Below are 57671 nucleotides of genomic sequence, written 5' to 3' on the forward strand. Positions count from 1 at the left end.
TGGCCGACACCCCTGGAGCCCTCCAACTGCGCCTGCTCCAGACCGTGGTGGACGTCTCCGCCGAGAAGAACAGCACGCTCGTGATGCCGTTCCCCGTGGAGATGCTCCGCTTCTTCGAGCACCAGAGCAGGGAAACCGACGGCGCGCCCGACGGATGGGTCACGCACCGGAAGATCCGGCGCCCCGCGGTGCCCGCGACCGTCATGATCCCCGAACCGGCCGTCGAGGCACCGGCCGATGTGACCGAGGCCCGCCCCCTGAGCGGGGAGCGGGTCGGCTCCGGCGGCAAGCGCATCGGCCACCGTGCGCAGGTGGCCCGGGAGCGACGCGACAACTGGCCGGCACAGACCGACGCGGAGGAGTCACCGGTCGCCTGACCGCTCCGCCTCCGCGCTCAGGACAGGTCCGATACGGCCTTCGGACGGCTCAGCACCTCCTCCACGGAGGCCGAGGGCGGCAGGATCCGAAGATGCCGGCCAGCTGTGGACCCCGGTCGGCCGACACCGGCCGACCGGGGTCGAAGCCGTTCGGCGTCAGTCGACCACCAGGACCAGCTTCCCCGTGGTGCGGCCCGTGTCGCCCAGGGCATGCGCCTTGGCGGCATCGGCCAGCGGGAAGGTCTCGGCGACCGTGGCACGCAGGGCGCCCTTCTCGACCAGGTCCGCGACCGCCTCCATGCCCGTCCGGTCGGCGTCGACGAGCATCCGCACCGCCCGGACCCCGAGCCGCTCGGCCTCCTCGTAGAACGTGTCCGAACCGACGGGCAGGATCGAGACGACCATCCCTCCGGGGCGCAGCACGCGCAGCGAACGCAGTCCGGTGTCGCCGCCGATCGTGTCCAGGACGACATCGACGTCACGTACGGTCTCGGTGAAGTCGGCGGCGGTGTAGTCGACCGGCTCGTCCACACCGATGGAGCGCAGGAAGTCGTGCTTGCCCGCGCTCGCGGTGCCGATCACGTACGCGCCGAGGGCCTTGGCGATCTGCACGGCCACATGGCCGACCCCGCCGGCCGCCGCGTGGATCAGGACCCGCTGCCCCGGCGTGACGCCGGCCCGCTCGGTCAGTGCCTGCCAGGCGGTCAGGGAGACCAGCGGGAGGGCCGCGGCCTGCGTGTGGTCGATCGCCGTCGGCTTGTGGGTGAAGGCGCGGGCCGGGCCGGTCACGTACTCGGCGTGGGAGCCGTGGCCGAAGGGGTAGGGCAGCATGCCGAAGACCTCGTCCCCGGGCCGGAAGTGGGCGACGCCGATCCCGGTCGCCTCGACCACTCCGGAGACGTCCCAGCCGAGGACGAAGGGCGGCTCGCCGAGGAACCCTCCGTTCTCGCGGTGCTTCCAGTCGGTCGGGTTCACCCCCGCGGCCCGTACCCGGACCAGGATCTCGTTCGGTCGCGGCGAGGGCCGCTCCAGGGTCACTTCCTCAAGAACCTCGGGGCCGCCGAGGACGGTCTGGCTGATGGCTCGCATGGTGTTCACAGTGCTCATGGTGAACCAGCCTGCCGCGCGGCGCCCCGGCGGGAAATGGCATGATTGCCAACCTTCGATAAGATCGTGCCATGCGAGGTCGTGCGGTGCGACGGAACCGGGAGCAGTGGATGGAACAGCGGGTGGAGCGAGTCGTGGTTCTGGCGCTCGACGGCGTCTATCCCTTCGAGCTGGGCATGCCGAGCCGGATCCTCGGCGCGGCGGACGGCCGCTACGAGGTCGTGACCTGCACCGTCGACGGTGGTCCGGTCCGTACCGACGCCGACTTCTCCATCACCGTCGACCACGGTCCCGAGGTCCTGGGCACCGCGGACACGGTGGTGATCGCGGCCGTCACCCCGGCCCGGATCGCCGCCGCCCTCACCGACGAGGTGTCCGCCGCGCTCGCGCTCATCCGTCCGGGCACCCGTGTCGTCTCCATCTGCACCGGCGCGTTCGTGCTCGCCGCCGCCGGACTGCTGGACGGACGGAGGGCCACGACCCACTGGCATGTGACCGACGCGTTCCGGCGCATGTTCCCCCGGGTCGACCTCGACCCGGACGTCCTGTTCGTCGACGACGGCGACATCCTGACCTCGGCCGGAGCCGCGTCCGGCATCGACATCTGCCTGCACATCATCCGCCGCGACCACGGCAGCGAACTGGCCAACAAGGTGGCCAGGCGCTGTGTCGTCCCGCCGCTGCGCGAGGGCGGCCAGGCCCAGTTCATCGAGCAGCCCGTGCCGGAGCCCTCGACGGCGAGCACCGCCGCCACCCGCGACTGGGCGCTGGCCCGCCTCGGCGACCCGCTGACCCTGAGCGATCTCGCCGCCCACGCCGGAATGAGCCTGCGCACCTTCGCCCGCCGCTTCAACGACGAGGTGGGGCAGAGCCCCGGCCGCTGGCTCATCCAGCAGCGGGTCTCGCGGGCCCGCCATCTGCTGGAGGCCAGCGATCTGCCGGTGGACCGGATCGCGGGCGAGGTCGGCTTCGCCACGGGCGCCTCGCTGCGCCAGCACCTCCAGGCGACCATCGGGGTCTCACCCCAGACGTACCGCCGGACCTTCCAGACCACGCGCTGAGCGGCGAAGGGGCGTCCGCACCCACGGCCCGAGGGGTCACCTGCTCCGGTGCAGGGCGACGAGGAGTTGCCAGACCTCGTCCGCTACGGCGTCCGGGGTGCCTTCCAGCAGACCGTGCAGCCAGTCCGCCAGGACGCCCGCGAAGGTGGCGGCCACGGCGGAGGCGACGAGGGGCGCGTCCGCCGCCCCGGCGAGCGTGCGCTCGGCCAGGCTGCGGGCGCGCAGGTCGCGGTGGAGCACGAGGCCCAGCGGGCCGCCGCCGCCCGGGCTCAGCAGCGCGCGGTAGAGACCGGCGTGCGGGGCGAGTCCGGTGAAGAAGGTGCGCAGCGCGGGGGGAGCGGACACCGGGTCCGGCCGGCCGCGCCAGGCGTGCAGCGCCTCGACGGCCTCGCGTACGACATCGGCGCAGGCGTCGACCGCCAGCGCCTCCAGGTCGGCGTAGTGCAGATAGAAGGTGGCGCGGCCGACGCCGGCCCGTCGCACCAGCGCGGCGACGCCGGTCTCCTCCAGCGGATGCTCGGCGCACTCCTCCAGCAGCGCCTGCCGCAGCTTGGCGCGGGTCCGGGCGGCGCGCGGGTCGTCAGGGGCCGTCCGCCGCTCGCCGGGGGTCATCCGGCGAGCAGCACGGCGGCGAGGGCGATCGCCCCCGGCAGCGCCTGGGCGAAGAGGATGCGCCGGTTCGCCGTGACCGATCCGTACACCCCCGCGACCACGACACAGCACAGGAAGAAGACCTGCGCGTCGTGGCCGGTCGGGTCGGACGCGATCAGCCCCCATACGAGGCCCGCGGCCAGGAATCCGTTGTAGAGACCCTGGTTCGCGGCGAGCGGAGCGGTCTCCCGCGCCATCGCGGCGTCGAGTCCGTGCAGCCCCCGCCCGGGCTTCTTCTGCCACAGGAACATCTCCAGCACCAGGATGTACGCGTGCAGCAGGGCCACAAGACCCACCAGCACGTTCGCGGCCGTCTCCATCGTCACCGGACTCCGATACGCCTCGTCGCTTCTTGGACAGGTGTCCACTATAGCTGGACGGTTGTCCAAGAAGCGACGCCCGTCGGCTGTCAGGCGTCCGGTGCCGCGTACACGCGCTCCCCTCCGACGTAGGTGAGGGCGACCCTGGTCTCCTTGATCGCCTCCGGCGGCCCCGCGAAGGGGTCGCGGTCCAGGACGACGAGGTCCGCGAGGGCGCCCGGACGTAGGGTCCCGGTGTCGTCGAGGTGGTTCACGTACGCCGTTCCCGCGGTGTACGCCGTCAACGCGGCCGCCAGGTCGAGGCGTTCGCCCGGCAGGAACACCGGCCCCGGCTCCTCCGGGCTCACCCGGTTGACCGCGACATGGATGCCCTGGAGCGGATCGGGGCTGCTGACCGGCCAGTCGCTGCCCGCCGCCAGCCGTGCGCCGGAGCGCAGCAGCGACCCGAACGGGTACTGCCAGGCGGCGCGTTCGGGCCCGAGGAACGGAATGGTCAGCTCGTCCATCTGCGGTTCGTGGGCGGCCCACAGCGGCTGGATGTTCGCCGTGGCGCCGAGCGCCGCGAAGCGCGCGACGTCGTCCGGGTGCACGACCTGGAGATGAGCCAGATGCGGACGGGTGTCGCTCGGCCCGTTCGCCTTCCGCGCCGCCTCCACCGCGTCCAGGGCGTGACGTACGGCGCCGTCGCCCAGTGCGTGGAAGTGGCACTGGAAGCCGAGCGCGTCCAACTCGGTGACGTACGAGGGAAGATGCGCCGGATCGATGAAGCTCTTGCCCCGATTCGACGTGGCGCAGCCGCACTTGTCGAGATAGGGGTCCAGCAGTGCGGCGGTGCCGTTCTCGGCGACCCCGTCCAGCATCAGCTTCACGCTAGTCGCCCGGAACCTGCCGTGCTCCAACGCGGCCCGTCTCTCGACCAGTTCGGGGACCTGCTCGGCACCGCGGGCGCGGTCCCACCACAGGGCGCCGACCACCCGCGCGGTCAGCGAACCGTCGCGGGCCGCCGCCGTGTACGCCTCGGACGGATCGTCCATGCCCACGAAGGTGCCGACGATCGCGTCCTGCCAGGCGGTGATGCCCAGCGCGTGCAGATGCCGCTGGGCACGCAGCAGCGCGGCGAGCCGGTCCGCCGAGGTGGCCGGGGGAGTGAGCCGGCCGACCGCCTGCATGGCCCCTTCCTGGAGCATCCCCGTGGGCTCGCCCGAGGAGTCCCGTTCGAAGCGCCCGTCGGCGGGATCGGGCGTGTCCCGGGTGACGCCGGCGAGTTCGAGGGCTCGGCTGTTGACCCAGGCACCGTGATGGTCCCGGTTGGGCAGATACACCGGCCGGTCGGGTGCGACCGCGTCCAGGAGCTCCTTGGTCGGCGTACCGCCCGCGAAGGCCTCCATGGACCAGCCGCCGCCGGTGATCCACTCCCGCTCGGGGTGGGCCTCGGCGTACGCGCGGACGGCGGCCAGGGTGGCCTCGGCGGTCCGCGCGCCGGTGAGATCGCACCGGGAGAGCTCCAGGCCCGCGGGGAGCGGGTGGACGTGCGCGTCCTGGAACCCGGGCAGCAGAAGCCGCCCGGCCAGGTCGACGACCTCGGTGCGCGGGCCGGCCAGGTCGTGGACCTCGGCGTCGCCGACGGCGGTGATCCGGTCGCCGGTCACGGCCACCGCGGTCGCGGTACGGCCCTCGGGGGTGAACACCGGGCCGCCGGTGAGAAGAAGGTCAGCGTGCATGGTTTCCGTTTCCTTGTCGGGGTGGCCGAAGACGCTCAGCCGGAGGTGGCCAGGAGCTCGGGCGCGTCGGCGTCGGTGCCCCGTCCGGTGGTGAAGTACGCGGACTTGCGGCCCCACTTGGCCCAAGCCCCGGCCACGAAGCCCGAGACCACCATGAGGGTCGGGGTCAGCAGCAGGAACCAGCCGTTGTCCGCGCTGACCTCGAAGTGATCGGTCGAGTCGTAGAAGGACCAGGCGAGATAGCCGCCGAGGCCGAGCAGCGCCACCGCGCTCAGAGCGGGCAGCACGACCGCCCGTATCCCCTCCCACCGGTTCTCGCGCAGCAGTCCGCGGAACCGTGCCGCCGCCGCGAGCGCGATGAGCGCGTACGACAGCGCCACGACGATCCCCACCGCGTTGACCGTCGCCATGATCATGTCGGCGAGCCGGGGGATCACGAGCGAGAGCGTCGCCACCACCACCGCCATCGCGCCGATGAGCAGCGTGCCGGCCGCCGGAGTGCCGTACCGGGCGCTGACTCTGGACCACACGGGCCCGAGCGTACGGTCCCGGCTCATCGCGAACATCCCGCGCGCCGTCGGGATCACCCCGGCCTGGAGCGAGGCGACGGCCGAGAACATCAGCGCCACCAACGGCAACGCGGCCAGCGGCTGGTCGGCGAGCCGGTTCCCGAGGAAGGCCAGCCCCTCGGCGCCGTGCCCGGCCAGCTCGTTCTCCGAGAGCACGCGCTGGAAGGCGATGGAGCCGAGCAGGAACAGCCCCAGCATGGTCACCAGCGTGATGGTCCCGGCCCGCGAGGCGTCGCGCGGATCGCGCACCTCCTCGTTCACGGTGAAGGCGGCCTCGAAGCCCCAGTAGCAGAACACGGACAGCAGCAGGCCCTGCGCCAGCGCCGTCGCCGAGGGGATCTGGAACGGGTCGAACCAGCTGAGGCTGAAGGGGTGCGGACCGGTCACGATGCCGTATCCGCAGAAGCCCAGCAGGACGACGTACTCGAAGACCAGCAGCCCGGCCTGGAGCCGCGCGGCCGTTCTGACACCGGTCACCGCGGTGAAGGTGACGGCGACGAGGATCACGACGCCGACCGCGGTGGTCTGGGCGGTCGAGCCCGGATCGAGCGTCAGGCCCGACACCCGGTGCAGCCCCGCCTGCCCGGCGAGCTGGATCATCGCCGAACCGGTCACCGCCGTGGTGTACGCGAGGAACGCCACCGTGGCCACGATGCTCACCCAGCCGACCAGGAACCCCAGCCAGGGACTGAGCGAACGGCCCACCCACACATAGCCGTTGCCCGCGTTGGGCTCCACCTTGTTCAGCCGGGAGAACGCGCCCGCGATCCCGAGGATCGGCAGGAAGGCCAGCAGCATGATCGCGGGCAGATGCAGCCCGACCACCCCCGCCGTCACTCCGAGGCCGATCCCGATGCTGGTCGTCGCCGCCGTGCTGGAGGCGGCGATGGCGATGCCGTCCAGCACGCCAAGCGTCTTGCGCAGGGACGGGGGATCCACACCGTACGACTTCTGCGTCATGGCCTGCTCCGATCACACCCGGGGCCTGATTCCGGCCCGATGACCGGAAATGAAACTGCCCGGAGCCTTAACAGGTCAACGCCGTTGACATAAGGTGCCCGCACCGGAGGGAGACCCCATGACGTCCACGCACGACCGCCTCGTCCCGCCCGCCGCCCGGCGGCGCAGACGCCCCACCAAGACCGGTGTCGTCCTCTCCGAGGAACTCATCGTCGAGACCGCCCTGCGCCTGCTCAAGGAGCACGGCGCCGACGCCCTCACCGTCCGCCGTCTGGGCCTCGCCCTCGGCGCCGACCCCAGCGCCCTGTACCGGTACTTCCGCGACACCGACGACCTGCTGCTCGCCATCGCCGACGAGCTCATCGGCCGCACCCTGAGGGCCTGGCGTCCCACGGGGGACTGGCGCGCCGACCTCAGGGATCTCGGCCTGCGCGTGCACAGCGGGTCCCTGGCCCATCCGCAGGCCGCCGTGCTCAGCTCCTACCGCGTGACCGGCCGCGTCCACGAGATCCAGGCGGTGGAGCGGATCCTCGGGGTGCTCCGCGGCGCCGGATTCCCGGATCCCGAGGCCGTACGGATCTATCACGCCTTCGTCGACCAGGCCCTCGCATTCGCGGCCCTGGACGCCGCGAGCACCGCCCTGCCCCCCGCCGCTCGCGAGGCCGAGGCCGGCGTGTGGCCGGCGCTCTACGCCCGGCTGCCCGCGGACACCCACCCGAACATCGCGGCGACCGCACGCCATCTGGTCCTCGACATGCGGCACAGCGCCTATCCCACGGCGCTCGACATGCTGCTCAGCGCGGCGGCGGCCCGGCTCGCGGAGATCACCGCACCCGGCCCGCAGCACTGAGGACCGCTCCCGCCCGCGCCGTGGTCGTGGCGTCTCAGTCGCGGCCCGATCTGTCGGGGGAGGGCCACACGCCCGTGGACCGTTCGATGGCCTTCGCGCCCGAGCGGTCCACCGCGCTGCGCACCACGGCGAAGATCGCGCCCTGGAGGGCGGCGGCGAGCAGCACCTCGCCCCAGCCGCGGTCCCGGTCCAGGGCGTCGGGGGCGTCCTCCTCATGACGTATCGCCATCCAGGTCTTCTGGAAGGCGATACCGGCGACGGCACCTCCGGCCCAGCTCAGCACGAAGCCGATCGGCTTGTACGCCAGGGACAGTGTGCGTTTCTTCTGCTTCTTGGACACCGAGGCTCCTTCTCCGCTCCGAAGACCGCGAACCCGCGCGGCCTCCTCCCACCGGGTACGAGTGCCCTGGTGCCGCCCCCGTACCCCTCGGCCCGATTCTCCCGGTCCGTCCGGTGTGAGGTGCGGGCCTGTGGGAAACCGGCCGGTGTGAGTGGTCAAGAGGCGACACAGCCGGCGGATGGAACCGATCGCGCCCCGGCGGGGCGGCGGCGGAAGGAGGACGGCTCGGACGCGCGGACCAGGGTCACCGTGATCGTGGCGCTGGGCGCCAATCTGCTGATCGCCGTGGCCAAGGCGGTGGGAGGCCTGATCTCGGGATCGCCGGCGCTCCTCTCGGAGGCCGCGCACTCCGTGGCGGACAGCATGAACGAGGTGTTCCTGCTGGCGGCACTGCGTCGCAGCCGCCGGCCGGCCGACCGACGGCATCCGTTCGGCTATGGCAAGGAACGGTTCTTCTGGTCACTGCTCGCGGCCGTCGGCATCTTCGTCATGGGTGGCTGCTTCTCCTTCTTCCAGGGCTTCGAGGCGCTCCGCAACGGTGCCGACGAATCCTTCGGCGGCTATATGACGGGGATCGCGGTGCTCGTCGTGGCCCTGCTCGCGGAGGGCGCCTCGCTGCTGCGGGCCCTCTTCCAGGCCCGTGGCAAGGGGGGTGACGGCCTGCGCGACCCGGCCCTGCGGACGGTCGTCGCCGAGGACGGCACCGCGGTGCTGGGCGTGAGCCTCGCGATCGTCGGCATGGTGCTCCACATGATCACGGGCCAGGTGGTGTGGGAGGCCTGCGCGTCCTTCGCCATCGGACTGCTGCTGGTGTGCATCGCCTTCTGGCTCGGCAGCGACGCACGGGAACAGCTCATCGGGCGGGCCGTCGACGAGGAGCAGAGCGGCCGGATCCGCGCACTGCTGAAGGCGCAGCCCGAGATCGACAGCGTCGAGGCGCTGCTGACCATGGAGCTCGGTCTCGACTCCACCCTGGTGGCCGCCCGGATCGACCTGGTCCCCGGGCTCGACAGCGAGGAGGTCGAGGAGGTCGCCGTCCGCATCAAGCGCTCGGTCGCCCACACCTTCCCCGAGGCCGACCAGATCTTCCTGGATGTCACTGACGCGGGAGCGGCACGAGCCGCCGCGCGCCACGGCGAGCGCGGGGCGGGCGAGAGCGGGGCCGGCGACGGCGAGAGCGGGCCGGGTGACGACTCCGGGGAAGGCCGCGCCACGACAGGAAGCCCCGCCGCGACGGGGGAGCGCGGCGGGGCCTGATCCGCGGGTGCCCGCCGTCGTCCGGTTCATGCGCACCGGTACGGCGGGACACCCGGGAGTACGGGGAACCGGATCAGCCGGCCGGCTCCAGGACGAAGACGGGGATCACCCGGTCGGTCTTCTCCTGGTACTCGGCGTACGGGGGATACGCGGCGACCGCCCGCTCCCACCACTGCTCCTTCTCCGCGCCCGTGATCTCCCGAGCCGTGAACTCCTTGCGCTCCGGCCCGTCCTGGAGCTCGACACGGGGGTCGGAGGTGACGTTGTGGTACCAGACCGGGTGCTTGGGAGCGCCCCCGAGCGAGGCGACCACGGCGTACCGTCCGTCGTGCTCGACGCGCATCAGCGGGGTCTTGCGGACCTTTCCGCTCTTGGCGCCGCGTGTCGTGAGAATGATGACGGGCATCCCGGTGTCCATCAGGGTGTTCCCCTTGGTCCCGCCGGAACTCTCGTACAACTCCACCTGGTCCCGGACCCACTGCGTGGGGCTGGGCTCGTACTCGCCCTCAAGTGGCATGACTTCCGTCCCATCGTCGCGTCGGACTGGTCGTGTCTCGGCACGATTCAACACCAGGGCGGACGCGAATCTTCCGCACCGCGGCCCGCGTGGCCCGCCGCGCCGGGCCGATCCCCCGGTGGGGTGTACCCGGCGTGCACGGGCCGCCGGCCCGGGTTCTCATGCCGGTGCCATAAGTACCCGCACGGCCAGCAGCATGATCACACCGCTCGACGCGAGCCCCGTCACCAGCCGTCCCCGGTGCCCGGTCAGCGTCCGGCCGAGCAGGGCGCCGCCCCCGGCGATCAGGAGCTGCCAGCTCGCCGACGCGGCGAACGCGGCGAGGACGAACACCCCCTGTTCCAGCGGAGGTACCGCCTCGGCCGACCGGCTGCCGAGCACCAGCGCGGCGAAGTAGACGACGGTGGTGGGGTTGAGCAGGGTGATGCCCAGGAGGGTCAGATAGGCGCGGCCGGGGCGCGGGGGATCCTGTCCGGTCCGCTCGGCGAGCAGGCGTTCGCGGTACCGGCGGACCGCGCCGATCGTGCCCCGGACCGCCAGCACGGCGAGGACGAGCGCGGAGGCCCGGCTCAGCGGGAGCATCACCGGCCGGAGCGCCGCGGCGAGCGCCGAACCCCCGAGGGCGGCGGCCAGCGCGTACAGTCCGTCGGCCGTCGCGACGCCCAGCGCGGCCGAGGCGCCGATCCGCAGGGACGTCCGAGCGGTGAGGGAGACGAGGTAGGTCGCGACCGCTCCGACGGGCATGGCGATGCCAAGGCCCGCGAGAAGCCCCGCGACGAGCGCGGCGGTCACGACCGGGGAAGCGCGGGCCTCCGGGGTCGGCCGGGCTGCTGCTGGACCCGCACCGGACGGTCGGCGGCGGGGGTCGGCGGCAGGAAGGCTTCGTTCGTGGACATGGGCAGATGTTCGGGCCGCCGGACACTCCCGCGCAACCTGTTTTCGGAAGGGGTCTCCCGTGGGGTTCGAGCCAACACCGGGCGGGCCGGGAGCCGGCCGGGTGCCGGCGGGGCGCTGGACCCGGGGGAACCGGAACCGCGCCCACCGTGCTTCGGCCAGATCGCGCGAGCGGCTCATCTGGCCGAACTTCGCGTGGCCGCATAGGTGCCTGGGGCATCTAATGAAGATCGGCAAGAGGGAACCGTCGCTTGCGAGGTCACTCATGACAGAAACCCCCCTGACCCGATCCCCGGCACACCGGCCCGCGGAGCCCGAGCGCTCAGCCGGCCGTCCGGCATCCGGGCCCGCGGAGTCCGAGCCTTCAGCCGGCCGTCCGGCACTCAGGCTCGCGGAGTCCGAGCGCTCAGCCGGCCGTCCGGCATCCGGGCCCGCGGTGTCCGCGCCGCCACCGGGCGCGTCCGCACAGGACTCTTCGGACATCCCCGGGGGCGTCTCCCCGGACACCGCTCCGGTCGCCTTCCCGCAGGACCGGACCTGCCCCTACCACCCGCCCGCCGCCTACGCCCCGTTGCGCGAGGGGCGTCCGCTCTCACGGCTCTCCCTCTTCGACGGGCGGGTCGTCTGGGTGGTCACCGGCCACGGAGCCGCCCGTGAACTGCTCGCCGATCCGCGGCTGTCCACGGACCGTACGCGGCCCGAATTCCCCGCGGTCACCGAGCGGTTCGCGGCGGCACGCAACCGCAGGATCGCGCTCCTCGGTGTCGACGATCCCGAGCATCACGTCCAACGCCGCATGCTGGTACCGAGTTTCACGCTCAAACGGATCGGCGCGCTGCGCCCCGGCATCCAGGAGACCGTCGACCGGCTGCTCGACCGCATGGCCCGGCAGGGCCCGCCCGCCGAGCTGGTGAACGACTTCGCGCTGCCCGTGCCCTCCATGGTGATCTGCGCGCTCCTCGGAGTGCCGTACGGTGACCACGACTTCTTCGAGGCGCAGTCCCGCCGGCTGCTGCGGGGGCCGGCCGCCGCCGACATCGAGGACGCGCGCGACCAACTGGACTCCTACTTCGGCTCGTTGATCGACCGCAAGGAGAAAAACCCCGGGGAAGGGCTCCTCGACGAGCTCATCCGCGACCAGCTGCGCGAGGGAAGGGTGGATCGCGAGGAGCTGGTCTCGCTGGCGACGATCCTGCTCGTCGCCGGGCACGAGACGACGGCGAACATGATCTCGCTGGGCACCTTCACCCTGCTCCAGCACCCCGGACAGCTCGCGGAGCTGCGGGCCGAACCGGCTCTGATGCCCGCCGCCGTCGAGGAGTTGCTGCGGTTCCTGTCCATCGCGGACGGGCTCCTGCGGGTCGCGGCCCAGGACATCGAGATCGCCGGGACGACGATCCGCGAGGGCGAGGGTGTCGTCTTCTCCACGTCGGTCGTCAACCGCGACGAACGGGCCTTCCCCGAGCCCGACACGCTGGACTGGCGGCGCTCGGCCCGGCACGCCTCGGCCCGGCATCATGTCGCGTTCGGCTTCGGGGTCCACCAGTGCCTCGGCCAGAACCTGGCACGGGCCGAGATGGAGATCGCGCTGCGCTCGCTCTTCGACCGCTTCCCCGGACTGCGGCTCGCCGTCCCCGCCGACACCGTGCCGTTCAAGCCGGGGGACACGATCCAGGGGATGCTCGAACTCCCCGTGACCTGGTGAGGGGCCGCGCGGGCATGGACACGGGCATCGCGATCGACAAGGACGTCTGCATCGGCGCGGGCCAGTGCGCCCTGGCCGCTCCGGATGTCTTCACCCAGGACGACGAGGGATACAGCACGCTGCTGCCGGGCCGCGCGGAGAACGGCGGCGACCCGATGCTGAGGGTCGCGGCGCGGGCCTGTCCGGTGAGGGCGATCACGGTGATCGAACGCGCCCCCTGACAGCCCGGGTCGGCGGTTCGCCGCCCGATCACCGAGTGGGGGAGAGCTGTTCGCGGAGCCACGCGGGATCGGGGTTGGTGTGTGGCCGGCCGCCGGCCACCACGACGGTCGGCACGGTCTCGTCGCCGTCGTTCACCGCCCTGACCGCCGCCGCTCCCGCCGGGTCACGCCAGATGTCGACCCAGTGCGCCCGACGGGCTCGCGTGCCCAACCGGATGCGCAGGCGCAGACAGTACGCGCAGCCCGGCCGCCAGTAGACGACCGGCCGACCGTCGACCGCGCTGCGCCGTCCCGCCTCCAGCGCGCTGATCGACTTCGGGAAGACCAGAGGCGAGTTCACGCCCGCGAGCAACACGAACACGAGCAGGAGGGCCGCGGCCGCACCGAAGTCACCGTCGACGATCAGATGTGTCGCGGCGGCGGAGCCGCAGAGCACGAGCAGTACCGGCAGGATCCAGGCGCGCACCATGAGGACGCAGGCTATCAACGCGTCGGGACGACGTGCCGCGAGCCTCCCGTGGGGAGCCGGGAGGTGCGGCGGGCTCCGTACACCGGAAGAGCACGGCGGGCCCGGGCGAGGCCTTCACCTGGGGGGATCCGGGACCCGCAGAGACACCATGCACCAGAAAGCGGCCACACCGATAGATCATGGCCGGAACTATTCAGCCGCGTGCTCGGGGACCGGTCGCCGCGATGGTTCCGGGGCGTCGGAGCCGAAGTTTCCGGCGTGCTCACGGCCTCCGGAACAACGTCATCGAATGGCCGACCTCGTCGATCCGCGTGCTCGTCGCGAGCAGTGCCTTCAACGAGGCGTCGGCCTTGTCGATCGAGGTGTCGGACACGGCCAGCAGTCCGTGCACGCGGGCCGAGGGCACCGTTCGGGGGTCGGTCGCGTCGATGCCGTACGCGGACGGCACACCGGCGCCCTTGTAGACGAGCCACACCTTCTCGTGCGGGTAGCGGTCCTTCAGCCGGTCGGCGAGACGGCCGAGGTCCTGGCCCCAGTCGACGTTCGAGTCGTGCAGGCGCAGATACGTCTTCTCCGGGCCGCCGAACGCCTCGTTCGAGTACGTGAGGTAGTAGGGGTACGTCAGCAGGGAACTGACGCCGACGAACAGGACCAGCGCAGCCGTCACCACCTGCGCCCACTGCGGCCAGGGCCTGCGCAGGACGCCGGGCCACTCGGACCAGGGCCGGCGCGCCGCCTCCGCCCCTCCCGGCCGGCGCCCGAGGGCCGCGACCGTGCAGCCCGCCGCGACCGCCAGGAACACCGGCATGAACAGGGCGTAGCGCACGCCGAGGTCGCGGGAGCCGGTCATCGCCGAGGCCAGGAGCAGCGCCGGCGGGATCAGGAGGTACGGCGCCGCCGGGCGCAGCCCGCGGACGGTCAGGAGGGCGAGCGAACCGGACGTCCACAGGGCCGTCATGCCGAGCGGGGTCTTCACCAGCAGCGCGGCCGGCAGGTAGTACCAGAGCGAACCCAGGTAGAGACGGCCGAACAGGAAGCCGCCCCAGATCTCGTTCTCGAAGCCGGTCTGGACCCGCATCCCGTCCCGGTAGGGCCGGGGAAGCGGCAGAGCGTCGATGAGCAGCGCCCGCAGGCCGTGCACGGCCGGGAGGTCCGCGGGCGCCGTCCAGCGCAGCCGGGGATCGACGGCCAGATACGTCGCCCACACCACGGCGACCACCACCACGGCCATCCCGGCGGCGGCCGCGGCACCGAGCCCGAGCAGCCGGATCCTCCGCGCCCGCGCGTCCTCCTCCGGTTCCGCGTCCCGGCCGGAGCGGCCCGCGTGCCACACGGAGACGACCGCGAGGAGCAGCACCACCGGTATCGCGGGCAACATGCTCATCTTCGTGGCCACCGCGGCGCCGAGCGCCGTCGCGGAGAGGGGCAGGTACAGCGACGGCCGCCGCCTGGCCCGCCACACCAGCCACACCGACGTCAGCAGAAAACCGGTGGCGGGCACGTCGAGCGTGGCCAGCGAGCCGTGGGCGATGACGTCGGGAGAGAACGCGTAGAGCGCGAGGGCCACCAACGCGCCCGCGCGGCCCGCGAGTTCACGGGTGAACGCGAGGACGACCAGGCCGAACAGCAACGTCAGGACGATCACGGGCAACCGTGCCCACAGCATCAACCGCCAGGGATCGTTGCCGGACTCGTACAGGACGTGCCGTCCGAGCTCGGTCTGGTCGCCCTGGAAGGCGGGGTCGAGATGCGGGTGCGCGAACAGCAGCCCGGCCCCGATGATCAGCTTGCCCAGCGGCGGATGCTCGGGGTTGTAGCGCAGGTCGTGCTGCTGGACGTAGACCGTCGCCGCGCCCACGTACACGGGCTCGTCGATCGTCGGGGTCTGCTGAACGGCCGTGGTGACCATGGCGACGGCCATCTGGACCAGCAGCAGTGCCACGGCCACGGTGAACACGGCCCCCCTGCGGCGCCGCAGCCACCCGAGAAGCGTGTGCGGTTCCACCGCGCCGTTCACCGGCGCGCGCTCGGCGTGCCTGCTGGCCAGGAAGGTCGACATGCCCTTTGTTACGTCCGCTCCGTGCGTACCTGCTCATCGGGCGGCCCGCGAATTCGGGTACGCGCCGAGGCGCCGGCCGGAGGATCCGGCCGGCGCCCGGTCAGGGGAGTCACGAGTATGCCCGGCCTCGCGCACAACTCGTGGAATCGTGGGCGGCGGTGTGCGTGCGGCCGGGTGGCCCGAACCTCCTCCGTTCCGGCCTCGCCTCAGTAGGGGGAGGCCGGGTCACGGGGCCCGGCGGAGACCGCCCGGCGCAGGGCGGCCCGCCAGGCGAAGGCCACGGCGAGTTCCACCAGACCGATCAGCACCATCCACAGACCGAGCAGCCGGGTCAGGGCACGGGCCGACTCGGTCGGCAGGGCCAGGACGACGATGCCCGCGATGACGCCGATCGCCGCCCCGCACAGGACGAAGCCGCGGTGCGGCAGATCCCTGGCGGCCAGGGCGGTGTACCCGGTCAGCACGCCGGACACGAGCCAGACGATGCCGAGGATCAGGGAGAGCGCGGCGATCGTCTGCATCGGGTGGCGCAGACACAGGACGCCGGCCAGTACGTAGAGCACCGAGATCAGCAGGGTGGCGAACCGGTTGCCCTGCTCCCGGTGGCCGAAGACGGACACGAACCGGAACACGCCGATCACCAGCAGGTAGAGCCCGAGGAGAACCGCGAGCACGTGCAGGGTCTCCTCCGGCCAGACCAGGACCAGGATGCCGGGGACCAGTGTCGCGACGGCCGAGCCGAGGAGCCAGGTCCAGGAGGCGCCGACGCGGTCCAGCAGCACCACGGGGTCGCCGGGGGGCGCGGAAGCCGGGCCGCCGGGCCCGGATCCCGGTCCGGAGTGCGGTGCCGAACCATGCGATTCCGTCATGGTTCCTCCTCACGCGGTCGAGCGGGCCGGTCGCGGACCGCCGACGGGACGGTGGGTGGATTCCCGGCATCCACGCTCCCGCGCCCCGGCGCCCGGCGGCTCACCCCCGGCGGGTGATCCTCGGGTCCCGGTGTCTACCCGGGCAGTTGGCGCATCTCCACCACCCGCAGTCCGAGCGAGCGGCAGCGGGCCAACAGTCCGTAGAGATGGGCGTCGTCGACGACCGGGCCGAACAGGATGGTCTGCCCGGAGATCAGCACATGGTCCATCTCCGGGAACGCCTCGGAAAGCGTCTCCGACAGATGTCCCTCGACGCGGATCTCGTACTGCATGCGGGGCTCCCCGGCGGGCGGCCCGGGGCGGGCGGACGCCACCCTTCCCCACGATCATCCGCCCGCGCGCCCCGCCCGCCCTCACCCGCAGAAGGTGAACCTGGGTCCGCGGCCGCCCTCCCCTGTCCTCACGCCTGTCCGGGGGAGGCGGCCGGGGCGTCGTCGCCGGGGGGCTTCGCCCGGCCCGCCGGCCCGGTCGGCAGACGCGTCGTCACCAGGAAGCTCGCGAGGGTGATCCCGCCGGCCGCGAGGATCGCCGCCTTCAGACCGTTCAGCTGCGCCGTCGCGTAGGAGTTCGTGACGGCGTCGACCTCGGCCGGCGGCAGCCCGGCCTGCTCGGCCGCGGTACGCACCTGGTCGGTGGGGACGAAGCTGATGCCCGCTTCGAGCGCGATGCTCGTCTGCGCACGCGCCTCCTGCGACACGTCCGGGTGCTTCGCCACCTGCGTGGTGAAGGCGTGGGCCAGGGCGCCGACGAGGATCGAGCCGATCAGCGCGGTGCCGAGCGCGGAGCCCAGGTTCTGGGCCGTGAACTGGAGCCCGCCGACCTCGCTGCGCTCCACCTCGCCGACACTGGACTGCACGACGTTGCCCAACTGCGAGGCGAGCAGGCCCATGCCGACGCCCAGCAGCGCCATGGCCCCCGCGAACTGCGCGTCGTCGATGACCGGGTCGATGGTGGCCAGCAGCCAGGTGATCGCTCCGAGCAGCGTCAGCAGGGCCAGTCTGACCACACGGCGCGGCCCCATCACCCGCCCGAGCCGCGAGGCCAGCACGGAGGCCAGCAGCATGGTGACGGACACAGGGAGCAGGCGCAGTCCCGTCTGGAACGCGTCGAATCCCTGCACCACCTGGAGGTACAGCGGGATGGCGAAGAACAGCCCCAGCAGGATGAGGTTCTGGCTCACCAGGGTCAGCAGGCCCGAGCGCAGGGGCGGCCGGTGCAGCAGTGACAGATGGATCAGCGGGTCGGTGCCGTGTGCCTCCCTGCGGCGCTCCCACTTGGCGAAGGCGGCCAGCACGAGGACCCCGACGGAGACGACGAACAGGGTCGGCGCGAAGCCGAAGATCGTGAACGGAGGGTTCTGGGGCTGCACCCATCCCCAGGTACCGCTCTGGAGGACACCGAGGACGCCGAGGCCGAGACCGGCCGCCGACAGGAAGGCGCCCACGCCGTCGAGCCGGGGGCGGTGTTCGGGCCGGGGCGACTCGGGGATCGCCCGGCGGAAGCAGAGCATCGCGATCACGACCACGACCTCGCCCGCGAAGACCAGACGCCAGGTGAGATACGTCGTCACCCAGCCGCCCAGCAGCGGTCCGACCGCGATGCCCGCACCGGCGAGTCCGCCGATGACGCCGTAGGCGGCGGCCCGGTCCCGTCCGGTGTACGACTCGGCTACGAGGGCGGCCATGGCCGGCAGCACCAGCGCGGCGCCGAGACCCTCGACCACCGACCAGCCGAGCGCGAGCACCCACAGGGTGGGCGCCACCGCGGTCAGGGCCGACCCCGTGCCGTACACGACGAGTCCGACCAGGAACAGCCGCCGGCGCCCGAAGATGTCGCCGAGCCGCCCGCCGGTGGCCATGAAGGCCGCCATGACCAGCGCGTAGAGCGTGATGACGGCCTGGATGGCGGTCACCTCGGTGTCGAAGTCCTCCACCAGCTGGCTGATGGACACGTTCATGACGGAGGTGTCCAGGACCATCAGGAACTGGGCCGTCCCGAGTACGGCCAGAGCGCGCCAGTGTTTCACCGGTGACCACCTCATCGATTCGGCCCGCGGGGCCGCGCGCCGGACGGGTGTCCGGCCGGGCTCCGCTCGCACCGCACCTCCATGGCACCCGCAGCACCGCTCCCGCGCCACCCGGGCGACGCGCGGTGGGGACCCGAGCCTGCCTTGCGACATTCCGGACAGCGGGTGACGATCAGTGTGCGGGGGTTACACCGGGGAGGGAGCCGTGGACCCGGACCACATCGGATCGGACGCGTCGCCGCTGCCGGGAGCGCGCCGAGGCAGGATCCCATGGCAGGGCTGCTGACCCCCGGGGGCGACCCCCTGCTCGCCGTCCGGTTCACGGTCCCCGACCTGACGGAGACCTTCGTCCGCAGGCCGAGGCTCGTCGGACGGCTCACCGAGGGGGTCAGGGGAGGACCCCTCACCCTGGTCAACGGTCCCGCGGGCGCGGGCAAGACGCTCCTGGTCGCCCACTGGATCTCCACCATGAGCAGCCCGGACGACGTGGCCTGGCTGACCGTGGAGCACGAGGACACCGGCCCCGGCATCTTCTGGACGTACGTCCTGGAATCCCTGCGCCGGCACGGAGCCGCCGTTCCGGACGACATCGGCAGCCCGTCCAGCCCCGGAGACGTGGACCACTCCCTGCTGACCCGGCTGGCCGCCTGGCTGAGCGAACGCGCGGAACCCGTGATCCTGGTGCTCGACGAGTTCGACCGGGTCGGCGCCTCGGCCGAGGTCGCCGACGAGCTCCAGTTCGTCCTGCGCCACGCGGGCGGCGGTCTGCGCCTGGTCGTCGTCAGCCGTACGGAACCGCAACTGCCCCTGCACCGCTACCGGGCCGCCGGTGAGATCGCCGAGGTCCGGGGCGCCGACCTGGCGTTCGTCCCGGGCGAGACGGCCGCCCTGCTCAGACGTCACGACATCCGGCTCTCGGAGGACGGCGCCCGATCGCTGACGCAGTGGACCGGCGGCTGGGCGGCCGGACTGCGCCTGTGCATCCTCGCCGCCCAGCACGTCGACGATCCGGACACCTTCATCAAGAACTTCGAGGCCGGCCAGAGCACGCTCGCCGACTTCCTCCTGGCCGAGGTCCTCGAAGCGCAGTCGGAGGAAACCCAGGACCTGCTCCTGCGGTCGAGCATCCTCGATCAGATCCACCCGGATCTGGCCAACGCCCTGACGGGCCGGGACGACGCTGATCCCCTCCTGGCCCGGCTCCAGCACGCCAACGCCTTCGTCGAGGCGATCGGCCACTCGTGGTACCGGCTGCACCCCCTGTTCGCGGAGATCCTGCGCGTCCACCTGAGGGTCAGACTTCCGGGCCTCGAACCGGAGCTGCACCGGCGGGCCGCCCGCTGGCTGAGCGAGGCGGGACTGCTGGCCGAAGCGCTGCCGCACGCGGCCGGGGCGGGCGAATGGGAACTCGCCGCGGACCGGTTCGTCGACGAGCTGGCCATCGGAGAGCTGCTGACCGGACTCGACGCCGAGCGCCTCGACGGACTCTTCGCCGCCATGCCCCCGGACGCGGCCGGTCCGGCCGCCTGCCTGGTGCGCGCCGCCCGTGAACTCGTACGCCACGACGTCGACCGCGGACGCGACTATCTGCGCCGGGCCGGAGAGAACCTGGGCGAGGAGGGTCCGGAAACGGCGGCCCTGCGGCTGAGCCACGCCCTGCTGCGGGTCTTCGCCGCCCGGCTGACCGGCTCCGCCGACCGGGCCCAGGCCGCGGCCGAGGACATGAGGGCGGCGGAGCCGGACCTCCCGGCCGAACGGCTGGACCGGCACCCGGAGCTGCCGGCCCTCATGCTCACCGACCTCGGATCGGCGCAGTTGTGGGCGGGACGGTTCGACGCGGCCCGGGCCTCGCTGTCCGCGGCCGCGCAGGTCGACGACGGGCCGTCCACCGCCTACCCCCGGCACGAATCCCTGAGCCGGCTCGCCCTGATCGACCTCCTGTGCGGCCGGCCGAGCCGCGCGGAGTCGCACGCGCGGGCGGCGGTCGCCGAGGCGGAACGCTCCGGTCTGCCGCCCGCCGCCCGGACGGGCGTCGCCCAGCTCGTCCTCGCGGCCGTCGCCGTCGAACGCGACGATCCGGCCGCCGCGCAGACCCATCTGGACCAGGCGACCGCCTGTGGCACGGCCTCGCACGATCCCGTCGCGACGGCGGGTCTTGCCCTGCTGCGCTCGCACCTCCTGCTGGCCAAGGGGCACCCGAAGGAGGCGCTGCGCGTCCTCCAGGAACTGCGGCGCCCGCCGCACGGGGTCGAGCCCTCGCCGTGGGTGCGCGACCGGGCCGCCCTGGCCATGTCCACCGCCTATCTGGCGCTGGGCGAACCGCTCGCCGCGGCGGAGGTCCTCGCGGAGGAGGGGGCGACCGGGCCCGAGGCCACGGCCGCCGCCGCACGGGCCCGGCTCGCGACCGGTGACCGGCAGGCGGCGCGCGGCCTGCTCGACGCGCTCAGTCCCGAGCCGGACGAGGGCCCGGGGATCGTGGTCCGGGTCCTTCTCGCCCGGGCGCAGACCGCTGACGCGCTGGGCGACGACTCCACCGCCCAGCGGCTGGTGGCGCGCGCCCTGCGGACGGCCAGGCCGGAGCACCTGAGAAGACCGTTCCTCGAAGCGGGCCCCTGGCTGCGGAACTTCGTGCGGCACCGGCCCGTCCTGGCACAGGGCCAGGAGTGGCTCCCTAGCATGGCCGCGGTCCGGGATGCCGGGCAGACCTCGCCGCAGGGCGGGGAACCGCCGGCCGAGCCGGTGATCGAACCGCTCAGCGAACGCGAACAGGAGGTGCTGGAACGGCTGGCGCAGATGATGTCGAGGGACGAGATCGCCGCCGACCTGCATCTGTCGGTCAACACGGTCAAGACCCATCTCAAGAGCGTCTACCGCAAGCTCGCGGCCACCCGCCGGGGCGAGGCCGTACGCCGGGCCCGCGACCTGCACCTCCTGTGAGCGCGGATCGGGGCCGCGCCGCCGTGGGCGGTGGACCGGCGACCGGTGCCGGCTCCTCTGTCAGCCCATGTCCGTGTCCGGCCGTGCCACGCAGAGCGCCCAGATGACGAATCCGTACAGGGCGATCAGCGTCAGCGACCAGACGGGGTAGTACGGGATGTCGAGGAAGTTGGCGATGATCAGCAGCGCGGCGATGCCGACGCCGATCACGCGGGCCCAGGTGGCCGCCGCGAACAGGCCGAGGCTCACGATCACGGCGAGCGCGCCGAGCGCCAGGTGGATCCAGCCCCAGCTCGTCAGGTCGAACTTGAAGACGTAGTTCTGGGTGGTGACGAAGACGTCGTCCTGGGCGATGGCCATGACGCCCCGCAGGATGTCCAGGACACCGGCGACGAACAGCATCACCGAGGCGAAGATCGTCAAGCCGCCGGCCGCCGTCAGGGCCGTCTTGGAGTGGGTGCTGTGATGCTGGCTGGTTGCCATGGCGAGACCTCCGTTGCACGGGCTGCGACCGCAGCCACTCACCACCGAGCCTGCGACAGCCGGCCGCCCGCGGCCTCACCCGCCAAGGGTGACGATGAACGGACACCGTGACGAGATCCTGGGTCGGTCGGGCCCGAGGCCGGACACGGCCCAGGAGGGGCGGGCGCGGGCAGACCGTACGGCCGCCCGCGCCGGGGAACCGGGAGCCCCGGCCCCCGGGACCGCGTCTCAGTGCCCGAGCAGCGTCCTCAGCTCGGGCTCAAGCAGATCCCCGTGAGCCCGTACGAGGTCGTCGCACAGGTCCCAGATGCGCTCGACGGGGAGGGCGGCGGCCGTCGCGGGGTCGGCCATGGCCGCGTGCCGGATGTGGCGCGGCTCGTGATCGGTGGCGGCGCGGACCACCAGATCGGTCACGGAGATGTACGCGCTGTTCAGCGCCGCGCACTGCGGGGGCAGCGCCCCGACCCGGATCGGCCGCACCCCCGACGCGTCGGTCAGGCACGGGACTTCGACGGCACAGTCCGCCGGGAGGTTGTCGATCAGACCGCGGTTGGGCACATTGCCGTAGATCGTGCGGGGGGTGCCGGTCAGCGTGCTGTGGATGATCTGCGGGGCGTACTCCAAGGTGCCCTCGACGGGCAGGGGCGTCCCGGCCGCCAGGGCGTCGCGGGTGCGCCGGTAGCTCGCCGCGTTCTCCTCGATGATCTCCAGATAGGCGCCCACCGGCAGCCTGAGCCGCTCGATCTCGCTGTCGTGGTGGAGATACCACGGCACGTACTCCGAGGAGTGCTCGCTCGTCTCGGTGGGGTAGTGGCCGAGACGGCGGTACATGTCCACGCGGACCCGGCGCAGCAGCCCGGGGTCCTTGGCGATCGCCTCGTCCAGGAGGGGGTAGAGATCCTGGCCCGCGCGCTCGAAACGCAGCAGCCAGGACTGGTGGTTGACCCCGGCCGCCAGATGGGTGACCTCGTCGAAGGGGACGCCGAGAAGCTGGGCGAGGTCGTGCACGGTCCAGTGCACGGAGTGGCACAGGCCGGTGACGCGCAGCCGCGGGGCGATGCGGCTCAGGTAGAGGACGTTCATCGCCATGGGGTTGGTGTAGTTCAACAGCAGTGCGTCCGGGCAGAGTTCGGTCATGTCGGCGGCGAGCCCGCGCAGTACCGGGAAGGTGCGCAGGGCGCGGAAGATGCCGCCGATGCCGAGCGTGTCACCGATGGTCTGGCGCAGTCCGTAGCGGGCGGGGACGGTGAAGTCGGTGCGGGTCGCGCCGTCCATGCCGACCTGGACGATGTTGATGACGAAGTCGGCGTTCTCCAGGGCCGCCCGGCGGTCCAGGTGCGCGGTGATCGTGGGTTCGGCGCCGCGTACGCCGGCGATGTACCGGGCCGCACCCTCGGCCGTGTCCAGGCGCTCCGGGTCGATGTCGTGCAACGCGACCGTCGCGTGCGCGAGTTCGGGGAAGGTGAACAGGTCGGCCAGCAGCCCCTGGGTGAACACCACGCTCCCGGCTCCGATGAAGGCGATCTTCGGGGCGGTGACGTCGTTCATGAACGGCTCCTGGTCTCACGGGTGCGGGTGGTGGGTGACATGGCCGGGTCCTCCGCGGTGCCCGGGGGGCCGGGGAGGCTCGCGCGGGCCGCGGCGAGGGCCTCGTCCCAGGTGGGCTGTGCCGCCGTACCGCCGTGAGCCCGTGTGGAGAGCGATCCGCAGGCCGCGGCGACCGAGAGCGCGGAGCGCGGGTCCATTCCGCGCAGGGTGGCGGCGACGAACCCGGCGTCGAAGCTGTCGCCCGCGCCGACCGTGTCCACGGGGTCGACGGCCACCGCCGGCACGCGCGTCAGCCCCGTCCCGGTGTGGGCGAGGGCGCCGTTCGCGCCGTCCTTGACCACGACCACCGGCCCCCGGCCGGCCAGGACGGCGGCGGCCGCGGCCGGTTCGGACTCCCCGGACATCGCCGCCGCCTCCGCCGCGTTGGGCAGCAGGAAATCGGTGAACCTCAGCACCGGGTCCAGGAGTTCGGGGTCCCAGCGTCCGGCCGGGTCGTCGTTGGTGTCGAGCGAGGTGCTCGCCCCGCTCTGCCGCGCGAGCACGAACACCGGTGCCAGGCAACGCGCCAGACGGGGCATCAGGAAGAACGAGGCCGCGTGCACATGCCGACAGGCCCGGATCAGGTCCCGGGGCACGTCCTCGGGACCGGTCGCGGTGAGACAGCCCTGTGCCGTGAGAATGGCCCGGTCCCCGTCCCCGGCCATGACGACCGTCGTGAGCGGGGTGGGCCGGGCCGGGTCGGTGACCAGGCAGCTCACGTCCACACCGCGCCCGGCGAGCGCCTCGCGCACGAAGGCACCCGCGGGATCGTCGCCCACCCGGCCCGCGAAGGCGACCCGCAGCCCGAGCCGCGCGGCCCCGCACGCCATGATCGCCGCGGAGCCGCCGAGCACCAGACCGGCGTGCTCGACGAGTTGTTCGCGCTGCCCGAACTCCAGCGGGCCGCGCAGCGGGCCGACGACGACGTCCGGATTGGCGTCGCCGACGACCAGGAGATCGAAGGATGTCATCGGGTCCTAGCCCTTCAGGCCGCTCGAAGTGAGCGACTGGACAAAGGTCTTCTGCGCCAGCAGGAACGCGACCAGCACCGGCAGCACGGTGATCACGTTGCCCGCCATCACCGCCGACCACCGGGTGTGGTGCTGTCCCTGGAACGTCGTCAGACCGAGCTGCAAGGTGTACTGCGTGTCGTGATTGATCGCGATGAGCGGCCAGGACAGGTCGTTCCAGGTGCTCAGGAACGTCAGCACGGCGACCGTGGCCAGCGCGGGCCGCGCCAGCGGCAGCACGATCGAGAACAGGACCCGCAGCCGCGAACACCCGTCGATCCAGGCCGCCTCCTCCATCTCCCTCGGCAGGGCCAGGAAGAACTGCCGGAACAGGAAGACCGCGAACGGGGTGACCAGCGAGGGGACGATCAGCGCGCCGAGCGTGTCGATGAGTCCCAGCTCCTTCATCACCAGGAAGGTCGGGATCATCGTGAGCTGGAAGGGGATCACCATCGTCGCCAGCATCAGGGCGAGCAGGGTCCGCGATCCGGCGAACCGCATCCGCGCGAAGGCGTAGCCGCCGAGCGCGCCGAGGAGCAGATTCGACAGGACGGCCGCGACCGCGACGACCAGCGAATTGGCGAACCAGCGCGGGAACATCGCGTTCCCGAGGACGTACCGGTAGCCGCCGAGGTCGATCCCCCTCGGCCACAGCGCGGGCGGGAACCGGTTGATCTCCGCGTCGGACATCACCGAGCTGAGCACCAGCCACAGCAGCGGCAGTGCGAAGCACAGGGCCATCGGCGCCAGCAGCAGATGCCAGCCGCTGGGCCTGCGGGAGGTGAGGGGTGAGGTCATCGGACCGCTCCTTCGCTACGTTCCCGCCGGCCCCGTACGAGACGCAGCGCCGCGCCCGCCACAAGGAGCCCGACCGCCAGGACGTACGCCGCCGCGGCCCCGTAGCCCGCCGTGAACGTCTGGAACGCCTGCTGCCAGACGAAGTAGACGACCACGCCGGTCGAGCCGAGGGGGCCGCCCTTGGTCGTCACATAGATCAGGTCGAAGACCTGGAGCGCCGTGATCAGCTGCCACAGCAGCAGGAACACGGTGACCGGGGTGAGTGTCGGAAGGACGATGTGGCGCAGCACCCGTGCGCGGCCCGCCCCGTCGATCCGCGCGGCCTCGACGAGTTCGGGCGGGACGTCCTGGAGCGCGGCCAGATAGACGACGACGCAGAAGCCGACCCCGCTCCACAGCGAGATCAGCACCAGCAGATAGATCGCCTGGTCCGGGTCGGTGAGAAACCCCTGCGGGGACAGCCCCACCGTGTGCAGCAGGGAGTTCGCGACACCGAACTCCGGGTCGAGGATGAACGAGAACAGCACGCCCTGCGCGGTCGCGGAGACCACGAACGGGACGAAGACGAGCGTGCGGTAGAGACCGATGAACCGGATACGGCGGTTCAGCGCCAGGGCCAGCACCAGCCCGCCGACCAGGCTGAGCGGTACGTACAGGGCCGTGTACAGCAGTGTGTTGCCCACGGCCGTACGGAAGTTGGGGTCCTGGGCCAGGGCGCGGTAGTTGTCGAGGCCGACCCAGCGGCCCGGGGTGACGAGGTCGTCGGCCCGGAAGGAGAGCAGCAGGGACCAGACGACGGGCACGATGCTCAGACCGAGGATCACGACGACCGCCGGGCTGATGAAGGCCCAGGCGGTGGCGCTCTCGCGTCGGCCGCGGCGGCGGGCGGCACGCCGTGCGGCGGCCGGGGTCACCGCCGGTGCCGGTACGACGGTGAGGGCGCGGGGAAGGGTGGACATGACGGCCTCCTTCAGCTGGAAGTCAGCTGGGAACGTCTGAAGTCGGGGTCACCGGGGAACAGCCGAGGTCACCGAGGCGGGTTCACCGGGGGATGAGCAGGGCCGCGTCGGCCGCCCGGGCGCACCGGCGGACGGCGTGGGCGGGGGAGTCCTTGCCGAGCAGGACCGAGACGATCGCCTCTCCGAAGGCCCCCGAGATCTGCGGATAGGCGGCGTGCACGGGCCGCACCCGGGCGGAGGCCAGCGAGTCGGTGAACGTCCGAAGCCCGGTGGTCGTCGCGGAGTGCTCGCGCCACTGCGGACGCCGGGCGGTGGCCGAGCTGAGCGGGAGGCCGCCCGCCGAGATGTCCCAGCGCGCGTCCTGGGCCGGCCGGATCATCCAGCGCACGAACTCGACGGCCGCGCGGGAACGGGCGGAGCCGTTGTCGAACACGGTCCAGGTGTCAGGACCGGAGATGGTGATCGGCCTGCCGCTGTACGTCGGGAGCGGGACGACGCCGTAGTCGACCTTGGCGCCGATGACGTCCGGGAGCTGCCAGGGACCGGTCGCCACCATCGCCATCCGGCCGCTGAGGAAGACCTGGTACATCTGCTCGCTGCCGGGCTTCGGGTCGACGTACACGCTCTTGTCGTGGGCCAGCCGGGCCAGCGTCGACAGGGCTCGGGGGCCCTGCCCGGCGAAGCCGATCCGCTTGCCGTCGGCGGCGATCACCTCGCCGCCGAGGTCCCAGATCATCGGCCACAGCCGCCAGACGGTGTCCTCGTCGCCGGTGCCCGGCCAGCCCGTGCCGAACACCCCGCGCCCGGGGTCGGTGAGCCTGCGCGCGGTGTCGGTGAACTCGTCCCAGCTCCAGCCCGCCTTCGGGAAGGGGACCCCGGCCCGCCGGAACAGCTTCTTGTTGTAGACGACGGCCAGCGAGTCGAGCACCGCAGGGGCTGCGCGCACCTTGCCGTTGACGGTGACCGCGTCCCGTACCGGCGCCCATAGGGAGTTCCAGGGCGGGTCGCCCTCGTGCAGCGCGGACGTGAGGTCGACGACCCGGGGACTGCGGGCGACGCTCGCCAGGTCCGAGCCGAAGATGTAGGCGATGTCGGGGTACGAGCCGGCGGCGAGCGCGGCCGTCACCTTCTGGAGCATCGCGTCGGCCACCACCCCGCCGCCCGAACTGTCCACCCGTATGCGGGGATGGGTGCGGTTGAATTCGGCGACCAGCCCCTCCAGGACCTTCCGGGCCGTGTCGTTCTGGCCGTGCCACAGTTCGACGGTCACCCTGCCGTCGGCGCCGACGCCGTCCGAGGGGCCGCCACAGCCTGCCAGTGCCCCGGCGGCCGCGGCTCCCAGGAGCAGCCGGCGCCGCGCCATCACGCGTGTCATCCGGGCCCCCTCAGCGCGTCTTGCGGACATAGTCCGCGGTGCCGGGAGTCGAGACCATCACGTCCCGGCGCACGATGCTCAGCCGGTCGCCGTAGGCCGCCCGGGCCTTGCGCAGTCCGCTGTCGGTGTACTCGATGACCACCACCCGGTCGTGGAAGGCCTTCGCGTACGTGCCGCACTCGTCGTACTCGCCGCACTCCTCCGCCACCGCGAAGTCGAGCCCGGTCCGCGACCTGAGTCCGGCCAGTTCGGCCGTGTTCTTCTGGGCGATCGCCAGATGCCGGGCGTGCGCGTGCCGGGACAGCAGGGTGATGAACGCGGTGGCGTCGTCCGCGCTCAGCAGGTTCCGGGAGCGGGTGTAACTGTCGTAGTTGTCGGGCTCGACGGCGTCGAATCCCTTGTCGGCGCAGGCGTCGATCCACCCGTCGACGCGCGCGGCCACCCGCCGGCGCTTGTCCGGCGTCCGGATGTCGAGCAGCGCCTCGTTCCAGTTCTTGTCGACGACGACCTTGCCGTCCGCGTCCCGCAGCAGCAGGTCGGCCGGCCACTGCGTGCGTTCCTCGGGCTGGGCCTGGAAGGCGTTGACGTAGCAGATGTTGTAGAGGCCGCGGGCCGGTGCGGCGGAACGGTCGCGGCTGACGATGCGGACATCGGAGGCCGGGGGATAGGCGCCGCCGATCTGGTAGTCGAACCCCGCGTGCAGGGGCGGGAGTTCGACGGCGGTGGCGGTCCGGTGCGGGCTGGGATCCGGTTGCGCCGAGGCGCTCGTGTCCTTGCCCGGATCGCAGCCGGGGAGGGTCAGGAGGCAGGCCAGGGCGGTGGCCGTGGCCAGGGCTCCGGTGCGGAGAACACGTTTGACGGGGGGCATGTCCGCTCCATCAAATCGCGAGTACGTCCCCGCCTCGGACGCTTCGAGCGATCCTGGCGACTTTGGCCGGATTTGAACCTGGTCCGTTACCGGCTGGGCGCACCTCTGCGTGCCGGGTCGCGCCACGGCACGCTCAGGATCAAATCGCGCACGCCCGACTTCGTCAAGTACTGGCCACGGCTCCGGGCGTGGTCCGGCGAGGACGCCTGCCGGACCGGGTGCGTCAGGGACGCGGCGGGTGCGGGGGATGCGGGGGAGGGGGCGGCAACGTCGTGACGTCCGGCGCCGGTTCGGGCCAGACGAGCAGCACCGGGCAGGGGGCGTGGTCGACGACGAAGCGTCCGGCGGGGCCCAGACTGTGCGGGCCGAGCCGGCTGCGGTCGCCGTCGCGGGCCACCACGAGCAGACCGGCGCCCTCGGCCGCGGCGACCACCTCCCGCTCGACGCGGCCGGTGCGCTCCAACCGGGTCGCCGGGCCCCCGAGCCGCTGGGCCGCCGCGTCGAGGAGTTCGGCCGCGGACACCGTGCCGAGGCTCTCCAGCAGGTCGCCGGGATCGGGTTCGGACCGTCCGCGCCCGAGGAGTCCCGCGAAGGCGCCGTGCGCGAGACCGGGCACGGCGAGGTCCGTGACGTGCAGCAGCGTCACGTCCGTGGCACCGGGAGCGTGCGTCCGTACGGCGTCCACGCACGCGGGCCAGGTTCCCTCGACCAGCCAGACGACCACCCTCATGCCCATCAGCCTCCGATGACGTGGAGCGAGACCCACAGGGCCAGCACGGCCGGGACCAGGGCCGCGGGGACGGCGATCAGGCCCAGCCGGGTGAACTCCTTCAGGTCGACGCCGTGTTCGTGCTGATGCACGATACGACGCCACAGCAGCGTCGCGAGGGAACCGGCGTACGTCAGATTGGGCCCGATGTTGACGCCGAGCAGGACGGCCAGCACCGCGCCCGCGCCCGAGTCGGCCGCCAGCGGGAGCAGGACGAGGACCGCGGGCAGGTTGTTGATCAGGTTGGCCAGGACGGCGGCGATCGCGGCGATGCCGAGCAGGGCCGGCAGCGAACCGCCCGTCGGAAGGAGGTCGTCGAGGGCGCCGGCCAGACCGTTGTCGACCACCGCGCGGACGACGATGCCGAGCGCGAGGACGAAGGCGAGGAAGGAGGGTGCGGTGGCGCGCACCACGGTGAGCGGGGTGGTGCGGCGGCGGACGAGCGCCCGTCCGGCCAGCACGAGCGCCCCCGCGGCGGCGGACCAGGCCGGGTCGATGCCGACGGCCGAGGCGAGGACGAAGCCGGCGAGGGTGCAGCCCACGGTGATCAGGGCGAACAACGGCACGTCCGGCGGCTCCTCCGTGTGCCGGGTCGACGCGCCCGCCGCGAGGTCACGGGCGAAGAAACGCCGGAAGACGACGTACTCGGCGCCGATCGCCACCAGCCAGGGCAGCACCATCAGCGCGGCGAACCGGGTGAAGCTCAGGCCGCTGGCGGTGAACGCGAGCAGGTTGGTGAGGTTGGAGACCGGCAGGAGCAGCGAGGCGGTGTTCGACAGATGGGTGCACGCGTACACGTGCGGCTTGGGACGGGCCCCCATCCGCGCCGCCGTCGCGAACACGACGGGGGTGAGGAGCACGATGGTGGCGTCCAGGCTGAGCACCGCCGTGATCGCCGAGGCGAGCACGAACACGGCGGTCAGCAGCCGTCCCGGCTGCCCCGCGGCCCAGCGGGCCATCCAGGCGCCGCAGGCATGGAAGAGCCCTTCGTCGTCGCAGTACTTGGCCAGGACGAGGACGGCCGCGAGGAAGCCGATCACCGGCCCCAGATGGGCGGCCTCCGCGCGGGCGTGGTCCCAGGAGATCGCCCCGGTGGCCAGGACCAGCCCCGCGGCGGGCACGGCCACGACCGCCTCGGGCCAGCCGAACGGCCGCACCACCGCGCAGACGAGGACGGCCGCGAGCAGGACGACGGACAGCGTCTCGGCGAGCGGGCTCGCGAGAGCGGCGGCCAGGGGGGTGCCGGGGACGCTGTGGACGAGCGGGCTGTTCAGGATGGTGTTCCTCCGGGCGGTGACGACTGCGCCCACCATCACATCAGACGGGGCGGCGCCGCCCCGTGAACACCCTCCCCTCGCGTCGCGGCTTCGCCCGGTCGTCACAGCGGACGGTTGCGGCGACGGACCGGCGAGCCGGTGCCCGGGCGGCGCGCTCACTCCCTGCCGACCGGTCCCCGGGCGGCGCTCACTCCTCGCCGAGGAGGGACAGCTCCGCCCAGATCGTCTTGCCCTCGGGGGTGTGCCGGCTGCCCCAGCGCTGGGTGAGCTGGGCGACGAGGAGCAGCCCGCGGCCCCCCTCGTCGAAGGTCTTCGCCCGGCGCAGATGGGGCGCGGTGTGGCTGCTGTCCGAGACCTCGCAGATCAGCGTCTCGGTGTCGTGGATGAGCCGCAGCCGGATGGGCGGTTCGCCGTAGCGGATGGCGTTGGTGACCAGTTCGCTCACCACCAGCTCGGCCGTGAACGTGGCCGCCGTCAGTCCCCAGATCTCCAGCTGATCGGCGACCTGCTTGCGGATCGGCGCGACGAGGGAGGGGTCCGCGGGGATGGCCCAGGTCGCCACGTCGGACGCGGCGAGGCCCTGGGTACGGGCGAGCAGCAGCGCCACGTCGTCCGGCGCCCCGCCCGGCGGAAGCAGCGCCTGGAGGATGGCGTGGGCCGCCCCCTCCAGACTCCGCGAGGACTCCTGAAGCGCCCGGCAGAACAGCCGAAGGCCCGCTTCGACGTCCCGGTCCCGGCTCTCCAGCAGGCCGTCGGTGTACAGCGCGAGCACCGTGCCCTCCGGCAGGTCGAGTTCGACCGACTCGAAGGGCAGCCCGCCCAGACCGAGGGCCGGACCGGGCGGCACGTCGATCTGCCGGGGCGGTCCGTCCGGCGGCAGGACGACGGGCGGCGGATGGCCCGCGCTGGCGAGCGTGCAGCGCCGCGAGACCGGGTCGTAGACCGCGTACACGCAGGTGGCGCCCACCTCTCCGGTGATCCCCTCGGCCCCGGCCTCGGCGGACAGCCGTACGACGAGGTCGTCGAGGTGGGTGAGGAGTTCGTCCGGGGCCAGATCGATGTCGGCGAGCGTGCGGACGGCTGTGCGCAGCCGGCCCATCGTCGCCGAGGCCTGGATGCCGTTGCCGATGACATCGCCGACCACCATGGCGACCCGCATCCCCGACAGCGGGATCACGTCGAACCAGTCGCCGCCGACCCCGGCACGCGCTGCGGGCAGATAGCGCGAGGCCGCCTCCAGGGCCGCCGTCCGGGGCAGGGACTGGGGCAGGAGGCTGCGCTGAAGCGCCAGCGCGGTCTGCCGTTCGCGGGAGAAGCGCCGGGCGTTGTCGATGCAGACGGCGGCCCTGGCCGTGACCTCCTCGGCGAGGAGCACGTCGTCGGCCGTGAAGGGGTCGGGCCGCCGGAAACGGCTGAGGACGACGACCCCGAGGGTCCGGCCGCGCGCCCGGACGGGCACGGACATGGTGGCGTGGACGCCGTGCTCCCTGACGTGCTCCCCGCGCGGTCCGTCCCAGCTGAGCCAGTCCTCCAGGGTGCCGTCGGCGTTCGGCGCGACGAGGGGACGGCCGGCGAGCAGTGAGTCGGCCTGCGGCGAGGACGCGGGATACACGTCGACGTCGCCGGGTTCGAGGACCGCCTCCGGGTTCCCGGCGTTCACCGACCGGTGGGCGGCACGGCGCAGCGTGACCGGGGCGGCCGGCGGTCCGACGCGGTACTCGCCTCCGTTCTCCGGCGGGTCCAGCAGATCGACGCTGACGAAGTCGGCGAGCGCGGGGACGCAGACGTCGGCGAGTTCCTGGGCCGTCCGAGTGACGTCGAGGGTGGTGCCGACGCGCACGCTGGCCTCGTTGACCAGTTGGAGCCGCTCGCGGGCCCGGTTCTGCTCGGTGGTGTCGTGCGCGGCCACGCACACGCCGATCACCCGCCCGTGGGTGTCGGTGAGCGGGGCGATCCGCGCGAGCCAGTGGTGCGCCCGCTCCTCGCCGCCCGCCCGCGCGTACGTCTCCACGTCACGGCCCCGGCCGGAGGCGAGCACCTCGGCCATCTCGCGCTCCATCCGCTCCCCGGTCACCCGGGAGCCGATCTCGGAGACCCGCAGTCCCCGGATGCGCTCCTCGGGGATGCCGATCACCTCGGACATCGCGTCGTTGAGGCCGTACAGCCGCAGCCGCTCGTCGTAGACGGCCATGGCACACGGTGCCTGGGCGAGGAAGGCACGGGCCAGCGGGTCCTCCGGGGTGCGGGGCTCCTGGCCCTGCACCGGGGTGAGCACGAGCCAGCCGCCGGTGTCCTCACGGGGATGGGCGAGCAGCCACAGGGACAGGACCCGGCCGTCGCGGTGGCGCAGGGCGAGCACGCCGTCGCGGCGGTCGCGGCCGGAGCCCAGGGGCGGAGCCGTGGTCCCGGGGGCCAGGAGGTCCGCGGCCGGGCGGCCCTCGACCTCCTCGGGGGTGTAGCCAAGGAGCCGGCGAGCGCCCTCGTTCCAGTGGATCAGGGTGCCGTTCCCGTCGATGACCACCCGTGCGGTGGTGGCCTCGTCGAGAGGGTGGACCGGGCTCATCGTCGCCACTTTCCCTTGTACGCACACTCGCGGTGATCAAGCGCGTCGTCCGGGTTCCAGACTAGTGGCTGCGCGTCGTGCGCACCGTCGAACGCCGAGGGCCCGGACAGCCATTCGTACGGACCGTACCGGCGGACCCGTGACAGCCCGGTCCCGTGCCCGGCGGTGTGCCTTCCCGGGGCCGCCGACCGAGGGCGGGAGGAACGGGGTCGGCGGCCGGTTTCGCGGGGGAGGGCCGCCGTCCCGCGCGGGGGCCTCGGAGAAGGCCGGTCCCAGTGGACTACGGAGTCCTGCGCGCGGCGAGCGCGCGCGAGAACCCGGAGTGCGTGAACGCTTCACACGGGGCGCACGGAATAGAGAAAGCCACCGTGGCCCCGCCGAGAGGTGCGATCGTTTTTGACATTCTTTCAATAAGCCTGATCTGGCCCATGCGCCTTGTTGGTGACGAGTGTGTTGTGCGAGGGTGAGCGTCCCGCGCTTGGGTCAAGGGCCGGGTCTGAATCGCTGTTCGCCATTCCCGGCTGTCGACGAGCTCAAGAGGCTCCCTGAGCGACGGTCGCCGCACGGCCTTCGTCCCCGGCCGTTTTCCCGGCGCTCCGTCAAAAGGTCCACACCAATCGGGACTCCTTTTCGACGGGCAAGCACGTCCTGTGTGCCACCTTGCACCTCGGAAGGAACCCGCTCCCGTGCGCACCCCCCACCCGCCGCTGCCCGACCGTCCGCCCGGCGGATACTTCGGTGAACCCGACGAGGAGCTGGCCGCTCTGCTGAGAGGCGGAGCCGAGGCCGGCGCCGACCGTCCCGTCGCCCTGCTGACGGCCCGGCACTGGCGCCCGGCGTACGACTATGCGGTGATCTGCCTGGCCACCTCCTCGCAGGTCGCCTCCATGGTCACCGAGGCTTCCTTCGCCCACGTCCTCGACGCTCTCGCCGAGGGCGAGCACGCTCTCGCGCTGCGGCCCCGGCTTCTCGTGACCGTCCGGGACACGGTCCGGAACTGGGCGGCCGACGACCGGATATGCGAAGCCCTGCCCGCCCTGAGAAAGCCCGCGGGAGGCCGCGGTATGCGCGCGGCGAAGTCCATGACGGCCGAAAACCGCAAGCTGGCCGAACACGCTTTCCTCGGTCTTCCGGGCGCCGCCCGATGCCTGTTGTGGCACACCGAGGTCGAGGCCGAGTCGCTGTCGGTGCCGGCCGGCCTTTTGGGGCTGGACGCGGAGAGCGCGGCCGCCGCCTGGGAACAGGCCCGTGAGCAATTCCGCCAGGCGTGCCTGCGTGCTCATCTGGAACTCGCGCCGACGAGGGAATGCGGTTTCCACAACCGGCTCCTCGACGCGTCGATCCGGCGCGGCGGGGCGTTGCTCCCTGAGGTGCGGCAGCATCTGTCGGAGTGCTCCTACTGTCGACATGCGGCGACACAACTCAGCCATTTTGAGGGCGAGTTGGGGATCCTGATCGCCGAGTCCGTGCTCGGCTGGGGCGCCCGTCGCTACTTCGACTCCCGTCGGACCCGTGGGCGGCAGGCGCTGCGGGCGCGCAGCATCTCCCCGTTCGGCGGCAGGCGGCAGCGAGGCGAGGCGCGCCCCAGGAGGAGCGGGCGTCTCCTGGGTGACGGGCGCGGGGCGGACCGCGATCTCCCCGGCACCGGCGGAGACGCCGAAGCCGAGGGCCGACGCGCAGGACCCGGGCTTCCCGGCGGCCTCGGGCACCCTGAACCCGGGGGGCGCTTCGCGGGCGCGGAACGGTTCGGAGCCGAGGAGGGCTTCGCGGACCCCGGGCTTCCCGGCGGATCCGGGCTTCCCGGAGGAGATGGGCACCCTGGTGATCCCGGGCTCCCCGGAGACCTCGGGCTTTCCGGACACCCCGGGTTTCCCGAAGACGGTGGGCACCCTGGTGACCCCGGGTTCCCTGGAGACCCCGGGGATTCCGGAGACCTCGGGCTTCCTGGAGGCTCCGGACGCCCTCGCGACTCCGGATTCCCCGGCGGCCTCGGGCTTCCCGGAACTGATGGGCACCCCGCAGGCGAGGGGCCTTCGGGTGGGGACGGGAGTCCCGGCGGCGAGGGTTCGGCGGGCGGCGGACGCGCTCGTACGGGCGGACGCCGCCGTTCGCAGGCCCTGTTCGCCTCGACGGGTCGCCGGGCCGCCAAGCCGGCCGAAGGGTCCCAGCAGGCGCTGGTCACCGGCGCCGGTCTGTCGGCGGCCCTGCTGGCGACCGTCCTCGCGGTCAGCCTGTGGCCGAACGAGGAGGGCGGCTCCGATCCCGCCGCGGCTATCGGCGCGAGCAGCAGCCGGACCCTGTCACCCACTCAGGGTGCCGAGGTCCCGCCGGTGACGTCCGCGCCGTCCCCCGCGGTCGGGACCCCGACCCGGCTGCGCGACGTGGACGCCGGTCTGTGCCTCGACATCCGCGACTCCCGGGCCGTGGAAGGCGCCGAGGTCACGCTGGACGCGTGCTCGACCGAGCGGACCCAGCAATGGGAGTACGAGCGGGACGGACTGCTGCGCAGCGTCGCCGGTCCCGCGCTCTGCCTCGACGCGCGGGCCGACGACGGTGTCCTCCTCCTCGGCCGCTGCGCCCAGGACGGGAAGCAGCGGGAGAACCTGCGCTACGACTTCACCGACGAGGGCGAGCTGTTGTCACGGGGGCGCGACGGACTGGCCGTCGCACCCGCGTCCAAGGACTCGGGCGCCGACATCGTGGTCAAGGTCCGCGACTACTCCGCGATACAGCGCTGGCGCGCCGAGAGCTCCTAGGCGCGAAACCGTCGGTCCTTCGACGGTTCCTGCCCCGGCAGTTGGCCGGGGCAGGGTATGTCCGCCGTTACGACACGACGTCCAGGGGCGGCTTGCCGGCGATGAAGTCCGCCGCGTTCTGGACCGCGGCCAGCGCTATCCGTACGAGGGTCTCGCGGGTGACACCGGCGACGTGCGGGGAGAGCACGACGTTCGGCGCCTTGAGCAACCGCAGGGCCGGGGTGGGCGGTTCGGGGTCGAAGACGTCGAGGCCGGCGCCGGCGAGCGTGCCCGCGTGGAGCGCGTCCGCGAGGGCGTCCTGGTCGATCAGGGCGCCCCGCGAGGTGTTGACGACGAACGCGGTCGGCTTGAGGAGCGCGAGCCGTTCGGCGTTCAGGAGATGCCGGGTCGCCTCGGTGAGCGGCGCGTGCAGACTGACGTAGTCCGACACCCGCAGCAGTTCCTCCAGTTCGACGTGTCGGGCCCCGCCGAGCCGTGCCTCCGTCTCGGCGGGCACCCGCGTGGGCCCCGCGTACACCACGCTCATGTCGAACGCGACGGCCCGCCGGGCGACCTCCTCGCCGATGTGGCCGAGCCCCACGATGCCGAGCGTCTTGCCGGACAGTTCGGTGATCGACTGCTGAAGCCGGGGCAGCGCCCAGTCCGCCTCGGTCAACGCGATGTGGGCGGGCACCAGTTGCTTGGCCAGGGCGAGCATCAGCGCGAAGGTCTGCTCGGCCACGTTCTGCTTCTCGGCGCCGCTGGAACCGATGTTGCACACGGGCACGCCCCGCTCGCGCGCCGCGTCCAGATCGACGTAGTCGAAGCCGTGACTGGCGCACTGGACGAGCTCCAGGTCCGGTGCGGCCGCGATGTGTTCGGCGGTCACCGGGCCGAGTCCGGTGACCACGACATGGGCCTCGCGCAGCGCGACGGGGTCCTCGTCGGTGGCCTCCACGACGGTGACCCTGGCCTGCCCGGGGAAGAGCGTGGCGAGCGCCGCACCCGCCGTACGGCCGCCCACGTGCGGGGAGACGACGGCGAGCACGTTCTTGGTGACGGTCATGCGGTTTCCTCGATCAGGTCGTCGGGGCCGATGGAGGCCGGGCGGGCGTGGCCGGACAGGGCGAGCGTGAGGTCGAACTCGGCGAGCAGACAGCGGACGACGTGTTCGACGCCCGCCTGGCCGTCGAGGCCGAGACCGTAGGCGTAGGGACGTCCGAGGAGCACCGCCCGCGCGCCGAGGGCGAGGGCCTTGAAGACGTCGTCGCCGGTGCGGATGCCGCTGTCGAAGAGCACGGTGAGCCGGTCGCCCACCGCCGCCGCCACCCGGGGCAGCGCGTCGGCGGCCGCGACGGACCCCGCCACCTGCCGGCCGCCGTGGTTGGAGACCACCACGCCGTCCATCCCGGCGTCGGCGGCGTGCCGGGCGTCGTCCGGGTGCAGGATGCCCTTCAAGACGATGGGCCCGTCCCAGTTCTCCCGCAGGAAGGCCAGGTCGGGCCAGGTCTTGCCGGGATCCGCGAACATGCTCACGAAGTGCATCACGGCCGCGTTCGGGTCCTCGTGCACCGGCTTCGCCAGACCGGCCAGGAACGCCGGGTCGGAGAAGTAGTTGGCGGTGCCGACGCCGTGCAGGAAGGGCAGGTACGCCTGGTCGAGGTCGCGCGGGCGCCAGGCGAGCAGCGGGGTGTCGAGCGTGACGATCAGCGCGGTGAACCCGGCCGCCTTCGCCCGGTCCAGGAAGCTGCGGGTGACCTCGCGGTCCTTGGCCCAGTACAGCTGGAACCAGCGCTCCCCGTCGTCCATGGCCTCGGCGACCTGCTCCATCGGGGTGCTGGAGGCGGAGGACAGGATGTACGGGACGCCCTGTGCGGCGGCGGCCCGTGCCGCGGCGCACTCCGCGTCCGGGTGCATGATCGACAGGACGCCGATCGGCGCGAGCGCGAGCGGCGCGGGCAGCGGCCGCCCCAGCACCTCGACGGACAGATCGCGTTCGTGGACGTCCCGCAGCATGCGCGGCACGATCCGGCGCCGGCCGAGTGCCTCCCGGTTGGCGCGCGCGGTGCTGCCGTCGCCCGCGCTTCCCGCCACATAGCCGACCGGACCGGGGCCCAGCCGCTGTTCGGTGAGCTCCTCCAGCCGTGTCAGATCGGTGGGCAGCCGTGGCACGGCGCCCGTCATCCCGTTCAGATAGATCTCGTACTGGAAGTCGGCCCAGTGCTTCGCCATCCGTACGTCCCGCCTCTCGTCCCCAAGACCGCGCTGTACGAGGTCGATCCTTACGAGAGTGACAAGTCCCGTCCACCGTGGTGCGCACAACGTGCGGCTGGGATCATCACGGTGTGACAAACAAGCCGTCCGGGATCCGGGAGCGCATCCGGCAGGAAATGGTCGCCGACCCGCGCGTCGTGGAGGCGATCGTCGCGGCGGTCCACGAACAGGTCCCGGTGTACGCGGCGCTCGACGACAGCCGGCTGCCCGAGGTACGGGCCATCGCGGCCTGGGGCCTGGAGCGGCTGCTCCACCTGTGGGCCACCGACGGCACGCTGGGCCCGGCCGATCTGCGGCGCTTCCGGGGCATCGCCTCGGCCCGCGCGGCGGACGGACGCCCGGTGCGGGCGGTGCTGCGCGCCTACCGGGTCGCGGGCACCGTCCTCACGGACGAGGTCGCCGCCCGCGCGCCCCGCCTCGGCGCCGCCGACGCCTTCGCGCTCGCCCGCATGCTCCTGGTCAGCCTCGACACCCTCTCCGAGGAGATGGCCACGGCGTACGCCGCCACCCGCGAGGATCTGGCCGGTGACCGGAACCGGGCGCTGCGACTGCTGCTCGACGACCTGATCGCCGGGCGGCACGCCTCGGTGGGCGCGCTGACCGACCGCTCCGCGCGGCTGGGCATCCAACTGCCCGATCCCTGCTGTCTGCTGGTGGCCGAGCCGGCCGCCGCGGACCGGCCCGATCCCGCGCACGGCACGGCGACGGACCTGCTCGACGCGCTGGCACCCCCCGGGGGCGAGGTGACGTCCCTGGCGACGGTACGGGGCTCGCGGGCCGTCCTGCTGCTGCCGCTCGCGGCGTCGGCGCGCGGGGCGGCGGTCCTCGGCGAACGGTGCTGGCGCGGCTGCGTCGTCACCGTCGAGAGCCCGGACCGGATCGCCCTCGCCCACCGGCTCGCGGCCGACGCGCTCGACACCGCCCCGGCGCACGCCCATCGCTCCGGGCGGTTGCTCACCGACGCCGACGCGCAGATCCTCGCCCTGCTCGCCGGGCGCCCGGCCGCCACGCCGGGCCACATCGCGCGGCTGGTGCTCGGGCCGCTCACCGAAACCGCGCAGGGGCATCTGCTGGACGCCCTCACGGCGTACATCGACTCGGGCTCGGCGAACGCCGCCGCGCGGGCCCTGCACCTTCACCCTCAGTCCGTGCGCTACCGCCTGCGCCGCGTCCTGGAGCTGACGGGCCGGGACCCCCGCGACCCCTGGCACCGGCTCACCCTGGACATCGCCCGCACGGTCCGCGACTGAGCGACCGCGGTCCGCGGGCCGGCCGGGTCACTCCTCGTCGCCGGGAGCTTCCGGCGATTCCGTGTCCGGGCCCTGTGAACGGACCCGCTGCACCTGCTCCAGCGATGCGCGCAGTTCGCCGAGCCAGTCGTCGGTGTGCCGCTGCACGAGACGGACGCACCAGGCCAGGGCGTCGCTGCGGCTGCGGGCGACCCCGGCCGCGACGAGCGTGTCGAGGACCTCGCGCTCGGGCTGGCGCAGCCGGGTCATGACGGGCGCGGCGACATGGGTGAACAGGGCGCGCTCGGTGCCGCACTCCACGCCCCAGGAGACCTTCTTGCCGAAACGGTGCTCCGCCTCGCGCGCGACCTCCATGCGGTCCTCGCGGGTGCGCTCGCGGAACTCCTGGACACGGGCCTGGAGCGCCGCCTCCTTCTCGGCGTCCGAGGCGCCCTCGGCGAGCTTCGGTTCGGGGATGCGGCCGACGACGGTGATCTCCTCGCGGTCGGCCCGCACCTCCGTCAGGCTCTCGAAGAGATCGTCGGGCAGGCGGCCGGCGAACCAGCCGCGCAGCTTCTCGCGTTGCTCCGATGTAATCATGTAATTACCATTACTCGCCCGCGATCGCGGCGCAAGGGGTGCCGGGGAAGTCCGCCGAGAGCGGAAGTCGAGGCGGCATGCCGGTTCAAGCGGAATGTTTCAGGCCTATTGCTGAGCCGTGTCATTCCGGCCAGGTGGCTGTCCGCAGTTGTCGTCGGGCGCTCAGTTACAGGCCTCACCCGATCGAATTCTGTGACTTCACGCCACTGATTCAATACTCAAAGTTACCGAAACGTGGGGGGTCGATGTGTGTTTCCTGTGCGGACTCGGCAGACTCGCGCTCGCCGAACCGGCACCGACCGAGCCGGTATCGCATTTCGATCGAGCGGAAGGATGCACACAATGCCGAACACCGCGCGTTGGGCAGCGACTCTCACCCTGACGGCCACCGCAGTCTGCGGCCCCCTTGTCGGGTCGGCCCACGCGGCCCCGTCCGGGCTCTACGCCCCCTCCGCCCTGGTGCTCACCACGGGCCACGGCCAGAGTGCCGCCGTCGCGACTCCGGAGCGCGCCGTCACCCTCAACTGCGCCCCTACGGCCTCCGGGACCCATCCGGCCGCACCCGACGCCTGCGCCGAACTCCGCGCGGTCAAGGGTGACCTCGACGCGCTGACGCCCAGAAACGGTGTCTTCTGTACCAGGCTGTACGACCCGGTGGTCGTCACCGTGGAAGGCGTCTGGCAGGGCAAGCGCGTCTCGTACGAGCACACCTTCTCCAACGAGTGCGTGAAGACCTCCTACGGGATGACGGTCTTCGCGTTCTGAGAGACCGGGATCGCGTGGCCGTCGTGAACATGGACCGGGAGCCGTAGCTGGGGAGTGCGGGACCCGTCACGAAGCGTCATGTGATTTCGCACCGAGGGCCGGTCAGACGGAGTGGGGCCGTCGACCGGCCCTCGGCATGTCCGCGTCCGCGCGGCCGCCCGAAGCCGGTACGGCATCACCGCCGAGGTGCCGGCGCGGCCGGCCGGGGCATCACCCCGAGGGCGCGGCCGCGGCCGGCCGGACTTTCCGGTCCGGCGGCGTTCGCGCACTACCACGCCGGGGGTTTCCGTGCGCCGCACGGCCCAGGCCCGTCACCGTTCCGGGTCGCCCGGGATGCCGGCGCGGCCGAGATGGAGTAGCGGTGGAGCATGGGTGCACTCCTCGACTGGGACCAGCGGCTGTTCACACGGGTGGCCTCCGCACGGGTGCCCGGAGCCGATCCGGCGCTGCTGCGGCTCAGCCACGCGGCCGACCACGGCCGCCTGTGGCTCGGCGCGGCCGCCGGGCTGGGCCTCGCCGGAGGCCCGGCCGGGCGCCGGGCGGCGCTGCGCGGTCTCGGCTCGCTCGCGCTGGCCTCGTTCACCGTCAACACGCTGGTGAAGTGGAGCGCCCGCCGCCCCCGCCCGCTGCTGGAAGGCGTCCCCACGATCCGGCGCCTGTCCCGACAGCCGCACACCACCTCCTTCCCCTCGGGGCACTCCGCCTCCGCCGCGGCCTTCGCCACCGCCGTCGCCCTGGAGTCCACGCGCTACGGCGTCCTGATCGCGCCCGTGGCCGCCGCCGTCGCCTTCTCCCGTGTCTACGTGGGGGTCCACTACCCGGGAGACGTCCTCGTGGGGGTGGCCGTCGGCGCGGGCGCGGCCGCCCTCACCTGCCGCTGGTGGCCGCCGCGCCCCGTCGTACCGGAGCGGGAGCGGCCCGCCGCGAGGGCACCCGCGCTGCCGCTCGGCAGGGGGCTTGTCCTCGTCGTCGACGCTCCGGCGGGTGCCGGAGCGCCCGGGGCCGCGCTGCACGCCCGGCGGCTGCGTTCCCTGCTGCCCGAGGCCGAGGTGATCGAGCGCGGCCCCGACGACGACTTCGCGGAGCTGCTCGCCGTGGCGGCCGACCGGGCCGTCGAGACGGGTGGCGCCCTCGGGGTCTGCGGGGGCGACGCCCGTCTCGGCGCCGCGGCCCGCGAGGCGGCCCGACGGGGGCTCGCGCTGGCCGTGTTCCCCGGCGGCACCGACGACCGCTTCGCGCGGGACGTGGGTGTGCACGACTTCGAGGGCGCCTCCGTCGCGGTCGCCCGCGGCGAGGCGGTCTCGGTGGACATCGGCGTGGCCCGTGCGGGCACGGGGGAGGACACCTGGTTCCTCAACGAGTTCAGCCTCGGCCCGTACCCCGAACTCGCCCGGCTGCGGGAGCGGCTTGAGCGGCGCTGGGCAGGCGCTCCGGCGGTGGCCGCCGCCCTGGTCCGGGTGCTCCGCGCCGCCCGGCCGGTCGAGCTGACCGTCAACGGCCGGCCCCGCAGCGTGTGGCTGCTCCTCGCGGGCAACGGGCAGTTCGTGCCGGAGGGGCTCGCCCCCGCCTTCCGGCCGCGTCTGGACGACGATCTGCTCGATGTGCGCCTGGTCGACGCCGGCCGCGCCCTCGCCCGTACCCGTGCCGTCGCCGCCGCGCTCCTCGGGACCCTGGAACACACGCGGGTCTACGAGGCCGAGCGGGTCCCCTGGGTGGAGCTGGAGGGGATCCTCGGCGCGGACGTCCCCGCGTTCGACGGTGAACCGCGCCCCGGCGCCGCCGGGTTGAGGCTGGAGAAGGAGTACCGGGCCCTGGTCGTGTACCGGCCCGCCCGGGCACGGGACGAGACGGTCCAGGAGGCGAGCGGGGTCCCGCCGCGGCCGCTCACCGCACAGGGGTGAGGGGCCGCCGTCTCCCTGCGGACGGCGGCCCCTCGGCCTGACCGGTGCCGCGACGGGGCGAACGCCGCCTGCCGTGGCACCGGTGATCGGGTCAGGACCCGCTCACATGTGGACGACCGGTGCGGCGTCCGGGTCCTGGACCGGCTTGCCGCGGCGGTAGAGGACCAACGCGATGAGCGCTCCCGCGGCGAAGAAGCCGGCCGACCACCAGAAGGCGGTGGTGTAGCTCTCGATCGTCGACCGGGCCTGGACCAGCTTGTCCGTCGCGTCCTTGCCGACGAGGTAGCTGCTCGCCGCGCCGGCGGCGAGGGTGTTCAGCAGCGCCGTGCCGATCGAACCGCCCACCTGCTGCATGGTGTTGACGGTCGCCGAGGCGACGCCCGCGTCCTCGGGGGCGATACCGCTGGTGGCCAGCGACATGGCGGGCGGCATCACCATGCCGAGCCCGGCGCCGATCAGGAGCAGCTGCGGCAGCACGTCGGTCGAGAAGGACGAGCCGACGCCGATGCCGGTCAGCCAGGCCATCCCGAGCGCGGCGACCGCGAAGCCCGCGGGGATGACGGCCTTCGGGCCGATCCGGGGCACCAGGACGGTGGTGGAGACCTGCGCCATGACCATCAGCGTCGCCATCATCGGCAAGAAGGCCACACCGGTCCTGGTGGGGCTGAAGCCGAGGTTCAGCTGAAGGTAGTAGGTCAGGAAGAGGAAGACGCCGAACATGCCCGCGCCGGTGATCAGGACCGCGAGGAACGAGGCGGCGCGGTTGCGGTCGAGCAGGACGCGCATCGGCAGCAGCGGGTGCGCGGCCCGAGTCTGCCACCAGGTGAACGCGGCCAGCAGGATGCCGCCCGCGGCGAGGAAGCCCCAGGTGAGAGGGGAGCTCCAGTCGTGGGTCTCGGCGTTGGAGAAGCCGTAGACCAGGGAGAAGAGGCCGGTGGAGACCAGTAGGGTGCCCGGCAGGTCGAGCTTGGAGTCCGCGGCGTCACGATGACCGCTCAGCAGGACCCAGCCGCCCGCGAAGGCGACGACGGCGAAGACGAGGTTGACGAACAGGGTCCAGCGCCAGTCGAGCGCGTCGGTCAGCAGGCCGCCGAGCAGCAGGCCCACCGCGCCACCGGCGCCGGCGATGGCGCCGTACACGCTGAACGCCTTGGCGCGCTCCTTGGCGTCGGTGAACGTCGTGTTCAGCAGTGAGAGGGCGGCCGGTGCGAGGAGGGCGCCGAACACGCCTTGCAGGGCGCGCGCGGTGACCAGCATCCCGAATCCGGTCGAGGCGCCGCCCAGCACGGAGGCACCGGCGAATCCGGCGACACCGACCAGGAAGGCGGGCTTGCGGCCGAAGAGGTCGGCGATCCGCCCGCCGAGCAGCAGCAGGGAGGCGAAGGCGAGGGAGTACGCGGTGACGATCCACTGCCGGCTGCCGTCGGAGAAACCGAGGTCCGCCTGGGCGGAGGGCAGGGCGATGTTCACGATGGTGGCGTCGAGGACCACCATCAGCTGGGCGATGCCGATGATCGAGAGGATCCACCACCGGCGCTTCGACGCGGCGGCGGACGCGGGGTCCGCCGCACCGGCGCCGGTGCCTTTGGTCAGGGTCTGGGACATGGGAGAGGCACTCCAGGGAAGTCGCTCGTTACATGTACGTAAACGAAACGGTTTCGTACACATCGACATCCCGACCTTAGGCCCCGCCGAGCGAAACGGCAACGTTTCGCTAGTCGTCCGGGTGTGACGTCCGTCCCATCGGCGTCCCTGGACCGTGGGAGCTCAGGCCAGCTGCCGCCGCACCAGCTCGTGCAGCCGGCCGCCCGTGTCCGCCAGCAGCTCCGCGGGTGAGCCCTGTTGAGCGACCCGGCCGTTCTCCATCACGATGACGCGGTCCGCGTCCAGCACCGTCGACAGCCGGTGCGCGATCACCACCCGGGTGGCGTTCAGCGCCTTGGTGCTCTCGATCACCGTGCGCTGCGTCGCGTTGTCCAGGGCGCTGGTCGCCTCGTCGAAGTAGAGGATGCGCGGCCGTCGTATCAACGCCTGCGCGATCATGAGGCGTTGACGCTGGCCGCCCGAGATGGCGCCGCTGCCCGCGACGAGCGTGTGCAGCCCCATCGGCATCCGCCTGATGTCCTCGGCCAGGCCCGCCATCTCGGCCGCCTCCATCGCCTCCTCCGGCGTGTACGCCTCGGTGCCGCAGATGCAGTCGAGGACCGAGCCCGTGAAGGGCTGCGCGTGCTGGAGCACCACACCGCACTGGCGCCGTACGGCGGACTGGTCGAGCGCCGCCAGATCCTGGCCGTCGTACAGCACACTGCCCGACACCGGCCGGTCGAAGCCGATCAGCAGCCGCAGCAGGGTGGACTTGCCGCAGCCGCTCGGGCCCACGACCGCCACGAACTCGCCCGGCCGGACGGAGAACGACACGTCGTCGAGGACGAGCGGACCGTCGTCGGCGTAGCGGAACGACAGCCGCCGTGCCTCGATCCCGCCGGACAGCACACCGGGACGCGTACTCGCCCCGCGCACCTCGGGCGTCGCGTCGAGCACCGGCCTGATCTCCTCGAACATCGGCAGCGCGGCCACCGCGGACACGAGTGCCCCGGTGATCTGGGCGACCGACGTCAGCAGCATCGTCATCGACGTGTTGAAGGTGAGGAAATCCGCCGCCGACAGCGATCCGCGCGCCGGACCCGCCAGCAGCATGAACATCAGCAGGGAGCACAGCGGCAGATACACCGAACCCATCACCGTCGTCAGGTTCTTGACGCGGCCGACCTGCTGCTGGAGTTCACGGCTGCGGGCGAATCCGCCCGCCCAGGCCGCGTACGCGTAGTTCTCGGCCGCCGCGACCCGCAGCTTGGGCAGCCCGCGCAAGGTCTGGAAGGCCTGGTTGTTCAGCTTGTTGCCCAGCACCACCAGGCGGCGCTGCCCGCGCACCTGCCACAGGCCGAGCCCCAGGAACACGGCCGCGACGACGACGAGCATGCCGATCGCGGCCAGCGCCATGGGCGCGCTGTACCAGAACAGCAGACCCAGGTTCATCGCGCCGACCGTGCCCGCCTGCGCGAGCGTGGGGCCGACCCCCGCGAGCAGCCTGCGGATCGCGCTCACGCCCATCGCGGCGCTCGCGAGCTCACCGGTCGAACGGGCGGCGAAGAACGAGGTGGGGAGCCTCAACAGGCGGTCCCACACCGCCGGTTGGAGACTCGCCTCGATCCGGCCCTCCATCCGCAGCAGGGTGAGGTTCTGGAGCAGCATGAACGCCGCCGACACCACGCTGGTGACGATGAGCGCGAGACAGACCTGCGTGATCAGTCCCTGCTCGGCCCGCGGGACGTAACTGCCGAGCACCCGGCCGGTCGCGACCGGCACCAGGGCCCCGATCGCCACGGTCACCAGAGAGCTGATCGCGAGGTTCCGCAGATCCCCGCCCGTGCCCGTGAGACAGAACCGCAGCAGCCTCAGCGGGCTCAGCCTGCGTTCGGGCAGCGGGCGGTAGAACATCACGGCGCGCGGCTCGAACTCCGGGGCGTTGGCCTTCTCCACCGGTGTCTCCCGCCCGGACGACGGCTGTACGGCGACATAGCCGCCCCGCCGCCACAGGAGCGCCACCGGCGCGCCGGACACCGCCCGGCTGCCGACCAACGGACCGATGTCGTCCCGCCACCAGCGTCCGTCCAGCCGCACGGCACGGGTGCGCAGCCGTGAGGCGATCGCGATCCGTTCGACGGGGTCGAGCCGCTCGCTCTCCGTGCCGCCGCCCGCCCGTTCCGCGAGCGTGACCCCGGCCGCCCGGGCGACCAGTTCGCAGGCCGCGTAGGTGGCGTCCGTGTCCGCCGCGGTCGGGCGCTTGGGCGCGGTTCTCCCGATCGAGGCGAGCAGGGTGCGGTCGGCCTGGGCGCGGACGGCCTCACCGGCCTCGATGCCCGCCGCCGCACGGTCCTCGTGGCCGGCCTCCAGCTCCTCGATCCATCGGTCGAGCATGGACAGCAGCCGGTGCTGCTGGTCGACCATGCCCTGCCAGACACCGGAGTCCATCAGCAGATCGGCCGCCGCCTCGGCCCCGTACAGCGAGCCGTACTGCACGCTCCTGGGCGGGACCTGCATCCAGAACACGTCCTCGTCGGTGGGCGCGGCGGCGTTCTGCGTGGCCGTGGGCGCCTGGAAGAGGACGGACAGGCCGCGTCCGACGCCGAGCGCGAGGGCGTGCTCCAGCGGGCTCGACACCGGCGGCACCGACTGCGGGTTGCCGTAGGCGTCGTACGACCAGGTCGCGGTGTCCGCCGCCGGCTGGTGCAGCTCGCGCAAGCCGATCCGGCGCAGCTCGCAGCCGCGCAACGGCCTTCCCACCAGCGTGTGCTGAGGACCCGTCACCGGGCCGAGGAGCAGGGAACCTGCTTCGAGGCGGCCGAGGTGGTGCCAGTGGCCCTGCCGGGCCGCGTCGACCGCGAACAGGTCCATGGCGCCCGCGATCACCAGCCACAGGACCTGCGGGCCCTCCAGATCCAGGCGGCCGAGACCCGCGCCGCCGACCGGGGTGCCCATGCCGCCGAGCGCGCCGAGCACCGAGTCCTGTTCGTGGACTCCTTCGTGAACCGTCGTCATCTCAACGCTCCCTGACCAGACCGGCGTACGGGCCGCCGGCCGCCACCAGTGCCTCGTGCCGCCCGCGTTCCACGATCCGGCCGTGTTCGAGCACGACGATCTCGTCGCTGTCCCGCACGGTGCTGAGCCGGTGGGCGATCACCACACAGGCGCAGCCGCGCCGGCGCAGGTTGTCCATGACGGTCTGTTCCGTCTCCGCGTCCAGGGCGCTGGTGACCTCGTCGAGCACCAGGATGCTGGGCCTGCGCACCAACGCCCGCGCGATCTCCAGACGTTGCCGCTGACCGCCGGAGAAGTTCCGGCCGTCCTGCTCGACGCGGCTGTGGATCCCGCCGGGGCGGCGCGCGACGACGTCGTACAGCGCGGCGTCCTGGAGCGCGGCGGTCACCGCGTCGTCGGGGATCGAGGGATCCCACAGCGCCACGTTGTCGCGGACCGTGCCCTCGAAGAGGAACACGTCCTGGTCCACGAACGACACGGAGGAGGCGAGCGCACCGCGCGGTATGTCCTCCAGCCGGCGGTCGTCGATACGGATCGTGCCCTCCCACGGGGTGTACAGGCCCGAGATGAGCCGGGACACCGTCGACTTGCCGCTGCCCGAACCGCCGACGAGGGCGACCTGCTGCCCCGGGCCGACCGTCAGCGAGAACCCGGACAGCAGCGGCTCGTCGAGCGGGCTGTAGCCGAACGTGATGTTCTCCAGTTCGACATGGCCCCGCAGCCGCCGGGTCGACTCGCCCGTGCCCGAGCGCGCGTAGAGCGGGTCGGCGCGGAAGTTCTCCACGTCCCTGAGCCGCGCCACGTCGGCCGCGAAGTCCTGGATGCGGCCGGCCACGCCGTTGAGCCGGGTCACCGGCGCGGTGAAGCGGGTCACCAGGGCCTGGAAGGCGACCAGCAGCCCCACCGAGACCTGTCCCTCGACCGCCCGCAGACCGCCGATCCACAGGATCAGCGCGCTGTTGAGCATCGCCAGGGTCGGGGCGACCACGCCCAGCCAGGCGCTCGGCACACCGAGGCGCTGCTGCTCCTCCAATGTGGTGGCGTGCTGGCCCGCCCACTTGCGGAAGTAGCCGTCCTCGCCGCCGGTGGCCTTCATCGTCTCGATCAACTGGAGCCCGGTGTAGGCGGTGTTGGTCAGCCGGGCGGTGTCGGCGCGCAGCTTGGCCGTGCGGGTGGCGCGCAGCCGGATCACCACGCGCATCGCCACCACGTTGAGCAGCGCGACACCGATGCCGACGGCCGTCAGCTGCGGGTCGTAGGTGTAGAGCAGCACGGCGTACAGGACGACGACGACCGCGTCCACGCCCGCTGCGGCCAGGTCGCGCGCCAGGGTCTCGGCCACCGCGTCGTTGGACTGGAGTCGTTGCACGAGGTCGGCCGGGCTGCGCTGGGAGAAGAAGGTGACCGGCAGCCGCAGCAGATGCCGCAGGAACCGGGCGCTGGAGAGCGTCGAGGAGATGATGCGGCCGCGCAGGAGATTCGCCTGCTGGAGCCAGGTCAGCACCACCGTCAGCAGCACGGAGGCGCCCATGGACGCGAACAGCACGCCGAGCAGCGAGCTCTGACCGCCGATCAGATACTGGTCGATGAACGTGCGGCTCAGCGCGGGTACGGCCGCGCCGACCGCGACCAGCAGCAGACTCGCCAGCACGGCGACGGGCATCGTGCCCGAAGTGCCGCGCAGCCGGGCCGGCATGGCGCCCAGTACCCCGGGTCTGCGGCCTCCCCTGCGGAATTCGGCTCCCGGCTCCATGACCAGGACGACTCCGGTGAAGCTGGTGTCGAAGTCCTCCATGGGTACGAAACGGCGGCCCTTGCCGGGGTCGTTGACGTACACGCCCCGGCGTCCGAAGCGGCGCCCCATGCCGTCGTACACGACATAGTGGTTGAACTCCCAGAACAGGATCGCGGGCCCCCGCACCTCGGCGAGCGCGGCCGTGTCCATCTGCATGCCCTTGGCGGTCAGACCGTAACTCCGCGCCGCTTTCAGCAGGTTGCTCGCGCGCGAACCGTCCCGCGAGACACCGCACGCGATGCGCAGCTCTTCGAGCGGGACGTGCCGGCCGTGGTGGCCGAGCACCATCGCGAGGGACGCGGCACCGCACTCCACGGCCTCCATCTGGAGGACGGTGGGCGTACGCACGCTCCTGACCCGGGTCCTGGGCACGCCCCGCCGGGCCGGCGTGGCGGCGCGGCGTCGGCCGCGGGTCTCCGGCGCGGGGCTCACGGCAGGAGCCAGTCGACGGGGCGCTGGCCGGCGAGGCGGATGGAGGCGGTGGCCGAGGTCATGGAGGCCGGTGCGTAGGGCGGCCCGTCCGCGGAGGACCACGTCAGTCCACTCGGCGTGGTGGAGGACCGGTCGAGCCGGACGAGGACGGCGACCGGCCTGCCCTTCCGGCTGAACTGCTCGCCCAGTTGGGCGTCTCCCAGGTACGCGGCTATCTGCTGCCGGGTCTGCACGACGCGGCCCACCGCCTTCACATGGCCGCGCAGCACTCCGTACCGCTGGGCCGGCACGGACTGCACGGCGAGGTCGACGGCGGCGCCGGCGGGTATGCCCGCGGCGCTCCCCGCGGAGACGTACACCGTCGCGTACAGGGGGTCGTCGGCGTGGGCGACCTTCTCCACGGCGGCCACGTCGGCGCCGGTCGAGATGATCGCGCCGATGGTGGCGGCCAGGGCGGTGACACGGCCCGCGGCGACCGTGCGGACGACGGACGTCTCCCCCTGCGCGGTACGCACCTTCAGTACGGGCGCGTTCGCGGGAAGCCGTTCGCCCTCCTTCGTGAGGACCGCGGTGACCTGCCCGGCGACCGGGCTCTGGAGGATGTAGCTGCCCTCGGCGTGGGTGAGGACGGCGGGCGCGTCGACGGTGGACGCGACGGTGCCCGTCACGGCCCACACGGAGGCGGCGGCCACGGCGAGAACGGTCACGGCGAGGACGAGCCGGCCCTGCGGGCGGGCGAAGCGGACCGGGAGGTCGAGCTCTTCGGGCGACCGCAGTCGGGCGAGGGCCTGCTGGCGGAACTGCACGGGATGCTTCTCACCTGTTCGAGAGGCTCACGGCACCCGAGAGTCCCGGAACCTGTGGGGCGGCTCCGGGACTCTCGGCGGCGTGAAACGCGATCAGAGACCGGCGACCAGGCCGGTGACCGGGGCGGTGTTCAGGCCGGTCACACCCTCGACGGTGCCGATGGCCGTGCCCAGGACGCCGGAGACCGGGGCAACGCCGTCCACCAGGCCGGTGACGGTGCCGACCGCGTTCAGCGAAAGGCCACCGGAGACGTTGTCGAGGTCGGCGTCGGAGATCTCGGCGGTCTCGACACGGGGGGTGGAGTTCATGATGGAACTTCCCTTCATATGGATAGTCACAAGGGGGGAGAGCGGCCCCCTCTGGGGGACAGAAAACGGCCGCCACCGCGGGGCGCGGCGCTCGTTCCCGGGAACGGTGCCGCGACCTGTGCGATGCCACGGATCAAAGCACGGCCGCAGCGCGCCCTTCCACTCAACCAGGGCTCTCACCTGCGCATTTGTGCTCCATGAGCGGGGAAGCGTGCAGGGGCGCACACGCCTCTGCGGCCACTTCTTCACATGCTGCGCGGCATCGGTTCACCCGAACCCTTGCCACGTGCGCGCCGAAGGGGGCGGGCCCGCCCGATCGGCGCGCGGGGGGCGCGCGACTGTGCAGATCCCCGGTCCGAGGTGACCCCGGTGAGCACGGGCTGTGCAGATTCCCCGAACCCGGGATTCCGCCCTCACTTGTCGACGGAGTGTCCCCGGGTGGTCGCGGTCCGTGCCCGCCGGGGGAGTGGTGCGGCGGTCGTGGCCGTCGGCCGGCCGGGATGCGCGGACACCGAGGCCGTGCCCCGATCCCCGTCGCAGCCCGCCCCGCGAGTGAAATGCCCCGGTTGTCTCCGCAATCGATGTCTTTGGCGAGACCAACTCCCGCGATTTGCAATGGCAGTTGAACACCCCGGGAGACACACGCGTATCAACGGGCAAGCAGGCGCCCCCTAGTCAGCTGCCGGACGCGGCACCGCCCCCGTCCCCAGGAGGTCAAGAGTTGAGTCACAAACGGATACCCAAGCGCAAGGCCGCCATCGCGGTGGGAGGCGTCGCGGCGCTCGGAGCGGCGGCTCTGCTGCTGCCCAACGCCAACGCGTCGCAGTCGAACGGGGATGCCGCCACTCCCAGAACCTTCAAGGCGAACGACGTCTCGAACGTCGCCTCCATGCTGGCCACCCAGCTGGGCGACACCTTCGCCGGCTCGTACTACGACGCGCAGCAGAAGCAGCTCGTCGTGAACATCGTCGGTAACAACAGCAACGCCGTCGACCAGATCGAGAAGGCCGGCGCGGTGGCCCACCAGGTGCAGAACAGCACCGCCGCGCTGACGAGCGCCGCCAAGACGCTCAAGGCCGACGCGACCGTCCCGGGCACGGCGTGGTCCGTGGACCCGAAGACCAACGAGATCCGCGTGACCGCGGACTCCACGGTCACCGGCGACAAGTGGAACACCGTGGAGTCGACCGTCAAGAACCTCGGTTCGGGCGTGGCGACCCTCTCGAAGTCGGCGGGAACCCTCAAGCCCTTCGTCGACGGCGGCGACGCCATCTTCGGCGGCAACGTGCGCTGTTCGCTCGGCTTCAACGTCACCGCGGGCGACGGAACCCCCGCCTTCCTCACCGCGGGCCACTGCGGTGTCGCCGCCGCCAAGTGGTCGGACTCGCAGACCGGCGCGTCCATCGCCACCGTCGACCAGGCCACCTTCCCCGGGGCGGGCGACTTCTCCCTCGTCAAGTACGACGACCCGGCCACGCAGACGAACAGTGCCGTCAACGTCGGCAACGGGCAGAGCGTCCAGATCAACCAGGCCGTGGAAGCCGCGGTCGGCCAGCAGGTCTTCCGGATGGGCAGCACCACGGGTCTGCACAACGGCAACGTGACCGGCCTCAACGCCACCGTGAACTACCCGGAGGGCACCGTCACGGGCCTCATCCAGACCGATGTGTGCGCCGAGGCGGGCGACAGCGGTGGCTCGCTGTTCACCCAGGACGGCGGCGCGGTCGGCCTGACCTCCGGCGGCAGCGGCGACTGCACGGCCGGCGGCGAGACCTTCTTCCAGCCCGTCACCACCGCGCTGGCCGCGGTCGGTGCGACGCTGGGCGCCGGAGACGCGGGTGCGGCGGGCACGGGCGGCGCGGCCGACCCCAGCGCGAGCGCGGCCGACCCCGGCGCGACGGACCCGGGCGCGGTGGACCCGAGCGCGAGCGCGGCCGACCCCGGCGCGGGCGGCGTGGCCGACCCCAGCGCGAGCGCGGCCGACCCGGCCGCGACGGACCCGGGCGCGGGCACCGGACAGAGCGGTACGAACCACCGGCACAAGAAGCACCACAAGTCCGGCGCGGCGGCCCAGCAGTCGGCCGCGGCCTCGGGTGACGGCTCGGGCCTCGTGTCCACGCCGTGAAGCCGGTGAACCCGGCGATCAAGAACCACTGAGCGGCCAACGGAACAGGGAATTCCGGCCGACGGTGGACAGGTCCGGCCCTCCGGCGGGAGGGTCGGACCGCCCTCATGCGGGGCCACTACTCCCGCCGTGCGGCCGTACCCGCAGCAGCAGCAGCGCCACATCGTCAGGCCGCTCCTGCGCGACCTCGCCCCGCTGGAGCAGGGTGTCGGCCAGCTCGTCCAGCGGCTGGTGCCCGCTCGCGGCCAGCCTGCGCGCGAGATCGGCGAGCGCGTCCTCGATGTCGACACCGGGGGTCTCGATCAGACCGTCGGTGTACAGGGCGAGCACGGACCCGGGGATCAGCGGCACCTCGGTCGTGGGATAGACGGCGTGGGCGTCGATCCCCAGCAGCGGCCCGCCCGCCAGGTCGAGCACCTTCACCTTGCCGTCGGGACGCAGCAGCAGCGGCGGCGGATGCCCCGCCCTGGCCATCACGGCGACATGGCGCGCCGGGTCCAGCCGCAGATACAGACAGCTGGCGAAGAGCTCGGTGCCCAGGTCGATGAGCAGCCGGTTGGTGCTTCCCATCACCTCCCCCGGCCCTTGACCCACCGCCGTGTACGCGCGGACCGCGGTACGGAGCTGCCCCATCAGCCCCGCCGCCGTCACGTTGTGCCCCTGGACGTCCCCGATCACCGCCGCCGCCCGGCCGTTCGAGGACACCAGGTCGTAGAAGTCACCGCCGATGTCCATGCCCTGGGTCGCCGGCAGATAGCGTGCCGCCGCCTCGATCGAGGCCAGCGGCGGCAGCGAGGCCGGCAGCAGCGCCGCCTGGAGGCCCTGGGCGAGCTGGAGCTTGGCGTCGTAGAGCAGGGCGCGTTCCAGCGCCTGGGCGATCAGCCCGCTCAGACTGGTCAGCACCGCCCGCTCGTCGGGCGCGAAGTGGTGGGACTGCGTGTACCCGAGGACACACGTGCCCACCGCCCGGCCGGAGGCGACCAGCGGCAGATACGCCCACGCCCCCATGCCGTCAGGGGTCGCGTTCCGTGACGGGTACAGCCGCTCCAGCTGCTCGCGCGAGTCGAAGAACGCGGGCACCCCCGTGTTCAGGGCCTGGGCGCCCGGCGTCGGCTCGCTCAGCGGCAGCCCGTTGAACCGCTCCACGATGTGCGCGTCCGGATAGCCGCGGTGCCCCAGGACGTGCATGCGCCCGGCCCGGCTCGCGAGGACGACCAGGGACTGGCTCCCGACGGCGGGCGAGATCTCGTCCGCCACCAGCTGCACCACGTCCTGCACCCCCGCCGCCTCCGTCAGCGCGCTCGCCAGACTCAGCACATGGGAGATCGTCACCAGGCGCGGGCTGCCGTCACGCCGCTGCGGTCCCGCCCGCGTCATCTCGGACACCGGCCTGGCCCGCGAGATCCGCACGCTCAGCCCGCTCGTACTCGGATACAGCCGGAACGACAGCCAGTCTCCAGGGGGCCGCAGCGCGACGAAGGAGGTCACGTGCTGGCTGATCAGCGCTGCCCGGTAGCGGTCCTCGTAGACCGGGTCGTTCAGCCAGGGCACCGCCGCCCACAGCTGGGTGCCCAGGAGACGGCTGACCGGCACGCCGAGCAGCTCGGCCGTCGCCGCGTTGGCGAAACCGACCCGCCCGTGCAGATCCAGCGAGCACAGCCCGTACGGCAGCCGCCCCACCATCCGCGTGGCCTCCACCGTGCCGAGCGTGCCGCCGGGATCCGTCGCCGACGGCGTGAGCAGGTCGGGCTCGGGGTGCAGCGGGAGGTTCTCCGCGGCGGCCCGCTCCAGGCGCAGCGCGAGCCGGTCGCAGGCCGCGGTGAGCCGTTCGCGTTCCCGGTCGGAGAGGTCCTGCGGGTGCGAGCCGGGCCAGGTGACGTAGGCGGCGCCGTAGACGGTGGTCGCCGTGGCCACCGGGAGCGCGGCCAGGGCGAAGGGGTAGGGGAGCACCACGGCGATCCGGGGATACCTGCGGGCCATCTCCTGCTCGCCCCCCACCCAGACCAGCCGCCGCTCCCGTACGGCCTCGGCGACCGGGATCGGCGCGTTGAGCCCCACACGTTCCCAGGGAGCGGCGAAGGCGCGCGGCAGCCCCGCGGAGACCGCCATCTCCAGGACGGGCTCGCGCGAGGCCAGCAGATAGACGGCTCCCGAGTGCGCGTGCACGTCGTCGAGCATCGAGGCCAGGGTCAGCGACAGCAGCGGACGTCCCACGGGGGCCGGCCGGGCCGCCGGTGCCTGCGCGGCCTCCAGTCCCTCGGACACGGCGACCACCTCCTCGCGGGGCCGTCCACGACCTCCGCACCTCCAGGGGACAAGGCTCCTCCCTGGCGGCCGATCGCGCACGGCGAACCGGCCCCGCCCCGGGAGCACGGTGTGCGGCCCAAGCGTCACGACGGTTTCGATTGCGTTCGATCGGCCGTCCCGCACGGGCTCCACCGCAGGCCCGACGCGTTCGGAACGGTCACAGGGGCTGCGCCCGAGCCCGGGAAGCGCTGTAATGACGGCGTGGTCAGTGAGGGTGCTGCGGAACGCGGAACGAGAACGTCGCGTGCCGAACTTGCCCTGAAGACGCTCACCGCGGATCTCGACCCACGCGAACGGCTGCACCGCCTGCTGGAACAGGCGCTCGTCTTCACCGGTGCGACCGTGGCAGCCGTGTACTCACCCAGTGTGAGCGGCGGTGAACTGCATCTGGCCGAGTCCGCAGGAGTGCCCAGGACGCTGTACGGGCTCCGCGACAGCTACCCCCTGCCCGGCGGCTCCCCGGCCGCCGAGGCCCTGCGCACGGGAGAGCCCTGCTGGCTCGGCCCCGAGCAGCTCGCCCACTGCGCCGATGCCCGGCGGCTGTCCTTCCAGGACTTCACGCTGGCCGTGCTGCCCCTGCGGGACCGGACCGGCTGCCTGGTCGCCGTCAGCGACAACCCCGACGGATTCGGCGCCGAGGACCGGGCCTGCCTCGGACTGCTCGCCGAGGCCGTCGTCTGCCCACCGGCCCCCCTGCCCGACGACACGGCGGAACTGCCCGCCAGCTCGTTCAGCCTCGCCATGGACACGGGGCACGTCGAGGTCGACCACGAGGTGCTCGAACTGTTCGGGCTGTCCCCCACCGCCTTCGACGGCAAGGTCGAGACCCTGCTGTCCATGGCGGTCCCCGAGGACCTCCCGGCACTGATGTCCGCGGTGGAACCGGACCACATGTCCATCGGCGACCGCGAACTGGAGTTCCGCATCCTCCAGCCGTCCGGCGGACACCTGTGGCTCCGGCTGCGCGCCCGCCTGCTGCCCTCGGGGGAGGGCCGTCCCGCACGGCTCGTGGGCACCGTCTCCGACGCCTCCAAGCTGCGCTCCGGGGTCAGCGACGTGGGCCGCGTCCAGCGGCTCGCCGCCGCCCTGGCCACCGCCGGCACCGTCCGCGACGTCGGCCAGGCCGTCGTCACCGCCCTGCGCAAACCCCTCCAGGCCGACCGGATCGCCGTCGCCGAGCTGGAGGGCGACCGCCTCGTCGTCACCCTCCTGGACCCCCCGCAGCCGGAGTTCTGGCCGGAGCTGTGGCGCAGTGAATGGCGCTCCGAGTGGCCCGACGCCCCCGTCCGGGCCATGCCCACGCTCGCGGCGGCCCTGAACGAGGGGCGTCCCGCCATCTGGCCCGCGGGCGCCGACCTGGAACCCGCGCTCTCCGAGGTCGGCCCCGGCGGACTCGCCGTCCTGCCGCTGCCCGCGGGCGGACGCATGGCGGGCGCCTGCCTGATCGGCTGGGACACCCCGCACGAGTTCGCCCCCGAGGAGCGGGCGCTGCTCACCGCCTCCGCGGGACTCGCCGGGCAGGCCCTGGTGCGCGCCCACGCCTTCGACGCCGAGCACGAACTCATCAGCATGCTCCAGCGGACCCTGCTCCCGCGCCGACTGCCCCGGCTGCCCGGCGCGGTCGCCGTCGCCCGCTATCTGCCCACCACCTCCGGCCTGGACGTCGGCGGCGACTGGTACGACGTCATCCCGCTGCCCGACAACCACGTCGCCCTCGTCATCGGCGACGTCCAGGGACACAACGCCTCGGCCGCCACCGTCATGGGCCAGATGCGCACCGCCCTGCGCGCCTACGCCGTCGAGGGCCACCCGCCCGACGTGGTGGTCTCGCACGCCAACCGGCTCCTCCTCGATCTGGAGACCGACCTCTTCGCCACCTGCTGCTATGTCGACATCGACATGGAGGAGGGGTCCGCCTGGTATGTGCGCGCCGGACACATCCCGCCCGTGCTGCGCCACCCGGACGGCCGTACCGAGGTCCCCGAGTCGGAGCCCGGGCCGCCCCTCGGCGTCATCCGGCAGACCGACTTCCCCATGAGCCCGCTGCGGCTCCAGCCCGGCACCATCGTCGCGCTGACCACCGACGGCCTGGTCGAGTCCGTCGAGCTCGACATCGAGGACGGCCTGAAACGCCTCGCCGAGGGCCTCGCCGGCTCCGACCCCGCCGAGCTCGGGCTCGTCGCCGACGAACTGCTCACGAGCGCCAACCGCAGCGACGACGTGGCCCTGCTGCTGATGCGCTACGACGGCATGGAGGTACTGCCGCTCCGCGAGAGCTGGACCGTCTGGCGGGTACCCGAGGCGGTCCGGCACGCCCGCCGCTACACCCGGCGCGCCCTGCGCAGCTGGGGCGTCACCGAGTACACGGACGCCGCCCTGCTGATCGTCTCGGAACTCGTCACCAACGCCCTGGTGCACACCGACGGGCAGGTCAGGCTCGACCTCACCCTCCTCAACCACCGCCTGCGCATCGCGGTCGCCGACAACTCGCCCCGCACACCGATCAAGCCCACCAGCATCGGCTGGGAGGCCACCGGAGGCCGCGGCGTCCTGCTCGTCGAGGCGATGTCGGCGACGTGGGGCACGGTGCCGGTGAGCGGCGGGAAGCAGGTCTGGAGCGAGATCGCGCTCGACTGACGAGGTGAAGCCGTGCGGCTGCTGCTCATGTCCGACACCCACCTGCCCGGGCGGGCCCGGGAACTCCCCGCCCCGCTGCTCGCCGAACTGCCCTCGGCCGACGTCGTGATCCACGCGGGGGACTGGGTGGACACCGCCACCCTGGACCTCCTGGAATCCCGCTCCCGACGGCTCCTCGGGGTGTACGGGAACAACGACGGCCCCGGCCTGCGGGCCCGCCTCCCCGAGATCGCCCGCGCCGGACTCGGCGGTCTGCGCCTCGGCGTCGTCCATGAGACCGGCGGCGCGCGGGGCCGTGAACAGCGCTGCGCGCGGCGCTTCCCCGACCTCGACGTCCTGGTGTTCGGGCACAGCCACATCCCCTGGGACAGCACCGCGCCCACCGGTCTGCGCCTGCTCAATCCCGGCTCGCCGACGGACCGCCGCCGCGAGCCGTACTGCACGTACATGACCGCGACGGTGAGCGGGGACGGCCGGCTCGCCGAGGTGACCCTGCAC

General features: G+C 72.7%; 45 protein-coding genes and 1 pseudogene (1 of these 46 running past the window's edge). 14 read left to right on the forward strand and 32 right to left on the reverse strand.

Annotation, left to right across the window (positions count from 1 at the left end):
- Positions 1–377, forward strand: a pseudogene (locus ACZ4AA_RS30175) (slipin family protein); the annotation flags it as partial.
- Positions 378–533: 156 nt separating this feature from the next.
- Here the strand turns inward: ACZ4AA_RS30175 and ACZ4AA_RS30180 are convergent.
- Positions 534–1484 carry an NADP-dependent oxidoreductase gene (locus tag ACZ4AA_RS30180; RefSeq protein WP_467609731.1) on the reverse strand — a complete coding sequence of 317 codons (951 nt, stop codon included), beginning with the start codon at positions 1482–1484 and terminating at the stop codon, positions 534–536.
- 71 nt (positions 1485–1555) lie between these two features.
- Between ACZ4AA_RS30180 and ACZ4AA_RS30185 the strand changes: the two genes are divergently transcribed.
- On the forward strand, positions 1556–2545 hold the full coding sequence (locus ACZ4AA_RS30185) for a GlxA family transcriptional regulator (RefSeq protein ID WP_467609733.1): 990 nt from the start codon (positions 1556–1558) through the stop codon (positions 2543–2545).
- A gap of 36 nt (positions 2546–2581) precedes the next feature.
- On the opposite strand, the gene ACZ4AA_RS30190 is transcribed toward ACZ4AA_RS30185, so the two are convergent.
- From ACZ4AA_RS30190 to ACZ4AA_RS30205, 4 genes are all read right to left on the reverse strand, one after another.
- Positions 2582–3157: a TetR/AcrR family transcriptional regulator gene (locus ACZ4AA_RS30190; protein WP_467609735.1), complete on the reverse strand. Its 576-nt coding sequence runs from the start codon at positions 3155–3157 to the stop codon at positions 2582–2584.
- Positions 3154–3516: a DUF1304 domain-containing protein gene (locus ACZ4AA_RS30195; RefSeq protein WP_467609971.1), complete on the reverse strand. Its 363-nt coding sequence runs from the start codon at positions 3514–3516 to the stop codon at positions 3154–3156. Before ACZ4AA_RS30195 ends, ACZ4AA_RS30190 begins: the two co-directional genes overlap by 4 nt.
- An 89-nt stretch (positions 3517–3605) precedes the next feature.
- Positions 3606–5237 (reverse strand): amidohydrolase, encoded by a 1632-nt coding sequence (locus ACZ4AA_RS30200; RefSeq protein ID WP_467609737.1) that lies wholly within the window; start codon positions 5235–5237, stop codon positions 3606–3608.
- Between the two features lie 35 nt (positions 5238–5272).
- Entirely contained in the window at positions 5273–6766 is a 1494-nt protein-coding gene (locus tag ACZ4AA_RS30205; protein WP_467609739.1) for an APC family permease, read from the reverse strand.
- Positions 6767–6884: 118 nt separating this feature from the next.
- On the opposite strand from ACZ4AA_RS30205, the gene ACZ4AA_RS30210 reads away from it, so the two are divergent.
- The gene (locus ACZ4AA_RS30210; protein ID WP_467609740.1) at positions 6885–7616 is read left to right on the forward strand and encodes a TetR/AcrR family transcriptional regulator; all 732 of its coding nucleotides are present in this window, start codon (positions 6885–6887) and stop codon (positions 7614–7616) included.
- A 34-nt stretch (positions 7617–7650) separates the two neighbouring features.
- On the opposite strand, the gene ACZ4AA_RS30215 is transcribed toward ACZ4AA_RS30210, so the two are convergent.
- A complete protein-coding gene (locus ACZ4AA_RS30215; protein ID WP_467609742.1) occupies positions 7651–7956 on the reverse strand; it encodes a DUF4235 domain-containing protein in 306 nt (101 codons plus the stop codon).
- Between the two features lie 120 nt (positions 7957–8076).
- Between ACZ4AA_RS30215 and ACZ4AA_RS30220 the strand changes: the two genes are divergently transcribed.
- Entirely contained in the window at positions 8077–9213 is a 1137-nt protein-coding gene (locus ACZ4AA_RS30220) for a cation diffusion facilitator family transporter (protein WP_467609974.1), read from the forward strand.
- A gap of 73 nt (positions 9214–9286) precedes the next feature.
- Here the strand turns inward: ACZ4AA_RS30220 and ACZ4AA_RS30225 are convergent, their stop codons facing one another.
- Positions 9287–9730, reverse strand: coding sequence for a nitroreductase family deazaflavin-dependent oxidoreductase (locus ACZ4AA_RS30225; protein WP_467609744.1), 444 nt, complete (start codon positions 9728–9730; stop codon positions 9287–9289).
- A gap of 159 nt (positions 9731–9889) precedes the next feature.
- Positions 9890–10522, reverse strand: coding sequence for a LysE family transporter (locus tag ACZ4AA_RS30230; protein WP_467609746.1), 633 nt, complete (start codon positions 10520–10522; stop codon positions 9890–9892).
- 583 nt (positions 10523–11105) lie between these two features.
- Between ACZ4AA_RS30230 and ACZ4AA_RS30235 the strand changes: the two genes are divergently transcribed.
- Together ACZ4AA_RS30235 and ACZ4AA_RS30240 are read left to right on the forward strand one after the other, a co-directional pair.
- Entirely contained in the window at positions 11106–12329 is a 1224-nt protein-coding gene (locus ACZ4AA_RS30235; RefSeq protein WP_467609976.1) for a cytochrome P450, read from the forward strand.
- Between the two features lie 14 nt (positions 12330–12343).
- Positions 12344–12550, forward strand: a complete 207-nt coding sequence (locus ACZ4AA_RS30240) for a ferredoxin (protein WP_467609749.1) — start codon at positions 12344–12346, stop codon at positions 12548–12550.
- Positions 12551–12578: 28 nt separating this feature from the next.
- Here ACZ4AA_RS30240 and ACZ4AA_RS30245 read toward each other — a convergent pair whose 3' ends face one another.
- The 5 genes from ACZ4AA_RS30245 to ACZ4AA_RS30265 all read right to left on the reverse strand — a co-directional run bounded on the left by ACZ4AA_RS30245 (position 12579) and on the right by ACZ4AA_RS30265 (position 18033).
- Positions 12579–13019, reverse strand: a complete 441-nt coding sequence (locus ACZ4AA_RS30245) for a glutaredoxin domain-containing protein (RefSeq protein ID WP_467609752.1) — start codon at positions 13017–13019, stop codon at positions 12579–12581.
- Between the two features lie 262 nt (positions 13020–13281).
- Positions 13282–14940 (reverse strand): ArnT family glycosyltransferase, encoded by a 1659-nt coding sequence (locus tag ACZ4AA_RS30250; protein WP_467609978.1) that lies wholly within the window; start codon positions 14938–14940, stop codon positions 13282–13284.
- Between the two features lie 344 nt (positions 14941–15284).
- Positions 15285–15947 carry an HdeD family acid-resistance protein gene (locus ACZ4AA_RS30255; protein ID WP_467609754.1) on the reverse strand — a complete coding sequence of 221 codons (663 nt, stop codon included), beginning with the start codon at positions 15945–15947 and terminating at the stop codon, positions 15285–15287.
- 134 nt (positions 15948–16081) lie between these two features.
- Positions 16082–16279, reverse strand: a complete 198-nt coding sequence (locus ACZ4AA_RS30260; protein ID WP_339133223.1) for a hypothetical protein — start codon at positions 16277–16279, stop codon at positions 16082–16084.
- Positions 16280–16407: 128 nt separating this feature from the next.
- The gene (locus tag ACZ4AA_RS30265) at positions 16408–18033 is read right to left on the reverse strand and encodes an MFS transporter (RefSeq protein ID WP_467609756.1); all 1626 of its coding nucleotides are present in this window, start codon (positions 18031–18033) and stop codon (positions 16408–16410) included.
- A gap of 270 nt (positions 18034–18303) precedes the next feature.
- Between ACZ4AA_RS30265 and ACZ4AA_RS30270 the strand changes: the two genes are divergently transcribed.
- Positions 18304–20970: a winged helix-turn-helix domain-containing protein gene (locus tag ACZ4AA_RS30270; protein WP_467609758.1), complete on the forward strand. Its 2667-nt coding sequence runs from the start codon at positions 18304–18306 to the stop codon at positions 20968–20970.
- Positions 20971–21030: 60 nt separating this feature from the next.
- Here ACZ4AA_RS30270 and ACZ4AA_RS30275 read toward each other — a convergent pair whose 3' ends face one another.
- The 10 genes from ACZ4AA_RS30275 to ACZ4AA_RS30320 all read right to left on the reverse strand — a co-directional run bounded on the left by ACZ4AA_RS30275 (position 21031) and on the right by ACZ4AA_RS30320 (position 32659).
- Positions 21031–21453 (reverse strand): DUF7144 family membrane protein, encoded by a 423-nt coding sequence (locus ACZ4AA_RS30275; RefSeq protein ID WP_467609760.1) that lies wholly within the window; start codon positions 21451–21453, stop codon positions 21031–21033.
- Between the two features lie 228 nt (positions 21454–21681).
- Positions 21682–23001: an alpha-galactosidase gene (gene melA, locus ACZ4AA_RS30280; RefSeq protein WP_467609762.1), complete on the reverse strand. Its 1320-nt coding sequence runs from the start codon at positions 22999–23001 to the stop codon at positions 21682–21684.
- The gene (locus ACZ4AA_RS30285; protein WP_467609764.1) at positions 22998–24011 is read right to left on the reverse strand and encodes a carbohydrate kinase family protein; all 1014 of its coding nucleotides are present in this window, start codon (positions 24009–24011) and stop codon (positions 22998–23000) included. The genes melA and ACZ4AA_RS30285 overlap by 4 nt, the downstream gene beginning before the upstream one ends.
- Positions 24012–24017: 6 nt before the next feature.
- Positions 24018–24848: a carbohydrate ABC transporter permease gene (locus tag ACZ4AA_RS30290; protein ID WP_467609766.1), complete on the reverse strand. Its 831-nt coding sequence runs from the start codon at positions 24846–24848 to the stop codon at positions 24018–24020.
- Complete coding sequence (locus ACZ4AA_RS30295) at positions 24845–25807, reverse strand: carbohydrate ABC transporter permease (protein ID WP_467609768.1); 963 nt, start codon at positions 25805–25807, stop codon at positions 24845–24847. The genes ACZ4AA_RS30290 and ACZ4AA_RS30295 overlap by 4 nt, the downstream gene beginning before the upstream one ends.
- Before the next feature lie 82 nt (positions 25808–25889).
- On the reverse strand, positions 25890–27182 hold the full coding sequence (locus ACZ4AA_RS30300; RefSeq protein ID WP_467609770.1) for an ABC transporter substrate-binding protein: 1293 nt from the start codon (positions 27180–27182) through the stop codon (positions 25890–25892).
- A gap of 10 nt (positions 27183–27192) precedes the next feature.
- The gene (locus ACZ4AA_RS30305) at positions 27193–28050 is read right to left on the reverse strand and encodes an endo alpha-1,4 polygalactosaminidase (RefSeq protein ID WP_467609772.1); all 858 of its coding nucleotides are present in this window, start codon (positions 28048–28050) and stop codon (positions 27193–27195) included.
- A gap of 223 nt (positions 28051–28273) precedes the next feature.
- A complete protein-coding gene (locus ACZ4AA_RS30310; protein WP_467609774.1) occupies positions 28274–28780 on the reverse strand; it encodes a universal stress protein in 507 nt (168 codons plus the stop codon).
- A 5-nt stretch (positions 28781–28785) separates the two neighbouring features.
- Positions 28786–30135 (reverse strand): arsenic transporter, encoded by a 1350-nt coding sequence (locus ACZ4AA_RS30315; RefSeq protein WP_467609776.1) that lies wholly within the window; start codon positions 30133–30135, stop codon positions 28786–28788.
- Between the two features lie 148 nt (positions 30136–30283).
- The gene (locus ACZ4AA_RS30320; protein ID WP_467609778.1) at positions 30284–32659 is read right to left on the reverse strand and encodes a SpoIIE family protein phosphatase; all 2376 of its coding nucleotides are present in this window, start codon (positions 32657–32659) and stop codon (positions 30284–30286) included.
- Positions 32660–33345: 686 nt separating this feature from the next.
- On the opposite strand from ACZ4AA_RS30320, the gene ACZ4AA_RS30325 reads away from it, so the two are divergent.
- On the forward strand, positions 33346–35415 hold the full coding sequence (locus tag ACZ4AA_RS30325; protein ID WP_467609780.1) for a ricin-type beta-trefoil lectin domain protein: 2070 nt from the start codon (positions 33346–33348) through the stop codon (positions 35413–35415).
- Between the two features lie 67 nt (positions 35416–35482).
- On the opposite strand, the gene ACZ4AA_RS30330 is transcribed toward ACZ4AA_RS30325, so the two are convergent.
- Both ACZ4AA_RS30330 and ACZ4AA_RS30335 read right to left on the reverse strand, forming a co-directional pair.
- Positions 35483–36460, reverse strand: a complete 978-nt coding sequence (locus ACZ4AA_RS30330; RefSeq protein ID WP_467609782.1) for a 2-hydroxyacid dehydrogenase — start codon at positions 36458–36460, stop codon at positions 35483–35485.
- Complete coding sequence (locus ACZ4AA_RS30335; protein ID WP_467609784.1) at positions 36457–37626, reverse strand: lactate 2-monooxygenase; 1170 nt, start codon at positions 37624–37626, stop codon at positions 36457–36459. Before ACZ4AA_RS30335 ends, ACZ4AA_RS30330 begins: the two co-directional genes overlap by 4 nt.
- A gap of 113 nt (positions 37627–37739) precedes the next feature.
- Between ACZ4AA_RS30335 and ACZ4AA_RS30340 the strand changes: the two genes are divergently transcribed.
- Positions 37740–38918, forward strand: a complete 1179-nt coding sequence (locus tag ACZ4AA_RS30340; RefSeq protein WP_467609786.1) for a PucR family transcriptional regulator — start codon at positions 37740–37742, stop codon at positions 38916–38918.
- 27 nt (positions 38919–38945) lie between these two features.
- Here ACZ4AA_RS30340 and ACZ4AA_RS30345 read toward each other — a convergent pair whose 3' ends face one another.
- On the reverse strand, positions 38946–39497 hold the full coding sequence (locus ACZ4AA_RS30345; protein ID WP_467609788.1) for a hypothetical protein: 552 nt from the start codon (positions 39495–39497) through the stop codon (positions 38946–38948).
- A gap of 342 nt (positions 39498–39839) precedes the next feature.
- On the opposite strand from ACZ4AA_RS30345, the gene ACZ4AA_RS30350 reads away from it, so the two are divergent.
- Both ACZ4AA_RS30350 and ACZ4AA_RS30355 read left to right on the forward strand, forming a co-directional pair.
- On the forward strand, positions 39840–40262 hold the full coding sequence (locus ACZ4AA_RS30350) for a subtilase-type protease inhibitor (protein ID WP_467609790.1): 423 nt from the start codon (positions 39840–39842) through the stop codon (positions 40260–40262).
- Between the two features lie 368 nt (positions 40263–40630).
- The gene (locus ACZ4AA_RS30355) at positions 40631–42163 is read left to right on the forward strand and encodes a bifunctional phosphatase PAP2/diacylglycerol kinase family protein (RefSeq protein WP_467609792.1); all 1533 of its coding nucleotides are present in this window, start codon (positions 40631–40633) and stop codon (positions 42161–42163) included.
- 102 nt (positions 42164–42265) lie between these two features.
- Here ACZ4AA_RS30355 and ACZ4AA_RS30360 read toward each other — a convergent pair whose 3' ends face one another.
- The 5 genes from ACZ4AA_RS30360 to ACZ4AA_RS30380 all read right to left on the reverse strand — a co-directional run bounded on the left by ACZ4AA_RS30360 (position 42266) and on the right by ACZ4AA_RS30380 (position 50104).
- Positions 42266–43768 carry an MFS transporter gene (locus ACZ4AA_RS30360; protein ID WP_467609794.1) on the reverse strand — a complete coding sequence of 501 codons (1503 nt, stop codon included), beginning with the start codon at positions 43766–43768 and terminating at the stop codon, positions 42266–42268.
- Positions 43769–43930: 162 nt separating this feature from the next.
- Positions 43931–46762 carry an NHLP bacteriocin export ABC transporter permease/ATPase subunit gene (locus tag ACZ4AA_RS30365; protein ID WP_467609796.1) on the reverse strand — a complete coding sequence of 944 codons (2832 nt, stop codon included), beginning with the start codon at positions 46760–46762 and terminating at the stop codon, positions 43931–43933.
- Position 46763: 1 nt separating this feature from the next.
- Complete coding sequence (locus ACZ4AA_RS30370) at positions 46764–48989, reverse strand: NHLP family bacteriocin export ABC transporter peptidase/permease/ATPase subunit (RefSeq protein WP_467609798.1); 2226 nt, start codon at positions 48987–48989, stop codon at positions 46764–46766.
- Entirely contained in the window at positions 48986–49795 is an 810-nt protein-coding gene (locus ACZ4AA_RS30375) for a hypothetical protein (RefSeq protein WP_467609800.1), read from the reverse strand. Before ACZ4AA_RS30375 ends, ACZ4AA_RS30370 begins: the two co-directional genes overlap by 4 nt.
- A 93-nt stretch (positions 49796–49888) precedes the next feature.
- Positions 49889–50104 carry a type A2 lantipeptide gene (locus ACZ4AA_RS30380; RefSeq protein ID WP_467609802.1) on the reverse strand — a complete coding sequence of 72 codons (216 nt, stop codon included), beginning with the start codon at positions 50102–50104 and terminating at the stop codon, positions 49889–49891.
- A gap of 721 nt (positions 50105–50825) precedes the next feature.
- Here ACZ4AA_RS30380 and ACZ4AA_RS30385 point away from each other — a divergent pair.
- Positions 50826–52229: a S1 family peptidase gene (locus ACZ4AA_RS30385; protein ID WP_467609804.1), complete on the forward strand. Its 1404-nt coding sequence runs from the start codon at positions 50826–50828 to the stop codon at positions 52227–52229.
- A gap of 105 nt (positions 52230–52334) precedes the next feature.
- On the opposite strand, the gene ACZ4AA_RS30390 is transcribed toward ACZ4AA_RS30385, so the two are convergent.
- Entirely contained in the window at positions 52335–54503 is a 2169-nt protein-coding gene (locus ACZ4AA_RS30390) for a SpoIIE family protein phosphatase (RefSeq protein WP_467609806.1), read from the reverse strand.
- A gap of 234 nt (positions 54504–54737) precedes the next feature.
- Between ACZ4AA_RS30390 and ACZ4AA_RS30395 the strand changes: the two genes are divergently transcribed.
- Positions 54738–57173 (forward strand): SpoIIE family protein phosphatase, encoded by a 2436-nt coding sequence (locus ACZ4AA_RS30395; RefSeq protein ID WP_467609808.1) that lies wholly within the window; start codon positions 54738–54740, stop codon positions 57171–57173.
- Between the two features lie 12 nt (positions 57174–57185).
- Positions 57186–57671, forward strand: partial view of a metallophosphoesterase family protein gene (locus ACZ4AA_RS30400; RefSeq protein ID WP_467609810.1) — the 5' portion only. Its footprint extends 24 nt past the window's final position; 486 of the gene's 510 nt are visible here — the first part of the coding sequence; its start codon is at positions 57186–57188; the stop codon falls past the right edge of the window.

The organism is Streptomyces sp. NPDC024698 (assembly GCF_055559015.1).

Coding starts and splice junctions, on each gene's coding strand:
- ACZ4AA_RS30180 (WP_467609731.1), bottom strand. CDS start 1,484: ATGAGCACTGTGAACACCATGCGAGCCATCAGCCAGACCGTCCTCGGC.
- ACZ4AA_RS30185 (WP_467609733.1), top strand. CDS start 1,556: ATGCGAGGTCGTGCGGTGCGACGGAACCGGGAGCAGTGGATGGAACAG.
- ACZ4AA_RS30190 (WP_467609735.1), bottom strand. CDS start 3,157: ATGACCCCCGGCGAGCGGCGGACGGCCCCTGACGACCCGCGCGCCGCC.
- ACZ4AA_RS30195 (WP_467609971.1), bottom strand. CDS start 3,516: ATGGAGACGGCCGCGAACGTGCTGGTGGGTCTTGTGGCCCTGCTGCAC.
- ACZ4AA_RS30200 (WP_467609737.1), bottom strand. CDS start 5,237: ATGCACGCTGACCTTCTTCTCACCGGCGGCCCGGTGTTCACCCCCGAG.
- ACZ4AA_RS30205 (WP_467609739.1), bottom strand. CDS start 6,766: ATGACGCAGAAGTCGTACGGTGTGGATCCCCCGTCCCTGCGCAAGACG.
- ACZ4AA_RS30210 (WP_467609740.1), top strand. CDS start 6,885: ATGACGTCCACGCACGACCGCCTCGTCCCGCCCGCCGCCCGGCGGCGC.
- ACZ4AA_RS30225 (WP_467609744.1), bottom strand. CDS start 9,730: ATGCCACTTGAGGGCGAGTACGAGCCCAGCCCCACGCAGTGGGTCCGG.
- ACZ4AA_RS30240 (WP_467609749.1), top strand. CDS start 12,344: ATGGACACGGGCATCGCGATCGACAAGGACGTCTGCATCGGCGCGGGC.
- ACZ4AA_RS30245 (WP_467609752.1), bottom strand. CDS start 13,019: ATGGTGCGCGCCTGGATCCTGCCGGTACTGCTCGTGCTCTGCGGCTCC.
- ACZ4AA_RS30250 (WP_467609978.1), bottom strand. CDS start 14,940: ATGGCCGTCGCCATGGTCACCACGGCCGTTCAGCAGACCCCGACGATC.
- ACZ4AA_RS30255 (WP_467609754.1), bottom strand. CDS start 15,947: ATGACGGAATCGCATGGTTCGGCACCGCACTCCGGACCGGGATCCGGG.
- ACZ4AA_RS30260 (WP_339133223.1), bottom strand. CDS start 16,279: ATGCAGTACGAGATCCGCGTCGAGGGACATCTGTCGGAGACGCTTTCC.
- ACZ4AA_RS30270 (WP_467609758.1), top strand. CDS start 18,304: ATGGCAGGGCTGCTGACCCCCGGGGGCGACCCCCTGCTCGCCGTCCGG.
- ACZ4AA_RS30275 (WP_467609760.1), bottom strand. CDS start 21,453: ATGGCAACCAGCCAGCATCACAGCACCCACTCCAAGACGGCCCTGACG.
- melA (WP_467609762.1), bottom strand. CDS start 23,001: ATGAACGACGTCACCGCCCCGAAGATCGCCTTCATCGGAGCCGGGAGC.
- ACZ4AA_RS30285 (WP_467609764.1), bottom strand. CDS start 24,011: ATGACATCCTTCGATCTCCTGGTCGTCGGCGACGCCAATCCGGACGTC.
- ACZ4AA_RS30290 (WP_467609766.1), bottom strand. CDS start 24,848: ATGACCTCACCCCTCACCTCCCGCAGGCCCAGCGGCTGGCATCTGCTG.
- ACZ4AA_RS30295 (WP_467609768.1), bottom strand. CDS start 25,807: ATGTCCACCCTTCCCCGCGCCCTCACCGTCGTACCGGCACCGGCGGTG.
- ACZ4AA_RS30300 (WP_467609770.1), bottom strand. CDS start 27,182: ATGACACGCGTGATGGCGCGGCGCCGGCTGCTCCTGGGAGCCGCGGCC.
- ACZ4AA_RS30305 (WP_467609772.1), bottom strand. CDS start 28,050: ATGCCCCCCGTCAAACGTGTTCTCCGCACCGGAGCCCTGGCCACGGCC.
- ACZ4AA_RS30310 (WP_467609774.1), bottom strand. CDS start 28,780: ATGAGGGTGGTCGTCTGGCTGGTCGAGGGAACCTGGCCCGCGTGCGTG.
- ACZ4AA_RS30320 (WP_467609778.1), bottom strand. CDS start 32,659: ATGAGCCCGGTCCACCCTCTCGACGAGGCCACCACCGCACGGGTGGTC.
- ACZ4AA_RS30330 (WP_467609782.1), bottom strand. CDS start 36,460: ATGACCGTCACCAAGAACGTGCTCGCCGTCGTCTCCCCGCACGTGGGC.
- ACZ4AA_RS30335 (WP_467609784.1), bottom strand. CDS start 37,626: ATGGCGAAGCACTGGGCCGACTTCCAGTACGAGATCTATCTGAACGGG.
- ACZ4AA_RS30345 (WP_467609788.1), bottom strand. CDS start 39,497: ATGATTACATCGGAGCAACGCGAGAAGCTGCGCGGCTGGTTCGCCGGC.
- ACZ4AA_RS30350 (WP_467609790.1), top strand. CDS start 39,840: ATGCCGAACACCGCGCGTTGGGCAGCGACTCTCACCCTGACGGCCACC.
- ACZ4AA_RS30355 (WP_467609792.1), top strand. CDS start 40,631: ATGGGTGCACTCCTCGACTGGGACCAGCGGCTGTTCACACGGGTGGCC.
- ACZ4AA_RS30360 (WP_467609794.1), bottom strand. CDS start 43,768: ATGTCCCAGACCCTGACCAAAGGCACCGGCGCCGGTGCGGCGGACCCC.
- ACZ4AA_RS30365 (WP_467609796.1), bottom strand. CDS start 46,762: ATGACGACGGTTCACGAAGGAGTCCACGAACAGGACTCGGTGCTCGGC.
- ACZ4AA_RS30380 (WP_467609802.1), bottom strand. CDS start 50,104: ATGAACTCCACCCCCCGTGTCGAGACCGCCGAGATCTCCGACGCCGAC.